The sequence below is a fragment of the Emticicia sp. W12TSBA100-4 genome (genome assembly GCF_040253585.1).
In the GTDB taxonomy this organism is placed as follows: domain Bacteria; phylum Bacteroidota; class Bacteroidia; order Cytophagales; family Spirosomataceae; genus Emticicia.
Window position 1 is genome coordinate 115,343 of record NZ_JBELAU010000013.1, and the last position, 57,671, is coordinate 173,013.

Consider the following 57,671-nt stretch of genomic DNA (forward strand, 5'->3'; position numbering starts at 1 on the left):
GCTTGTGCCTTTTACCGAAACACTCACTCCTGGAAGTGGAGTGCCATCATCTGCAGATGTAACCTTACCCGATACAGTTTTATCTTGTGCAAAAGCTTGCATACCGATAATAACTGCAAAAAGGAGGCTAAGTAGATTTTTCCTCATCATCATTAGTTAGTTTAGTTTGTTAATTGTTACATTTGAAATAATTGAATACAAAAATAATGTCGAAACATTTAATTATACAAGTAATTTAAAAACAATCTAAAGAATAGAATTGTTTTTTGATTCTGAAAAAAGGTCAAATTTTATTTGGCAGCTTGGTGGTATTGCCATTGAAAAAACTGTCTCTGATGGGTTAAAATCAACATTCTTGGTATATTTAAAACGAAAAAGGTCGCCAAATTGGCGACCTTTTTGAGCAAAAATATTTTCACTAAAAATTAATCAACATCCCAAAATAATTTTGTTGCAAAAGCATCAATTGTACCTTGAGCAGTTACATTTGCCTGATTTGCACCTGATTCAGTATTAGGATAGAAGAAACGTACTGGACGTTTTGTATCTGGCACTTGAATACTTTGAGGTGTAACAGGTAAGCCTGTTTTACGGTATTCAGACCATGCCTCTAAGCCATTGAAATTGGTAAATGTAATCCATTTTTGAATAGCAATTGCATTCAATTTATTAGTTGAAGCATCCCAATCATAGTTCTCAATTTTACTACCTTTAAATGCGGCCGCACTTGCTACATTAGCACCCAAAGCTCTGAATGACTGAGCAATTCCTTCTTCAAAATAAGCTTTTGCTGTACCTGGAAGCGTCACATCAGTGTATCTTTGCTTTGCTTCTGCTAAGTGTAATTGTACTTCCGAAGCTGTCAATAAAAGATAAGGTTTATCATAAGCTCCTTTTACCAAAAGGCTTGGCCCCAAAGCACTCGAACCTGCTGGTAAATATCCTGAACTTGCTCCAAATGGCACACCAACATAATTAACTGCTAATTCAGCTTTTGAGCTTACCCCAGCCGTAGTACCTTCACCACCTGTTGCATAGCCAATTCTTTTCAAACGTAAAGTATCATTTGAAGTTTTCAAACTATTAACGAGGTATTGAGTCAAACGTGGGTAGTTATTCAATGCTCTTTTAGCACCATTTGCATCGTATCCCCAACGGTCATATACTGGATTTAATTTTCCAGCAGTTGCTAAGAAGAAACCTGTTCCACCAACGCCAACATCTTCGCCAGTGATAAAGCCAGAGCCTTCTGAAACGATTTTGTTGATCTCGGTTTTGATATAAGAATCACGACCGCTAATTCTTGCTTGACGCATCAAGATTCTCAATTTCAATGAGTTAGCAAATCTCGCCCACTTTGTAGTATTACCTTTGAAGATAATATCAGAGCTTGTAAATGCACTTGCAAAAGCATTGGCTTTGATGTCAACTAAGGCATCATCCAACAATTTAATTAAGTCTTCATATACTGCTTTTTGGTCATCAAACTTTGGAGCTAATGAACCAACACCTTTCAAGGCATCAGAATAAGGCACATTACCGTACATATCAACTAATTGTTGCACTAATAATGCTTTCATTACTTTTGCAGGGCCTTTCAAGAATTTCTGATTGTAAGAATCTGCATTTTCAATCACAAACTGATAATCATTCAAATTATCGTAGTATCCATCCCAGTAGTTAAAATCACCGTTGGTGAAGTTATACGCAAAAAGCGTAGTTGAGATGATATAACCATTCGATTGCGTCCATTGACCAGACCAGTAGGAGCCTGTTTCGTTGGGTGAAACCATATTGGCAGCCGAAGTATTTTCAGCATTTGTAAATACGAAGTTTGGTGATGCCGTGGGTAGCGTATTAGGGTTTGTATTGATGTCTAAGAAAGACTCGCTACAAGCACTACTCATCAACGCCACAACTGCTGATAGAAATATTAATTTTATTTTCATTTTCAATTCAAATTTTGGTGGTTACTTAAAATACAAGGTTGATATTTACACCATACTGACGCACTGGAGGTGTTTGAGAAGTATTGTTAATACCCAAACCATTACCAGTTGTAAAACTATACTCAGGGTCAGTGTAGTAGTTAGCTTTATCAACGATTGTCAACAAGTTTCTACCATAAAGAGCAATACTTGCACTTGAGAATACTTTAGTTTTTGAGATAACTTTTGATGGAACACTATATGACAAGTTTACATCTCTCAATTTTATAAACCATGCTTTATTTACGAAGTTTTCAGAAATCAAACGATAATTATCAACCCAAAGAGCATATTCAGCTTCACGAACATTTACAGTTGTATTAGGTGTAACTGTTTTACCATCAGCATTAAGAATAGCTGAATTAGGGAAAATGTGTGGAGCCCTGTTTTCAGTCCAACCACCAGCACCTGTAAATGTCATTTGGCGACCTAAATCACTATACATGTAGTTTCCACCACGATACTCGAAATTGAATGTAAATGCAACATTTCCATAGGCAAATCTTGAGCCTAAACCAGCAATGTGGCGTGGTAATGTACCACCACGAGATGATAGTGTAGTCTGACGTAATGGATAACCTGTTGTAGGGTTAACCAAAACATAGCCCGAACCATCTGGTGCATACTGATAACCATCCGTTTTCAACATTGGGAAACGCTCTCCTTTGATTACGTTAGTATTTGCGTAAGAATATCCACCATATTGAAACTCGTTGATTCCTGGATAAAGGTCAATAACTTTGTTATCATTAAATGAGTATCTCAAAGAGAAATCCCAATTGATTTTTTGGTCTCTGAAGATTAAATATTTGAATTCACCTTCGTATCCCCAGTTTTTAGTTTCACCAACATTAATCAATAAGTTACTAAAACCAGTTGTATTAGGAACTTTAACCGTAATTACTTGCCCTTTTGAAGTTTGCGTATAAGCCGAAACATCTAAATTTACACGGTCATTAAACAATTGGAATTCTCCACCGATTTCACCCGAATAAACAGTTTCTGGTTTCAAATTCGCATCTGGAAGTACGTTTCCTACTGTCAAACCAACTGTATTTCCATAAGGGAAATTTGCACCATTATTATATACTAAATCTAAACCATATAATGGAATATTATCGTTCGCATTTTTATTGTAGTTCAAACGTAATTTAGCATAGTTCAATACTTTTCCTTTTAAAGCTGGGAAGGCATCTGTTGGGATAAACGATAACGCAGCACCATAATAAGGGTAAGAATAGAAATTCTTAGCACGAGTTGGCTTGTAGAAACGTGAAGTTTGGTCATAACGGAATGTTCCGTTGAAAATCAACCAGTTTTTATAATTAGTTGTTAAGTCAGCATAATACCCGAGCTTTCTTTCCATTGTATTAGCTTCTCCACCTGTTAACTCACCTTGACGGTTTGAAACGTTGTAGATTTCTGGTACAACGATTGAACTCGAACCAACCGAAATAGACTTAGTATATCTTTGATAAATACTACTTCCTAAAATCAATCTGTTCTTGAATGACCCAAAATCTTTAGTCAACTGAGCTTGGAATTCATTATTAATAACGTTTTCAGTAGATGAATAATCATTAACTCCACCCAAGATATCAGTAATGGCACGATAGATACCATCATAGTCATCATCGTGAGTCCAAGGCTCAGGGATATACGCTTTATTTTTCGCCCAGTCAGAATACAAGAATTTACCTACCGTATTTTTACCAGTACGTGAGTTATTCATTACACCCAAACGATTAGTAAACTGTAACCAATTGGTAGTCTTGTGAGTTAAGCTAAAATTACCTGAGATATTGGCATCTTTATAGTTTAATCTGTTATTATCTGCTACAAAATAAGGGTTATTTAAGTAGTCATTATAATAACCATTCGGACTCGCCAACGGATTAGTTTTCCAATCTCTCAACTCATATAAAGGGATGTTTGCAGGTTGGTTTAAAACTTCACTATAAAAATCAGCCCCTGTACGATCATAAGCTGCTTGTGTATAGCTCATTGTAAAACCTGCTGAAAGTTTTTGATAATCTTTCGTCGCCGATAATCTCACACCTGTTCTTTCACTTTTATCGCCAGGTACGACCCCTTTGATTTTTTGGTTTTCTGCTGATAAATAGAATGAACTTGTCTCATCGCCACCTTGTACACTGAATTGATTATTGGTAGAAACACCTGTATCAAAAGTTTTTCTACGGATATTATCAAGTGCTGCGTAAGGCACAACTAAGCTACTGCCATCTTCCGCTACCCTTCCTTGAATTCTCGTAGAGCCATCAAATGCATCGCCATACTGTTGGTTTTCATAAGGTCTCCAGTTTCCTGCCATTCTTACTAAGTAATCATTGCTGTATCCAGCAGTACCAAATGACTGATAGTAGTGAGAACCCGAACCATATTTGTCTTGAAAATCTGGTAAGAAGCTGATTTGTTCGAAGTTTGTACTGTTTGAGTACGAAACTTTCAATTTACCTTGGGCTCCTTTTTTAGTAGTAATTACGATAGCACCGTTGATACCTGCCGAACCATACAATGTAGCCGCTTGACCACCTTTCAAAATCGAAACACTTTCGATGTCGTTAGGGTTAATCAAAGCCAAAACAGTAGAAGTAGTTTGCATACCATCTAATACTACTAAAGCTTCGTTGTTACCAGTTAATGAACGGAAACCACGTAATACCACTTTCACCGAAGGGTCAACGCTATTGTTTACGTTATAAACTGCTAAACCTGTCACTTTACCAGAAAGAGCTTGTGCTAATTGTGGCGAGCGACCAACCGTGATGTCTTCAGTTGCCACTTTCGAGTAAGCATAACCAATCTCTCTGATGTTTTTGCGGATACCTTGAGCAGTTACCACAACCTCATTGAATGCCGCCGCATCTGCTTTCAATTGTACATCTAAAATAGAGCGTCCACCAACCTCAACCGTTTGAGTCGTAAAACCAATAAAACTGAAAGTTAGAGAAGCATTGCCAGAAGTAGCAATTTTGTAAACTCCGTTTCCATCAGTTGTTACACCTTTGGAAGAACCTTTAATCAATACACTCACGCCTGGAAGTGGTGAGCCATCTTCAGAAGAAGTTACCTTCCCTGATACTGTTTTTTCTTGGGCAATAGCAATGCTGCCCCAAACCAGCATAATGCTGGCGAGTAGAAGTTTCCTCATACAGTTTGTTGTTAGTTTTTAGTTTAGATTATTTTGCAATATTTGACTATTGCAGAATAAAGTTATGGACAAAAACAATATTTTGCAAAGAAATGCAATGAAGTTTTTTTAAAGTATGATAAAAGTCAGGGTTTGAGGGTTAAATTGAATATTAAAACAGCAAATACTAAACCATTGATTATAAGCAACATATGACTATTGGAATATTAAAAAAAATAAAAAAAATACTTTCAAGAAAAAAACACACAAATAGTTGGTTTGCATAATATTTTATAACTTTTTCTTGATTTTATATTATGCCATTTTCAGTTTATAACCTGCTCATTATTAACCTATTTTGTTTAAAAATGTCTATTAGAAACTCTACTGACTAAAAAAATAAGGGAAGATTCTCGAAAGAATCTTCCCTTACCAACACTTTATAAATCGCTATTTACTTCTTATCCCACCATACACGTGTATCTTGTGTATCTGGGCCTTGTGTCGAAACAACTTTATCATAATTGATTTTATTCAAAGTCCCTTCAGTTGCCACATAAGCCATACGGCGAGGAATCTGCCCACTTGCATTCAATGGTTTTGAAGCAGGTGTTAACGCAGGATACCCAGTACGACGCCATTCTGCCCATGCTTCGTTTCCTTGATAAAACAATGCTACCCATTTTTGAGTGGCAATTTGCTCCAAAGCAGAAGCTTCTTTGTAAGCAATACCATCTTGTTTCAAGAAATCTGCAATAGCGGTGGTAGTTGCTGCCGCACCTAACCATTGTTGCATTGATGCCGTAATAGCTGCCTCGTAAAGTGCTTTTGCATCTCCTGATATCCAACCTAATTTAGCCGCCTCTGCCTGAGAGAATAATACTTGTGCATAAGTAAGTACATTCGCTGCCGAATTTTGTTGACGCATTGAGCTTGCTGCTAATGATACATCCTGAGCTTTCGATGCCGCTGGGAAAACACCATAAGGCACACCTGCGTATTGTAGATTGATGTTTCTCTCTGCAATTGCCGAAATACGAGGGTCTTTAGTTTTAAGCAAATAATTTACAAACACATCACTTACAGCGTAATCTTTACGATTTGTTGTAATGTAATTGTTATATAAAGGATGCTCATTATTAGCTTCTGATAAATAAGTATATTTTACGTTATCAGCATTTGATGTAAGCGGGCCATCAGCCATGGCGGCCAAAAACTCTGCCTTTCCTTTAGCGGGGTCAGCTTTTGACAAACGAAGAGCCATTACTAAACGTAAAGAATTAGCAAATTTCTTCCAACGAGTAGCATTTCCACTCAATAGAATATCACCAACTACCGCTTTTCCACCATCAAACTGAGCTTGTGCTTCTTTGAGTTCTTTAAACAAATCATTATAAACGGCTTGTTGAGTATCAAATGCAGGGCTAAAATCAGCTTTACCTTTCAAGGCTTCTGAATATGGAATATCACCCCAACGGTCAGTAATCCAAAGATAAGTATATGCCTTAGCAATACGAGCAACCGCAATTTGGTTATTATTTGAGCCATTTGCCGCAGCCGTAGTCTTAGTTTCTGGATTGGTATTTAAGTCAATAATATTTTGATAAGCAACTAATGGACCAGTGTAAAACCCATTATAACTAAAATTAATTGTCTTATAACGAGATTCTTCGATATAAGTGATATCACCGAACTGTTGGGTATAAAGAGCTGGTACGATATCAGTCGTCATTGCTCCTACGTTACGCAACGCTCCAGTCAAAAAACCCGCAGTATTTGGGGTTGAAGGGCTATTTGGGCTGACATTCATGTCGCCAAACTCGCCAGGCTCACAAGCAGTAGTCGAAACGCCTAATACTGCTGCGAGTGCTAATGTTTTATATATTGCTATTTTTTTCATATACTAAAATTCGTTTAATTAAAGCAGTGAGATAAATTAAAATCCTAAATTTAAGTTTATACCAAATGAGCGAACTGGAGGTAATTGTCCACCTTCTGTCCAATAAACTTCTGCTTCTGAAATATCTATTCCACCACCAGCGGCACTATAAATCAACACAGGATTACGTACGATAAACGCAACTTTGGCCGATTTGAATAATTTACCACCCATGATAGTTTTAGGAATGTTATAGCCCAACGCAACCTCTCTTAATTTTACATAAGTTTGGTCATAAAGCCATTTCTCGTTGAAGGCAAACATTTTATCTTCATAGTACTCTTGTGTTTCTACGCGTACAGTATTTTGCTTGCCATCTTCGGTTACACCCGGCAATAAGATACCACCACCTTCAGAAACTGGGTCACGCTTAGGGTTTCCGAGTTCATTCAAGCCAGCAGTTTCTTGGGCTAATCCAGCATAAGCATTAAACATTTTTGTAGTTGAGAAGAATTTACCACCTACAACGAAGTCGATATTAGCACGGAATGAGAAGTTTTTGTAAATGAGTGTATTCATTAAACCGCCTTTAAACTTAGGTAATACCGACCCCATCGCTTTATTATCTTGTGGAATATAATGACCATCTGTTCCGATTAGTTTTTCACCTTTATCGTTTACTTTGTAGCCTCTACCTACCAAAAGTCCCCATTGTTCTCCAACTCGGGCATTTACCGTAAGAGTTCTCCAAGTTGGACCGCCTAATTGATAATTGCTCAATCCATCAGCCAGTTCTACCACTTTTGAAGTATTACGGTCGAAATTCAAATCAACATCCCAAGTAAATCCATTAGCTGACTTTATTGGAGTTGCACCGATATGAATTTCAAAACCTTGTGTTTGAATTAAGCCTGCGTTAATCAAAGCTGATGAATAACCACTCGTTGATGGCACTGACAAGCCAATGATTTGGTCTTTGTTATTATTACGGTAAGCAGTAAATTCTAAACCTAAGCGGTTATTGAAGAACTTTAAATCAATACCACCTTCATAAGCCGACGAAAGACCTGGTTTTAAATCTTGATTCGGCAACTGTGTTGGTAAATATTGCGTTGGATTAGAACCAAACGGATTTCCTGTTGTATAAGTAAGACCAATGGCGTAAGGGCCTACATCTGTACCTACTTGAGCAACACTACCTCTTAGTTTCGCATACGTCAAGATATTATTTTTTGGTAAAATCTCTGACAATACAAAGCTACCACCAATTGATGGATAAAGGTATGAGTTATTAGCTTTTGGTAATGTTGAAGACCAGTCATTACGGATTGTTCCTTCGATAAATGCAATGTTGTTATAACCAACACTTACGTTCCCGAAAATACTATTTACACGTCTTTCATAAGTTAATGACTGCACGGCAGGACGGTCTTTTGAAGCTGCAATATTATAGAAACCAGGAGTTGTAAGTCCCCCTACTGTTGATTGTGTATAAACACCTGTTTTTGAGTAACGAATATTACCCCCTGCATTAGCCACTACCGAAAATTTACTAAAGTTTTTATTGAAAGCCAATAATGCTTCGTGGTTGTTTTCAAAGCCAGTTGTTCCGTAGTTGGCGTAAGCTCCTAAGCCACCAGCATTTAATGTTCCGTAGGCAATACGACCTTCTCCATAGTAATTTCTCCAATCTCTACGAGAGGCCACCGATGCCGATAAATAATCAGTAATCTTGTAAGATAAACCTAAGCTACCATAAATACGGTCATTGTTATTAAGGTTTGTGCTTTCATACATCTGCGTGTATGGGCTATCCCAATACTTTGGTTTGGCATCACGTGGGCCACCGATATTCCAGCTTCTGTAAGTTCCATCTGGGTTTTTATAATTTCTCAAATCATCAATACTCAACTGACGTTGAAACCATTGATTAAACGAGCCAATCGTTTGGTTAAAGCCCGAAACGGTAGCATTTGGATTTACTCCTGTAAAACCACTTGCAGCCGTACCGCCAGATGAACCGTAGTTATCGGCAGGAACATTTTTTGCACGAGTTGCCGAATAAGTTACATCTAAAGTAGCAGAAAATTTGCTTGTAAAATTATACGTATTCTTAGCACTTACGAAGTCTTTTTTCTGACTACTATTTGGCACAATACCTTTGTTATCAATGTGTGTATAAGAAATACGTGATTGGTAATTATCGCCACCTTTCGAGAATGCAAAGTTTGTGTTATTGCTAATTGGAGTCTCGAAGAAATCTCTCACGTTATTTGGGTTTGGTGAGAACGGAGTCAATTGGCCAAATTCAGGGCCTTGCTGCCACGAAAACGCCGAACGGTGTAATGTCCCGTCTAATTTTGGCCCCCAGCTTTCGTCAGCCGAATAATCTAAGATTTTTTGACCATCAAATGCTTTCCACTCAACTGGGTCAATTGCTGGATTGTAAGCAAATGTATCCCACTCTTGTGAATAACCACCACCGTATTCGTTCTGATACTTTGGCAATAAAGCTACTCTGTCCATTGTAGTGCTATGATTTACACTAAATGTAGTTTCGCCAGCTTTTGCTCTTTTCGTTGTGATTACGATTACACCCGCCGAACCACGATTACCATAAAGTGCAGAAGCCGATGGCCCTTTCAATACTGTTAGGTTTTCAACATCATCCATGTTTACATCAGCGATACTCGCTACTGGCGTACCATCAACAACATAGAGTGGATCACCACCTGTAAGTGAGTTTACTCCACGAATACGAATATTAGGTGAACCAAATTTTGCACCCGATTGCCCTAACACTTGCACCCCAGCAATTTTACCAGCAAGAGCATTTCCTACGTTGGCATCACGAGCTACAGTGAGTTTATCTGCCTTTAGTTCTTGTACGGTGTAGTTCAAAGACCTTTTCTCACGTGAGATACCGAGTGCAGTTACAGCACAACTTCGTTGAGCTGTGCTACATCCGACTTCAATTGCACATCAATAATTGTTCGGTTTCCGATGTTCTCGGTTTGCGTTTCAAAACCAATAAAGCTGAAGCTTAGTGTTGCGTTGGCGGGAGCGGAGATTTTGTAGATACCATTGCCGTCAGTTGTTGCACCTTTAGTAGAACCTTTAATCAAGATACTCACACCTGGGAGTGGAGAGCCGTCTTCAGATGAAGTTACCTTCCCTGAAACTGTTTTTTCTTGGGCAAAAGCAATGCTTGCCCACACCAGCATTATGCTGGCGAGTAGAAGTTTCCTCATACAGTTTGTTGTTTAGTTTAAATTAAGTTATATGTAAATTACTATTGAAATAAAAGTATTGATAAAATTAGATATAATACAAAGGAATGCGATGAATGGCAATGAAAGTATGACCAAAATCAAAGTTTGTGCGATATTACTTAAGTCTAATTGTCTATAATTTAGTAAAAAAAACGAAAAAGCCCTCCAAACAAAAGCTCATAAAATAGTATAAAATACTCATAATCAGGTAAAAATATACTTATTTCGGACTTTGTTTACGCACAATTCTTGCCAGTAATTTCGGGAAGAATCTTTTTAAATAAACCCCAAAAACTTCTTTCCCACCCATATAAACTTCATCTTTATTTTTGTAGATGGCATTCAAAATTCGGCTGGCACATTCATCCGCCGACATTCCGTTGGCTTGATTATCGTCCATTTTTCCGAATTTACTTCCATCGGCCGAAACCGCATTGAGCGAGATATTGGTTCTGATATAGCCTGGGCAAATCAAACTCACGCCGATATTATCATCATAAACTTCGGCACGAAGGGCATCAAAAAAACCATGCAAGGCGTGCTTTGAGGCACAATAGCCCGAACGCATCGGTGTAGCGAGTTTGCCAGATAAACTACTCGTTACGGCAATATGCCCACTTTTTTGTTTTCGCATGGTTGGCAAAACAGCTTTCGTCAGAGCTACAACTCCAAAAAAATTGAGGTTCATGATTTTCTGATAAACTGCCATTTCTGTCTCTTCTACCGAGCTGCGTTGCGAAATACCTGCATTATTGAAAAGTACATCTATTCGCCCAAAATGATTGATGGCTTGCTGGGCTTTTGGCTCAATTTCTTCTGCTTTCTCAACATCAATCGGTAAAACAAAAACATCATTTTCTGGCAAACCTGTCGCCTTTTTTACTCTCAATAATTCTTCTTCACGGCGGGCCGAAAGTATCAATTTTGCACCTTCTTTAGCAAACGCATACGCCGTGGCTTCGCCAATTCCTGACGATGCTCCTGTAATCCAGACAACTTTATTTTCAAATCTTTTCATCTTTTTCGACAATTCTGTTTCTTTTTTTGTTTACCCTCTATAAAAGCAAAAGTAAGGTTTTTAGATGATAAAACGTTTATTCTTGGCAAAACCAACGAATATTTCGGAACTTTGCGAGATAAAAAAAATCTTTTACGAAAATTAACGTCGGCAGGGTTCAGAACCCTGCCGACGTTGGTGCTACGAAATAGTCAGTATGAGCAAGCAAGACATAAGAAAACTTTCGACCGAACAAATAAAAACTTGGCTCACAGCCAACGGCGAACAAGGTTTCAGAGCTAAACAAATTTCGGAATGGCTTTGGAAGAAGTCGGCATGGAATTTTGATGATATGACCAACCTATCATTAAAAACCCGTGAGCTATTGAAAGAAAATTTTGAGATTCGAGCCGTTTCGGTGCATAAAAAACAAGTCAGTAATGATAAAACCATTAAATCGGGCTTTAAATTATTTGATGGAAATTTGGTGGAAGGCGTACTGATTCCAGCCGACGACCGCATGACGGCCTGCGTTTCATCTCAGGTAGGTTGCTCGCTTACGTGCAAATTCTGTGCAACGGGCTACATGGCTCGCAAACGCAACCTCGACGGAGCTGAAATCTACGACCAAGTGGTGCTTATCAAGCAACAAGCCGAAGAACATTATAATCAGCCACTTACCAATATTGTATATATGGGCATGGGCGAACCGCTGCTCAATTATTCGGGTTTGATTGAATCAGTAAATTACATTACATCGCCCGAAGGCTTAAACTGGTCGCCAAAACGAATCACGGTAAGTACGGCAGGAATTGCGAAAATGATTCAGAAATTGGGCGATGATGGCGTTAAATTCAATTTAGCACTTTCGCTTCATGCAGCAAACGATACTAAACGCAACGAAATCATGCCAATTAATGAGAGTAATTCGTTACAAAATTTGGCTACGGCACTCAATTATTTCTACAAAAAAACGGGCAACAGAATTACGTTTGAATACATCGTATTCAATGATTTCAACGATTCTCTGCAAGATGCCAAAGAGCTTTGGGAATTTACCAAAAAAGTACCTGCAAAGGTAAATATCATTGAATATAACCCCATTGCCGAAGCCGATTACGTGAATACAACCGAAGATAAACTAACCAAATTTGCTAAATTTTTGGAAGACAAAGGTGTTGTTGTAAATGTACGTCGTAGTCGTGGAAAAGATATTGATGCCGCTTGCGGACAATTGGCAATTAAAGAACCGACGGTTTGAGAAAAAATCACAAAATCAACGAGCAATTATTTGAGTTTTTTATAACTTAGCAAAAAATCAATGACCAATGGTAAAGCCAATTAGCACCGAAAAATGGACATACGAACGACTTTTGCAAGAATTACCTTCGGAGTCGAGACATGAAATCCGTAATTTTAATTTAATTGATATGCCCGCACCAACTATCGAACACCAACAAATTGTTGGCTTAATTTACCGACTTTTGTTTCAATTTGCTTTCCAAAACCAACTCGGAGAAGTTTTTGTTTCGCCTTTGGATGTGGTTTTCGATAAAGGAAATGTGTGCGAACCTGATGTAATTTTTGTTGCTACTGAAAATAAGCAAATCGTTGGTCGAAAAAACATTTCTGGCTCACCCGATTTGGTAGTAGAAGTAGTTTCAAAAGGTTCGGTAGTAAGAGATTACGTAGAGAAAAAAAATGATTACGAAACTTTTGGTGTAAAAGAATATTGGTTGATTGACCCTCTCAACGAAACTATCATTGTTTATTCGTTAGAAAATAATAAATACAGTATTTTTTCAGCGGTTGAAGAGCAAGGCATTGCAAAATCAAAACTTTTAGATGGTTTTGAATTAGCTTTTGAAGAAGTTTTTATGGCTGAATAGTTGCTATTTCCGCAAAACCAGTTTCTTAAATTCCAGCGGACTTTTGCCTTTGATTTCTTTAAAAACCTTACTGAAATACGAATTATTCGTAAAACCGCACTCAAAACATACATCAGCAATACTTCTTTCGGTCATTAAGAGTTGACACGCTTTATTGATGCGGTATTCATTCATAAAATCGGTAAAAGTTTGATTGACCGTTTTTTTGAAATAATTACAAAACGACGGCACAGTTAGGTTAGCAATATCGGCTACTTCTCTGATATTCAAGGGGTTTTGATAGGTTTTCTCTACATATTCATACACTCGTTTGAGGCGAAGCTGGTCTTTTTGATTAAAATCATAGCGAGTATCGAGCGAATTGAGCAGATTATATTCGGCAGAATAAGCCAATTCTTGAAAAATATTCAACAATCGAATTAATCGCTCGAAGTGCGACACCCCAATTAGTTTCTTCAACTCTTTTGCCATTTTCTTGTGCGTTTCGCCATAAAATTGAATTCCTTGCTGCGAACGCTCGAATAATTTTTTGATGTGTTCCATTTCGGGGTTTTCAAAAAACTTATCTCCCAGAAAATCTTCTTTAAACTGAATCACGATTTCTTCGTGTTCGCCCAGTGCATCGTAGCCAAAACCTGCATGAGGTAAGTTTGAGCCTATCAACACCAAATCGCCATCTTCATAATAACTCAGATGATTTCCTACGTGTCGGCGACCCCTACCTTCAAAAACCAGCACCAGCTCAAATTCTGGATGATAATGATAATTCCACGGAAAATCGTGGGCTAAAACTTTCTGATTGAGTAATCTAAACGAGCTACCTTCATCATTCTGAATCTGTTCGAGGGGTGTTTTCACTCTATTAATATTAGTTTTATCAAATTTTTCATAAAAATAATAATACAGTTTTAAAGTTGATTAATAGACCTATATTTTTTTTTGTCGAAAACGCAGAACTTTGTTACGTAAACCACTACCAAGAAGTAGTTTACATTTTTTGATTAAGGAAAACCTATGATGGATTATAAAAGGCGAGCGTATGCTCGCTTTTTTTTAGATAATACTGCCTATTCTTACTCTCAAACTATCAACCTCTATAACTTATCTTCTCTATGCAAAACTGGAAAATTAAACTTTCGCTTTACCTCAACTATTTTGTGTTTGCTATTTTGCTCAATAGTGTCGGAGCAGTGATTTTGCAAGTACAACGCAATTTCGATGTGAGCAAATCAGACGCATCGGTTTTAGAAGGTTTTAAAGACCTCCCGATTGCTATTTGTTCGTTTTTGTTGGCATCGTTTCTGCCCAAAATCGGCTATAAAAAAGCCATGCTCGTGGCATTGGCATTGGTCAGTATTATTTCGTTTACGATTCCTTATGCCAATGGTTTTTGGCACTTCAAATTATTGTTTTTAGTGGTCGGAATCTCGTTTGCTCTTATCAAAATTTCAGTTTTTGCCACAATCGGACTCATCACGAAAGACATTAAAGAACACTCAAGTTTTATGGGCTTGCTCGAAGGTACATTTATGATTGGGGTTTTGTTAGGAAATATTTTGTTTAGTTTATTTATTGATAATGATAATCCAAAATCTGAGACTTGGCTTAGTGTTTATTGGATTTTGGGGGCTTTATCACTCATTGCATTTTTGTTGTTGATGTCGGCCAAATTAGACGAATCTGATGCAAAAATCGAAGGTTCTTCGCTCAGCAATGACTTCTTGGCCATGATTCGCCTCATTATTTTACCTTTGGTTATTGTCTTTATTATCAGCATATTTTTATTCGTGCTTATCGAACAAAGTTTCCAAACTTGGACTCCGACTTTCTACAAAGACATTCTGAAAGTTCCCGCCAGCATGGGCATTCAGGCAGGAGCAATTTTGGCAGGAGCATTTGCCATTGGGCGTTTCGCTTCGGGCGTAATTTTGCGTCGTTTTAGTTGGATTTTGGTTTTATCTGTCTGTCTTGCCATTTGTGCATCCTTAGTTTTGCTTACTTTGCCTCTTACGCAAGGCATCATTGCATCGCCCGATACAAACTGGACAAATGCACCGATTGTGGCTTACATTTTCCCGATTATGGGTATTTTCTTAGCCCCTATTTACCCAACCATTAATTCGGTTATTCTGAGTTCTTTACCCAAACATTTGCACAGCCCAATGTCGGGATTAATTGTTGTTTTTTCTGCTTTAGGTGGCACAACGGGTTCAATCATCACAGGTCATGTTTTCGATGCTTTTACGGGGCAAACAGCCTTTTATCTTTCGTTAATTCCGATGGGAATTTTGCTGGTTTGTTTGTTTATTCTGAACGCACTACAAAAGAAATCAAACACAGAAGTTTCGTTTACGAATACCGCAGGGCATTAATTAACCATTACGTATTTCCAAGTATTTTGTTCCTATTATTTACCATGACAAGTAGCTTTAAAAATATCTTTGACTTAGGGCTTTTGTTTGAAAGAGTTCAGACAGAAAATATCTTTCCTGATAATAAAACCTTTCCTGATTGTATCGCAAAGGATAGTTTAGATGTCATAAACGAAGCATTTTTACACGAAAAAGATGCAGAAGACTTTGATTTGAAAGCTTTTGTAATGAAACATTTTGATTTGCCAATCAACCGAACGGCGACTTACGAAAGCGATAAAAATCATACGATAGACCAACATCTCCAAACACTTTGGGCAGTACTTACTCGTGAACCCGAGCAAGAAAATAGTTCACTTATTCCGTTACCAAACCCTTACATTGTGCCTGGTGGACGTTTTGGAGAAGTTTATTATTGGGATAGCTACTTTACAATGCTTGGCCTACATGCTTCTGGGAGAATCGACATGATTGAATCAATGGTTGAAAACTTTTCGTACTTAATTGATAAAATCGGACATATTCCAAATGGTAATCGCAGCTATTACGTGGGGCGTTCGCAACCACCGTTTTATTCGTTGATGGTGAAGTTACTGAGCGATGAAAAAGGATTAGGGGTGTTGGTAAAACATTTGCCATATCTAAAAAAAGAGTATGATTTTTGGATGAATGGCAAGGAAAAGCTTACTGCCGAAAATAATGCACTTCATCGGGTGGTATTAATGCAAAATGGTGCAATTTTAAATCGTTTTTGGGATGAAAATAATACACCTCGACCAGAGTCTTTCAAAGAAGATGTTGAACTTTCGCATCAATCTACGCAGGAAGCAAGCGTTTTGTTTCGTAATTTAAGAGCTGCCGCCGAATCGGGTTGGGATTTTAGTAGTAGATGGTTCAAAGAAACGGATTCTTTTGCCAGTATTCACACCACCGATATTATTCCGATTGATTTGAATTGCTTGCTTTTTCATTTAGAAGATACGATTTCGGCTGCTTACTCTTTGCTTGATGATAACGATGAAGCTACTAAATATCAGCGTTGGGCACAAAATCGTAAAGAAGCAATTCAGCATTATCTTTGGAGCGAATCAGAGGGCTTTTATTTCGATTATGATTTTGTAGAAAACCAACCAAAAACACATTGGACGCTGGCCGCAGCTTTTCCACTTTACTTCAAGATTGCTGAGCTAACCAAAGTACAGAAAATTGCTGAACATATCGAAGGTAAGTTTTTGAAAAGTGGTGGTTTACTAACAACTATTGCCCGAACAGGTCAACAATGGGATTCACCCAATGGTTGGGCTCCTCTACAATGGATTGCCTATAAAGGTCTTTTGAATTATAAATTCGATGATTTGGCCAATAAAATTCGCCAAAACTGGCTTCAACTTAACCTAAGAGTATATGAGCAAACAGGAAAAATGACCGAAAAATATAATGTAGTAGATGAAGGTCTTTTGGCAGGTGGGGGCGAATACCCAAACCAAGATGGTTTTGGCTGGACAAACGGCGTTTACTTAGCAATGAGCCAAAAAGTTCTGAGTTTAGAGTGCTGAATTCTGAGTAAAAAAACACTCTCAACTCAGCACCGCACGGGCGGCCCCGTCTAAATTCAGAACTCATTTCGTCCATTTCAAATTATTGATATTTTGCCCAACTTTACGGCCTTCGGCCAATCCAGTATCATTATCACTTCGAGTATGGATTCCACCCAAAAACCTCGAATAAGCCGACTCTTCGGCAGCTTCCCAAAATGAATTATATGAACGATTCTTATAAAACACAAAAGTTAGTGGATCTTGTCCACGGCCTTCGTGCGAATTATCAATATACTTAAATTCATTGCCATAAAGTTTGGTTAGAACAGTTGCTGAAGCTGCTGATTGTACTGAATGCCCCGAATAAAATGCAGGAAAAGGGGGTTCAGGCCAAAAAGATAACCAAGAAGCATCTATATAGCTACGAATATACGTTGACGGCCTTTCGGCATTATAAGTATATTTAGTTTTCCAGCAAATGGTGAAAGCATCTGCAATTGACATTCCTACCATCGCAAAAGTTTGGGTGGCTTTAATCAAGCTTGGCTTAGCAGTTTTTACCGCAATCTGAGCGATGCTATAAGAGTGTCCTGGGGGGGTAAAGGTTCGGCTTGGATCATCTCCCCAAAACAAGGCAATTTCTTTTTCTTCTTGAGTCAAAACCTTATTTTTTGCATAAACCTCCAGAAACTGAGCATAATACTGCGTATATGAGCTTGAATTAAAAGCAATTGGTTTCGGTATGGGTAATGTTCCATTTACAGTTACAAAAGTTCGATTCTTTCCCCAATATGGATGTAAAGGCAAAGTGCTTGCAGATTGACTAAAACTTGGGGTTCGCCAAAATCCAGGCCCAACAGGTACCATATAATCAAGGGTAAAATTTCGGTTATAACCTTGATACCCTCCATCTGTTTTTGACCACTCAAATATTGCCTTAGCTACATCTTGCCCATATTTTACTGAACGGTCAACAACTTCTTGTGTTTCAGCCTTATATTCGGTTAAAATTTTACTTTCAAGCGAATCAATCGTTTTTTTATTAGCTGCGGAAGTCTGCTCGTAAATATTTTTATGTATCCACGCCTGTCCTGCATTTAGACTTAATGCCCAATTATATTTTTTGGTAGTATCTATCTTCGGTAAAGCTGTCAAACCATTCAATTGACCTGCCATTGAGCGATATTCTTTATACCCTCCAACGATGCTTTCATACATGGTAAGACCAATATAACCAAATCCTCTCGAAGCATAAGTTGGCGTGTTATTTGGCGTTCTTTCCGCAATAATCAACGACATTTTGCCCCATCTAATTGCAGTATTGGCAGTTGTGCTATCTGTCGCAGCAATCGGTGTGGGATTTTCTGTATTTTTATTACAAGAATTGATAAGAATTCCGATAGACAAAATACTTATAACAGAGATAATTCTTTTCATTTTTCTTTGGTAATCAATCTTTACACATTCAATTTTCGATTTCATCAAAAATTAAACCATTTATCTACATAAACAAACTTTTATTTGACTTTAAAATTACAGAATTTTGGAAATAACACAAATATAAATCCAAAATTACGGAAAACTAACATTCCGTTGCACTCAAAGCCAAACCAGCCTGTGAAGTTTCTTTATATTTTTTCGACATATCACGCCCAGTTGCTCGCATTACTTTTATGACACTATCAAGCGATATTTTCTGAGCTGAAGCATTACCCGACGATGATAATAAATAGGCATTATATGCCTTAATTGCCCCCATGGCGTTGCGTTCGATACACGGAATCTGTACATATCCACCGATTGGGTCGCAGGTCATACCTAAGTGATGCTCAATTGCAATTTCAGCGGCAGCTTCCACAATTTCGATACTTTTTCCTGCACAATAAGCCAACATTGCTGCTGCCATTGCCGATGCCGAGCCGATTTCACCCATACAACCCATTTCTGCACCCGAAATACTGGCATTGTGTTTAATCAAAAATCCAACTGCAGCGGCGGCCAACATTCCTTCTCTGAGACGTTGCTTATCGTAGTGATAATGGTTACGTAACAAAAAAAATACCCCAGGAATTACCCCCGAAGCTCCCGAAGTAGGAGCAGTTACGACGATGTTTCCAGCAGCATTTTCTTCCGAAGCAGCCATACAATAAGCATTCAAAAAAATCATAAAGCTATCACTTGCAGATGCAAGGCTTTTGGCTTGTTCGTATAAAACTGGGGCTTTTCTACGCAATTTGATTGTGCCTGGCAAAAGTCCTTTTTGGCGTAAACCTCGTTTTACTGCTTTGTGCATCGCTTCCAGAATATCATCAATTTTCTGAAAAATTTCTTTGCGTGAACGTCCAGTTAAAACCTCTTCGTTGGCAATCATCAAATCGGTTAGCGTAATTTTATTTTTCAGTAAATGCCCTTTCAGTTCTTTCATGGTAGTGAAAGCATACTTGGGCATTTTATCATTCTCTAAGCTTAAATCTTCTCCTTTCCGCTGAATAAAGCCACCTCCTACCGAATAATATTCTTCTTCCAAAACTAATTCATTAGCACTTATCAACTTAAAAACTAAAGTATTTGGGTGCGGAGAATCATATCGTTTTTTTTCAAAAACTATACTTTTGCCAGTGAGCTGTACTTGATTATCAGCCACTTGCGTTTCGTAAGTATCTGTTTCATTTTTTAATAATGCCGTAAAAGCCGCTGGCTCACAAGTGTCTGGAAGCCAACCCAATAACCCTGCAATTACAGCTCGGTCGGTACCGTGTCCTTTTCCTGTTGCACTCAAAGAACCATATAAATGAATGATAATTTGTGGATTTTCGAGCGATTGAGTAGTTGCCAAAAAATTGGCTCTTTGCAAAAAATCATAAGCCGCTTTCATCGGACCAATCGTGTGCGAACTCGACGGCCCAGGCCCAATTTTGAATAAATCGAAAATAGATGTTTTAATTATTTCTTGTGGCATTGTGTTGTTATTGTTAATGACGAAGTGTTTTCTAAGCAAATTTGAGATTTTTTAGAGAATAATGCCAAGTTTTGGAACAAAAAGAAAAGCATTCTGCAAGTTTTTTCTTAATCTACAAACTTTCTACTTAATTTGTAGGTTGTTAGTTCAATCAAAAACCTTAAATAAAATTCTAATCATGGCATTAAAAGTAGGCGACCAAGCACCCAATTTCAAATTATTCAACACTGATAAAGCAGAAATTAACTTGGCTGATTATCGTGGCAAAAACGTAGTAGTATTATTCTTCCCTTTGGCTTTTACAGGCGTTTGTACGGCAGAACTTTGCCAAATGCGTGACGATATAGCAACATATTCAGGCTTAAATGCCGAAATCTTAGGTATCTCGGTTGATTCTATCTTTACTTTGGGAAAATTCAAGGCAGAGCAAAGTCTTCCTTTCAACTTATTATCCGATTTCAATAAAGAAACAGCACAAGCTTACGGAGCATATTACGACACGTTCGTTTTCGGAATGCAAGGTGTGGCAAAACGTTCGGCCTTTGTGGTAGATGCAGCAGGTATAATCAAATACGCAGAAGTACTGGAAAGTGCGGGCGATTTACCAAATTTCGATGCTGTAAAAGCAACTTTAGAGAGTTTATAAGTAGTCAATAGTCCACAGTAGTTCAATGCCACCACTACAAGCATTTGAAGCTAAATACAATTATCGACTCTTTCTGACAACTACTTTAATGAAAAACGATTTGAATCGTTTCTACAAAATAAATTCCATTGTTCCCTTAGTCTGTGATTTTAATCACTGACTATCATAACAACAAAAAGTCCATTGTCGAAGAGAATTTCTCAGACAATGGACTTTTAGGTTTGTAATTAGTCTTGAAAAGTACCAACCAAACTATTCACGATTGAAAGAACGAATCCAAAAATTAATGGTTGAATAAAACCACCGACCTTGAAACCATCCACCAAATAATCACATAAATACACAATAACTACATTAATAACCAACGAAAACAACCCAAGCGTGAGAATCGTAATCGGCAATGAAAGCAACTTTAGGATAGGTTTTACGAAAGTATTCAAAAAACTCATTACCAAAGCCACAATTAGAGCAGTAGTTGTGCCATCGACTTTTATTTCATTCAAAAATTGGGGCATGAAGTAAACCGCAGCCGCACAACAAGCCAAACGAATTAGGTAGTTTATCATAAAAATATAGTTTTGAATGAGTGAATGTTAGAATGATTTAATATAAAGTTAATGAAGTATTATCATTTCATCAAAAATTTTATCGAATCATACAAAATTTATTCACTAATTCTATCAATCAAAATTATTTGTGACGCTTAATTAGCACATCCAACACTTCATCGAATGAATAATCTTTATGCTCTAAAAGCACCAAATAATGATAAAATAGATCGGCGGCTTCACCCAAAAACAATTCTTTGTTATCATCTTTCGCCTCAATCACTAACTCAACCGCCTCCTCTCCTACTTTCTGAGCCACCTTATTTACACCTTTCTTAAATAATTCCGTAGTATATGATTTATCTGATGGATTCAATTTTCGGTCTTTAATTACCGACCGTAAATGATTGATAAACAACACCTTACCTTCATTAATTTCCTGAAAGCATGTATCATCACCAGTATGACAAGTCGGGCCATCTGGCGAAGCATAAATCAAAATCGTATCGCCATCGCAGTCAATTAATACATTTTTTACGTGTAGAAAATTATTCGACGTCTCTCCTTTAGTCCAAAGTCTTTGTTTGCTGCGGCTAAAGAAAGTCACAATCTTATCGGTCATAGTTTTCTCATACGCCTCGGCATTCATATAACCAAGCATCAGCACTTTGCCCGTAATCGAATCTTGGATAATCGCAGGAATCAATCCATCGGGCGATTTATCAAAAGCTATCGTTCTATCCATTTATTGAATCACAATTTTAATGAGTCTTACAAAAGACTACTTATAACTTATTTAGATAATTAGCTAAACATTTTTCAAGCCAATATTTTCTATTATTTTTGCAAAAGTACAGATGTTAAAAACTTAAACTCACAAAAACATGAAAAAATTATGCGTTTTGATATTGATTTGTTTTTCGTTTGCGATAAAAGCACAAAAAAACCTTAAAGAAGAACCAATATACTCCACCGCAGGCACAGCACCTCGCTATCCTGAAGGCGACAGAGCTTTATTTACATTCATTTGTCAGAATTTAGTCATACCAAGCGAACCTCTCACCGAAAAAAACAAAAATACAGTCATGGTACGTTTCGTTGTGGAAACCGACGGCAACGTCACGCATCCCGAAATAATGAAAGGCATTGGTACAGCTTATGATAAAGAAGCACTTAAAGTTGTAAATTTATTACCTAAATGGGAAGCAGGTGGCGAAACAAAATACGGTCAATGGCGGCCATTGAGAATGTACATGACAATTCCGATAAAATTTTTTCAAAATTTTTCTGCGTGTGAAGCCTCTTATAATCAGATATTTACAAAAAAATAATAAAAATTTTATAACTTTTTTGTTTCAAACACTTGACAAGTAATAAAAATCACCTTACCTTTGCACCACATTAAGACAAAGACATCAAGTCAAAATCAAAAATGTAATGCGAAAGTAGCTCAGTTGGTAGAGCGTAACCTTGCCAAGGTTAAGGTCGCGAGTTCGAGACTCGTCTTTCGCTCGAAAGAGTAAGCACCTTACTGGTGCTTTTTTTTTCAAGAATAAGCTCAAACTTGTTCGCCGAGGTGGTGGAACTGGTAGACACGCAGGACTTAAAATCCTGTGAGCTTTTAAACTCGTACGGGTTCGATTCCCGTCCTCGGTACCACCGTAAAGCCCTGATTATCAGGGCTTTACTTGTTTTCATAGACTCCCATTCTTCATAATTGACAAAAACTGCTATTCTTGGATGAAATACTACAAATAGCAACAACAATGATACATCCTACCAACCAAGCCGATTATAATCCATTTATTAGTCTTGCTAAATGATTAAAAGCAAGATTGTTAAAAAGTTCGCTTAAAAATTGAAAGCAAAAAAAAACAGGACAAAGATTAATAGTTGGTTTCAATTAAGAACATTCAAAAAGCATAAGTTATCCAAATTGAACTAATGCAAAAAAAGATGTAATCTCAATTATATTTTTAACTTACTCAGTATCAAAAATTTAACACTTTGTTCGGACTTTTATTTATGTTACCTCAAAGTTGCATTAAATAATCAATTAGAAATACTTCACAAATTACCTCTCTTATAGTGAAACCTGTTATGTTTCTTTTATTACAATACTGTAAGAGAATGTAAACTTTTGAGTTTTTTTTCAATTTGAAATTTAGGATTTGAATTAGCGGTTTTCTATCTACTTGCTACCCCTATAAAATTTAATTTATTATTTGAAAAATCACATCTTTTTTACACAATCATCTTATTAAGATAGGGACCCACCTACTACTGCAGAAAGTTTACAAAGTAAAAAGCTAACTTAGATTAATGTATCCTTTTAATAAAATTAACGCTAAAAAATCAATATTTTTTTTAAGATTATTAAAATTAGCCAACCAAATTTCTTTCTTTAGAGTATTAATTTCTACGGTTAATAGAAAGTAGTATCCAATAGCACAGTAAACATCTTGTTTTAAGCAAATTTTTCTTTTTATAAAAACTCTATCACCGATGTCCATGGAAAAGTCAATAGTTTTTATAATTCTTTTTATTACCTCTTATGTGGGTTTTAGTCAAACCGCAACACGTATTAAGATTGTGGATATTACTCCGAGTGAGAATACAGGCCAAGATTATTCCCCTTGGTTAAACGACGACCTAAATAGCTTAGTAACAAGTGTATGGGGGAACAATTCTAAATGGGTCGATGTAAAATTGACTTTAGAGAAACGCAGTAAAATCACTAAACTTTCTTTATACGATTACGAAGGCACTTTTAGCGATAATCCAGTTTCTATTTATGGCTTAGATGGTGTAACTAAAACACTTTTAGGGACTTTCGCAGGGCTTACTTACAAGCAGTTTGTTGATATTACTGTTACACAGCCTTTTGATATAGATGCCATTATTATTCATAAATATGGCAATAATATACCTCAAAAAGTGCAAATTTATGGCACTGCGGCTACTACTACCCCTATCGTAACTACCCCGCCAACAACCCCTACCGTAACTACCCCGCCAACAACCCCTACTGCAACTGCACCAGTCGTGACGGCATCACGGGTTAAAATTACTGCAATAAAAGCAGGAGAAAATACAGGACAAGATTACACTCCTTGGTTGAATGATGATCTAAGTAGCTTAGTTGCCAGTGCTTGGGGAAGCAATGCAAAATGGGTCGATATTAGATTGACTTTAGAGCGTCGTACTAAGATTACAAAACTTTCATTGTACGACTATGAGGGTACTTTTACTGATAATCCAGTTTCAATTTATGCTTTAGATGGTAGTACAAGAATTTTCTTAGGCTTATTTGAAGGGCTTACTTACAACCAATTTGTAGATATTGTGGTTGGTACACCCATAGATGCTGATGCTATCATTATTCATAAATATGGTAATAATATCCCTCAAAAAGTGCAAGTGTATGGTCTTGCTGCTACAACAACGGCTACAAGTCCATTGGGTGATGTGGTACCTCTTGGCACAACGTCAACTACACCCGTTACTCCCACTCCAACTATTGTAGGAACAAAAATCCCTATTGATAGTAAACGTTGGTATCAATTGAATAACGTAAATTATGGCTTAGAAGGGCTCTCAGATGGTGTTTTGGGAGTAACTGTAGAATCGGGTTGGGGAAAGATTTTGAGTAATTGGGATGTTTATTATCCCCTTGCTTCTGATGAAAAAATGACCTTACAAAGTATTCGTTTCCATGATGGTCAGGGAAGTTTTGCAAGTCAGCCAATGACGCTTTCAATCATTACCGATAAATGGGAGAAAATTACAGTTGCCAAATTTACCGGAGAATTATACAATGAGTGGGTAGGACCTGACCCAACTAATCCTAATAATTTTATCTTGAAAACTCCTCCAACTGCAAATATCAGGTATTTATTAATCAATACTTATGGTAATTATCCTACTGAAATAGAATTGTACGGTACTTATACAGCAAGTACAAAAGTAATTGCTGCTGCTCCAAAAAAAATGATTCCAATGAAACAAGGTCTGGGTGTAAATGGCTTTGAATGGGACTTTTATGATACCTCTAACGCTGATAAAATTGATGAAAAAAAAATGAAAGCGATGAAATCTTTTGGTGGCTTTCGTCATTACATCGACTGGGACAAACTTGAAGCAAGCGAAGGAAATTATACATTTAACCCAACTTTTAATGGCGGATGGGATTACGATGCTGTTTACCAACGTTGTAAATTAGAAGGCATTGAAGTTTTGGCTTGCATCCAAACAGCACCTGATTGGCTTGTGAATACTTATCCTTTAGCTGAAAGAGATAATAATGTAACTCCTGTAAAATATGGCAAATCTATTACAGACCCTGCTTCTTATATAGAACAAGCAAGAGTAGCCTTTCAGTATGCTGCCCGCTATGGTAGCAATGCTAACGTTGATCAAACATTAGTAAGTGTTTATAGCAAACCACGTTGGACATTCGATAGAATAAACGTTGTAAAAATTGGCTTAGGTGTAGTGAAATACATAGAATGTGGCAACGAACGAGATAAATGGTGGAGAGGTCGTAATGCTTATCAAACCGCTCGTGAACACGCTGCTAACTTATCGGCTTTTTATGATGGACATAAAAACACAATGGGGCCTGGTGTAGGAGTTAAGAATGCAGACCCTAATATGAAAGTCGTAATGTCTGGTTTATCTTTCGCAAAACCAGACTATGTGAGAGGAATGATAGATTGGTGCAAAGAATTTAGAGGTTACAACGCTGACGGCTCAGTAAATTTATGTTGGGATGTGGTCAACTACCATTTATATGCCGATAATGCTAATTCTACTCAAAGTGGCAACTCCACTCGTGGAGCTGCTCCAGAAGTATCAAATGCTGGTCAAGTAGCGAAAGATTTTGTACAAATGGCTCATGAATATTTAAATAATATGCCAGTTTGGATTACCGAATTAGGCTATGATTTGAATCAAGGAAGCCCTTTGAAAGCTATTCCTATTGGTAACAAATCTGCATCTATCACGCAAGCCGATTGGGCATTAAGGTCTTCTTTAATGTATAATCGTTTGGGCGTTGAAAGAAGCTTTTTCTATTCAGTCTATGATGATAACTTTGCAAATCCCATTCAATTTGGTTCATCTGGATTAATTAATCAAGACCAGAGCCGTAAACCAGTCGCTGATTATATTTATCAAACAAATAAATTGATGGGCAACTATGTTTATATGGAAACCATCTCTCAAGACCCATTAGTTGACCGTTATGAATTGAATGGAAAATCGGCTTATGTTTTAGCTATTCCTGATGAAAAAGGACGGACTGCCAACTATACATTGAACCTTGGTAACGTTATTAAAGCGAATATCTACACTCCGAGCGTAGGAATAGATTCAATGAATGTGACACCTATTTCAGGCGTTGGAGGGAAATTCTCTTTGACAGTTACCGAAACGCCAATGTTTTTCTTTCCTACAGAAACAATTAATGCAAAAACTTCAGTTACTAACCCAGTCAATAACCTTGTATCTGCAAATGACTTTAAGATGGCATTTATCGAGAAAAAAACCGAAAAGGAGAATCCTCTCATGTTAAATATGAATATTTATCCAAATCCGACAATCGATTATTTACAATTGACCCTTGATAATGAAAGTTCAGAACCCTTAAAAATAGTTATAAGCGATGTAACAATGGGAAGAGTTGTCTATGATGATGTATTTGAAAAAACAGCAACATCATTCTCAACAAAACTTGATATCAGAAATCTACCAGATAGCAATTATATTGTTAAAATCATTCAAGGGAATGAACACGTAACTAAGAAAATCAGTAAGATTAATTAATTTTTAACCAAAGATTTGGGTATTCACACCGAAATATTCTCCGATGGAATTATTCCTTTAGTAGAAAATTACGGGAAAATATAAAAAACGTAGTAGAGGTAAAATCGTTTCTGCGTTTCTTTGCAGAACGATAGAATTGTATGACTGTTGATGATAATCCATTGATTACCATGATGCGAGTTAACTATATGAATGATACTTCGATTATTCGCCGAAACCCAAAAGTAACTACGATCAACAGTGCCATTGATATTACAAGTCAAATCTGTACAGATAACATTGGCGATCATATCTATTAGGTCTTAAGGTGGCTTTGCTTATTTATATGGAAAAATTTGGTCGAATGAGCCAAAGAACCCATCAAAATTGCTCATCCTGTCAGTCGTGAGAGGTTGGGAAAGGCTGCATATAAGCGATTTAAACAAAATTACCCTAAATAGTTTTTTTGACTAATCTCAAACACACTGCCCGCTTCTCAATAATTCCGTACCTTTGTGTATGGATTATTTCAAAAAACTTCTTGATTTACTAAAAACCGAGCGTGAAGAAGACCACGCACAGTATCGCAAACTTACCGAACAATCTTCCGTTGCCGAGCGTCGTGCCAATGGTCTTACGTGGTATCCGATTGCTATCAGAGGCTCAGAAATGAGTCGTGGCGATTATATCACCGTTGAAGTCGAACGAACTACGCACCAAGATATTTCGCACCAATTACGTACTGGAATGCCTGCCGTTTTCTTTGGTAATCACGACCCAAAAACCGACCGTGTAGAAGGCACAATCTCACACCAAAATGGCAATAGATTAAAAATTACGCTTCGCACCGATGAACTACCCGATTTTGTCCGTGATGGAAAACTCGGCATTGACGTGCTTTTTGATGATAATTCTTACGATGAAATGCAGGCGGCTCTTAAATCTGCCAACGACCTTGCTGATAAACCCGAAGGTAGTTTAGTTAGAGTTCTGACAGGCGAAAAACAGCCAAATTTCAACGAAAACCTGCATAAAATCACATTTCCAAGACTAAACGCTTCACAAAACGAAGCAGTAGATAAAATACTTTCGGCCAATGAACTATCTATCATTCATGGCCCACCTGGCACTGGTAAAACAACTACTCTGGTTCAAGCTATCAAGGCTTTAATCAAACAAGGTAATCAGAAAATCTTAGTGGTTGCTCCGAGTAATACTGCCGTTGATTTATTGAGCGAAAAACTCCACGAAGAAGGCTTAAACGTGCTTCGAGTTGGAAATCCAGCACGAGTAACCGAGCGTTTGATGTCCTTGACACTGGATGCAAAAATGACCAACCACCCGATGATAAAAAATGCTAAAACGCTCAAAAAACAAGCCAATGAATACAAAAATATGGCTCATAAATACAAGCGAAGTTTTGGAAAATCGGAGCGTGACCAACGCAAAGCCTTGTTTGATGAAGCCCACAAAATAATGAAAGAAGTGGGCAATACCGAACAGTATATCATTGATGATTTGGTAGCAAAAGCACAAGTAATCACAGCAACATTAGTTGGCTCAAATCATTATACCGTGCGAAATGTGAAGTTTCATACAGTAGTAATTGATGAAGCGGGGCAAGCCTTAGAACCCGCCTGCTGGATTCCGATTCTGAGAGCCCAAAAGGTAGTTTTAGCAGGCGACCATTGCCAATTACCACCGACAATCAAATCAAACGAAGCAGCAAAGGCTGGTTTAAGCACTACTTTGCTTGAAAAATGTGTAGCACTTCACCCCGAAGCAGTTACTCTTTTGGAAGAACAATACCGCATGAATGAGCAAATTATGGCCCATTCGTCAAAGATTTTCTACGAAAACAAACTGAAAGCACATCATTCGGTAGCAAAAAATCTACTTTTTCCAGATGATTCACCATTGGCTTTTATTGATACTGCTGGTTGTAGTTTTGATGAAAAACTCGAAGGTACAAGTTCAACTAACCCCGATGAAGCTGCTTTTTTAGTAAAACATTTGAGTGGTTTTGTAGAAGAATTGAAGAAAAAAATTAGCACTGATAAGTTCCCAAGTATCGCAATTATTTCACCTTATAAACAACAAATTTCGATTCTGAAAGAACAAGTAGAACACGCACCTGAATTACAAGAAATGTTGACTCACATTTCGGTTAATACAATTGATAGTTTTCAAGGCCAAGAACGAGATATTGTTTACATCAGTCTTACTCGTAGCAACGCCGAAGGTGCTATTGGTTTCTTATCGGATATTCGCCGAATGAATGTAGCCATGACTCGTGCCAGAAAAAAACTCGTCGTCATTGGCGATAGTGCTACGCTCGCAAGTTCTGATTTTTATGAAGAATTTATTAATTATACCCAAGAAATAGGTGCTTATCAGAGTGTTTGGGAATGGATGTAAAAAAACGGTGCCTACGCTCAGGCACCGTTTTCTAAAATTTATTTCAATAAACTCTGTAAAATCTCAAAGTTCAATTTCTCATCAAAAATAGCACGAATCGGAATTTCAAAGCCTTCAATTACTTTACTTTTTACTGTTCCGTTACTTGATTTTAGATTTAATTCGTAGCGTTTTTCCTGTAATAAATATTGCTCAACTACTTCATTATCAGGGTCAATAATCCAATATTCAGCTACTTTGTGGGTTTCGTAATCATCAAACTTTACGCCTCTGTCATTTTTAGCAGTACTTTTTGAAAGAATCTCTACTATAAAATCAGGTACTGGAAAAAGCGTTTGAACTTCTTTAAAATCTTTAGCTTTTTCATTTCCGAAAAATACAATATCTGGTTCGTAGTCATTCCGACTAAAAACTGTCATTATTTTCTCAAAACCTACAAAGCCGAGACTATGCTTATAACAGTAGATATTCAATAGTTGGTATAACAAGCCAGTAGCTGTGTTATGCCGCTTCATCACAGGCGAATGTACAATTATTTCACCATTAATAAACTCGGCTTTCATTGACTCGTCAATGTCATTGTAGAATTTTTCTCTACGCAGCCTTTCTTCATTAAGTCGAGTATTTACCTCTTGCATCAATATTGCAGCATCGGGTAAATCGAGTATTTGCTCTAAAAGGTTTTCGTGAAACATTTATCTTGACTTTTACTATACTAAGTTATAGATAAAAACATTTATTCCCAAATTTTCATCAAAAAAGAGACGTGGTCGTATCTACAATTTCTCTATTCCCCAACAGGTTTTCTATATGCCTCAAAAGGAATTTTTAGCAAACTTCCCAAACGGTCGTTTTCCTCGGGTTTCATGTGGGTATCAATGCCATAAATGATTTTATCACGGTCAAGGGTCATGTATGTGCCAAAAAGTCTATCCCAAATCGAAAAGATATTTCCGTAATTTGAGTCAGTATATGGCAACACGTAATGATGATGCACTTTGTGCATATCAGGCGAAACTATCACCCAACTGATGGCATTATCGAGCCATTTAGGAATCACAATATTGGCGTGGTTAAACTGCGAAAGTAGCACCGAAATCGCTTGATACATAAACACCATCCACATAGGTGCTCCCGCAATTACGATTCCTGCCGTAGTAAAAATAAAACGAAAAACACTTTCGCCTGGATGATGGCGATTGGCAGAAGTTGTATCAACATTTGTATCCGAATGATGAATCAAATGAAATTTCCACATCCATTTTACTTTGTGTTCTGTCCAATGCACAAACCATGCTCCAATCAAGTCGAGCAAAAGTAAACCAACAATTGTGTATGCCCAAAGTGGCATGCTGGGCAATAATTGGAGGATTCCAAAGTTATTACTTACCGCCCATTCAGCCGATTTTAGTAAAATAAAAGCCAAAGCAAAATTAATAACGATTGTCGTAAGCGTGAAAAAGATATTGATTCCCGCATGTTTAATTTTATTGTATTTAAAATTGAATAGCGGAACGGCATATTCGGCCATCCAAAAGAAAGCGATGCCACCAATCAGAATAGCACTTCTGTGCGATGATGGAATTGTGGCAAAATAATTGATTATCGACTCCATAACGGTTATAAGGGTTTTAGTTTGATAAATTCAAAAATAATAGCTAAAACCTTCTTATAATAATTTTATGAAGCGAATTGTTTAAAATATTTATATTTTTTCTTTAATTTGTAATATTGATACATTTATCTAACATATCAATAAATCTGTGACGCTAAACTAATTTTGCATGAAAAAGTGTGTTTTCCTTGACCGAGACGGAGTACTAAACGAAGAACAACATGACTACGTAAGTCGAAAAGAAGATTTTGTGATTAGAGAAGGCGTAGCTGAGGGACTTTCGTTGCTCAAAAAAGCGGGCTATATGCTCATTGTAGTGACAAATCAGGCAGGAATTTCAAAAGGACTCTATACCGAAAGTCTGGTAAAAGATTTCCATGAAATTTTGCAATCGGAATGCGGCGGAATCATTGATGATTTATATTTCTCGAAACATCACCCGAATTATACATCAAACTCGCTTTTACGCAAACCCGATTCGCTAATGCTCGAAAAAGCAATGGCCAAATACGAAATCGACTCAACACAATCTTTTATGATTGGCGATGCCGAACGTGATGTAAAAGCAGGAAAAAAAGCAGGTGTAAAAACAATCCACATTACTGGTGGTAAAGAAACAACCGATTTAGCTGACTGGCAATTTAGCAGCCTGCTCGAAGCATCTCGATTTATTACTCAGATTGTATAGAATCAAGCGTGTCTTTTATCAACAGTAGTTTTTGGGGCGGTTTTGCCATAAGCAGGACATTGCTGACGCTTGCATGAAGCCATTGCTCCTACCACTAAAAGGCTCAAAATCAGTATTTTAACTTTCATCAGAATTTCAGTTTTTATTCTCTCTATATATAATGGATTTGTGCAACACACCTATTCTGCACAAATCCATTTTTTCTTAAACGTTGTTCTTCAATAAATATTTTATGAAGCTACTTCTTCTACAACTTCTTCGGTAGCCTTTTTTACTTTTTTTACTGTCGTGGTTTTGGGAGCTTCACCATTTCCGTTTGCTTTAAATCCTAAAATTTTCAGCATAGAATCGCTGTCTTGTTCAGGCGAGAAAAGTTCTGTTACGATATTTCCTTCGTCGTCTAAATTTACTAACACATGCTGAGGTGCAGGAATTAAGCAGTGCTGAATTCCTCCGTAGCCACCCAATGATTCTTGATACGCTCCAGTATGAAAGAAACCAATATACTGATCTTCGTTTTCAATATCAAAAATTGGTAAATACAAATCCTCAGAGTGAGCTTCGGTATTGTAAAAATCAGCCGAGTCGCAAGTCAATCCACCGAGGTTTACTTTTTCATACGGGCTATCCCAATTATTAACGGGCATCATGATATATTTTTGGCCAATTCCCCACGAATCAGGCAACTGCGTAATAAATGAGCCATCAATCATGTACCACAACTCACGATCATTTTGTTGTTTTTTGTCGATAACTTTATAAATCACCGCACCACTTTCGCCAACCGTATAGCTACCGAATTCGGTAAAGATATGTGGTACTGGCACGTTATTTTTATTACAAATCCACTGGATATTTTCGATAATTTCATCAATCATTGCTTGGTAATCGTAGTTAAAAACCAACGATGTCTGAATCGGTAATCCACCACCAATATCAATCGAATCAAGATCTGGACAAATTTTCTTCATCTCGCAATATTTAAACATGAAACGAGTTAACTCTGACCAATAATAGGCGTTATCTTTGATACCTGCATTGATAAAAAAGTGCAACATTTTGAGCTTAAAGCGTGGATTTGGCTTAATTTTCTCCAAATACAAACTGTTAATATCATTGTAGCGAACACCCAAACGAGAAGTATAAAAAGCAAAATTTGGCTCTTCGTCAGTTGCAATTCTGATACCAACACTTACAGTTTCAGCTGTCGAATTTTCGAGGTAATAATCTATCTCTTTTAGATTGTCAAGAATCGGAATACAGTTAATGAAACCATCATTATGTAACGCCGAAATGTCTTCTAAGTATTTCGGACGCTTGTATCCATTACAAATTACGTAAGTATTCTTGTTTATCTTTCCATCATCATACAAAGCTCTGATGATATTTATATCAAATGCCGAAGAAGTTTCGAGGTGAACATTGCTTTTTAAAGCCGTTTCGATGACAAACTTAAAATGCGATGATTTCGTGCAATAGCAATACGTATAATTACCTTTGTAGTTATACTTTTTCATCGCATTTCTGAAAAGCAATTTTGCATTATCAATATGCTCTGCTATTTTTGGCAAATAACTAATTTTCAAGGGTGTTCCATACTCCTTAATAATATCGGTCAAGCGAACGTTATTGAAAAGTAATGTATGATTTTCATCAACACCAAACTCACGAGTTGGAAACTCAAAGGTTTGTTCGATAAGGTCTATGTAACGTTTCATATCTTTAAAAGTAGTGCAATTGATTGAGTTCCTCAACAAATCGACTAATAGCTTTTACCGCTTTCGACGGATAATAATGGAAATGTGAAAAATATGTGCAAATGTCATATTAAATTAAGAACTTTGCAATGAAATTTGTTTGAAATTAAGAATTAAGAATGAGGAATTAAGAATGTCATTTTCTTATCCAATTTTTTATTTAGTTTAATGTATAATTTAATACTAACTAAGAATAAAACCATCATTCTTAATTTTTAATTCTTAATTCCTAATTAAGTATTTTCTTCATGTCAAAAAAAATACATTTTATAGCTGTTGGGGGTGCTGTTATGCACAATCTTGCCCTTGCATTAAACAAGAAAGGGTATCAGGTTACAGGGTCGGATGATGAAATCAACGACCCATCGAAAAGCCGATTGGCAGCAGCGGGTATCTTACCTGCCGAGATGGGATGGTTTCCCGAAAAAATCACGGCTGATTTAGATGCCGTAATTCTCGGAATGCACGCCTTTGCCGATAATCCCGAACTCGCTAAAGCTCAAGAACTTGGCCTAAAAATTTATTCATTTCCTGAATACATTTACGAGCAAAGCCTTAATAAACAACGTGTTGTGATTGCAGGAAGCCACGGCAAAACCAGTATCACAAGTATTATTCTGCACGTTTTGAAATACTTTAATCGCAAATTTGACTATTTAGTTGGAGCTCAAATCGAAGGCTTTGACATTATGGTTGAATTGAACGATGATTCTCCGGTAATTATCATCGAGGGCGACGAATACCCAGAATCAAAGATTCACCTCAAATCAAAGTTTTTATTCTATCATCCGCATATCGCTCTGTTTAGCGGTATCGCTTGGGACCACTTTAATATCTTCCCTACTTTCGATAGTTATGTGCGTACTTTTGAAGAATTGGCCGATGGTTTACCAAAAGCAGGGAGCATTATTTATGACGAAACTGATGATATTTTAAAGGTTATTGGTGAAAAAGACCGTGCTGATGTATCGAAATATCCTTACAAAGCACATCCTTATAAAGTCGAAAATGGCAAGTGCATTCTCCAAACTAAAAATGGTGATGTACCATTGGAGATTTTTGGCGAACATAACATGAAAAACCTCAACGGTGCGAAAATTATTCTCGACCGTTTGGGCATTACTGATGAAGAATTCTATGAAGCAATCCAGCATTTTTCGGGAGCATCGAAGCGTCTTGAAAAGCTCGGTGAAAACAGTAATACACTCATATACAAAGATTTTGCTCACGCTCCATCAAAACTTGAAGCAACAACCAACGCTACGAAATCGTTATATCCGAGCAGACGTTTGGTTGCTTGCTACGAATTGCATACCTTTAGTAGCTTAAACAAAGATTTCTTGCCACAGTATGAGCATAAAATGAACAATGCCGATACGGCTATTGTTTTCTATTCGCCACATACGCTCGAAATGAAACGTATGCCGATGATTACACCTGATGAAATCAAAAAGGCTTTTGGCGACGAAAACTTGATGGTGTTTACTGATGCAAAAGAATTGAAATCGTTTTTGATGAGCCAAAACTGGTTTCAAACAAATCTCTTAATGATGTCGTCTGGAACATTTGGTGGCTTAGATTTAGTTGACCTGAGCAATGAAGTGCTGGCAAAAGAAGTAGTAGAAGAATTTCCGAAAGTAAAAGTTATATCACAACCAAAAGAAGACAATTCGTGGTCGGGTTTGCTCTCGACTTTCAAAAAAGTATTTGAGGGTTGATCAAATTTAAAGAAAAGTGCAGTGACTAAAAGCAGTAATTATCAACTTCGATGAATACTGATTAAGAATTTTCTATTCATTAAATTATGGATACAAAAATTGAAAGCAAGATGGAAAAAGAAAAGAGACCAATGCCTCCTTTACGTGCTACAATAAGGTTTAGTTCTTATCCGAACGAAGTCTGGAAAGAATTTAAGCCCGAAGGAGCCAAACGCCGCTATATGGCATCAAATTTGGGCCGAATAGCTTCATTTTATAAAGATTTACACGTAGATGGATATATCTTAAAAGTAAGTCAGACTTCGCCAGTAAGTGGCTCAAAGATAGGTTTAAAGGTTTATACAAAAGGCACAAAACTTGGTGTAAAGGGGCATCCTATAAGCGAAATTACCAACATTTCGTATCCTGTACACAAAATTATAGCTGAATTGTTTTTAGAAAAGCCTGATGAGGACCACGAACAAATCATTCATCTTGACCATGATAAATACAATAATGAAGTAAGCAATCTACGTTGGGCAACGAAAAAAGAAGCATGGGAACATCAGAAACTTGCTCCATACTACAAGCCACCAAAAAAAGGGCGTAAACTAACACCCGAGAGAGTAAGACTAATCAAGAAAAAGATTTTGGAAGGAAAAACTAAACAATCTCTTTTAGCAAAACAGTTTGGTTTATCGGAAATGGGTATTTATCGCATCAAAACTGGAAAACTTTGGGCGGATATTATTGTTTAGAGAATTGGTTATTGGTAAACTGGTTATTGAAAACCAGTTTACCAATAACCAAAATCAGGCATAATTGCCCGAAATATATCCTTGAAGCGATTCGATTTGCGATTTTTGCTCTTTAATTATCGAAGACACAACATCATTAATTGAAATAATTCCCGATAGCACTCCATCTTCCATCACGGGTAAGTGACGAATATGCTTATCTGACATGATCTGCATAGCCAATTCTAATTTATCTTCCATTTCAATTGTAATAACGTTAGGGGTCATTACGTCCTTTACCAACGTATCTTCTGAGTGCAAGCCCTTTAGCACAATCTTACGGGCATAATCTCGCTCAGAGAAAATTCCCGATAGGTTGCTTTCATCTATAACGAGTACTGCTCCGATATTTCTGTTAGCCATTTCTACCAAAGCATTATATACTGTCGTATCTGAAGTAACCGAAAAAAGGGCATTAATTTTCTTTCCTTGAAGAATTTGACGGATTTTCATAAATTTAGGAGTTAAAGGGATTACGAATAGTTTTATTATACAATTTGATAAATAAAATCAAATAAAACAATAGTTTGAAAAATAAAATTATATCATTAACTTTGCAGCCCCAAATAGTGCTCAAAAGCAAGATTTGGAAATTCAAATTTGATATTGTTAATTATAATTTAAAATCATGTACGCAATCGTAGAAATCGCAGGGCAGCAATTTAAAGTTGAAAAGGGTCGCACACTCTATACGCATAGATTAGAAGGTGATGTGAACGCTGCACTTGTATTCGACAAGGTACTCCTTGTTGACAACGGTGGAACAGTTTCAGTAGGTGTTCCAACCGTAAGTGGTGCTTCAGTAAAAGCAACCATTTTAGAACACTTGAAAGGCGAAAAAGTAATCGTTTTCAAGAAAAAGCGTCGTAAAGGATACGTTAAGAAAAACGGACACCGTCAGTATTTGACTAAAATTCAAATCGACGAAATCGCTGGATAATCTTCATCGAATTCCAAAAAGTCATTTAAAATATTTATTAATCTCACCTGCAAGTTTTTCAGAAATAAGTAGGTAAATATTTCAAGAAATCATGGCACACAAAAAAGGTGTTGGTTCGTCGAAAAACGGACGTGAATCAGAAAGTAAACGCTTAGGTGTTAAATTATTTGGTGGTCAAACAGCTATTGCTGGAAACATCATCGTACGTCAACGTGGTACGAAACACAATGCAGGTGTAAACGTAGGTATCGGTCGTGACCATACTTTGTTTGCATTAACCGATGGTATCGTTGCATTCAAAAAAGGACGTGACGGAAAATCATTCGTAAGTGTAGAAGCACAAGCGTAATTACAATTAAGAATTAAGAATGGAGAATGAAGAATGGTTTTTTGCCAACACTATTTCTGTATTCTAATTCATAAGAGATTCTAATAAAGAAACCTGTCATTAATGGCAGGTTTTTTTATGCCTTGTTCAAACTAATTTAGTATTATATTTGTTAAAAACTAAGAATATATAGCATGCTAAGAGTCATTCTTAATTCTTAATTCTACATTTTTAATTCAAAAACTCATGTTGCAACGCCAAACAATGATTTATACTGAGCTTAGTCCAAACCCAAATTCGATGAAATTTGTATTGAACTTTGAGCTTGCCCCCGAAGGTCTTACATTCGATTATCCATCTTTGGCCTCGACCGTCGAAGAGTCAAAAGCATCGCCTTTGGCTGGTGACTTATTTCAGTTTCCTTTTGTAAGACGTATTTTTATTGCTTCAAACTTCATCACAATAACAAAAGATGATGAAACCGAGTGGGAAGACATTGTGTATGATATTAAGAAGTTTATGAAGATATTTTTTGAACAAAACAACCCTGTTTTTGCTCAAAAAACCATTGATAGAAACACGCTAATCATTGATGCAAATGATTCGGCAGTTATTGCCAAAATCAAATCTACACTTGACCAGTATGTTCGTCCAGCCGTAGAGTCGGATGGTGGAGCTATCAACTTTGCTTCTTTCGATGAAATTTCTGGACAAGTAAAGGTTTATTTGCAAGGTTCATGCAGCGGTTGTCCATCATCAACAGTTACGCTCAAAGACGGAATCGAGCGTTTGTTGAAAACGATGGTTCCAGAAGTAAAAGAAGTGGTTGCAGAAGGTGTTTAATTAATTTCCTCAAGCAAAAAAGACCAGCAAGGTTTGCGAGTCGTCGCACCGTTAAAACCTTACTGGTCTTTTTCGTAAAAATATGATAAAAATAGGCGTTATTAATGTTTCCGACCGTGCCAGTGCGGGAATTTATGAAGATATTCCAGGGAAAGCAGTAGTTGAAACATTGAAGGAATATTTGATTTCGGAATTTGAAACTGTTTATAGGGTGATTCCCGACGAACAAGATTTAATTTCTCAAACACTCATCGAAATGGCCGATGTACATGGTTGTTGTTTAATCGTAACAACGGGTGGAACTGGCCCAGCTTTGCGTGATGTAACACCCGAAGCAACCGAAGCCGTTTGTCAGAAAATGATGCCAGGTTTTGGAGAATTAATGCGTCAGGAAAGTTTAAAATACGTTCCAACAGCTATTCTTTCACGCCAAACCGCAGGAATTCGTAATCATTCATTGATTGTGAATCTTCCTGGTAAGCCAAAGGCTATCCGCCAATGTCTCGACGCCGTTTTCCCTGCTATCCCCTACTGTATTGATTTGATTGAAGGCCCATATTTGGTTTGTAATCAAGCTATTATGAAAGAATTTAGACCGAAATAGTCAACAGTCAGTAAAAAATACAGTTTATATCCTATATGCAAAAGCCCCAACTCTTGGTAGAATTGGGGCTTTTTTATAGTCTATTGATAGTGGACTATCAAAGTTTATTATCAGCTTTCAAATATGTTTTATTTCCATTTGAATTGATGTAATATTGCCCACCACGTGGGCCTTGGAAGATTGTACGGCCTTTCTCATCCTTACCAATTTGCTTGTCAGCACCAGCAACTTTTTTCTTTGTAGCAGCATCTGCTTCTTTGCCATCATCTTTTGTATTTGGCTTCGGAGCTGGCTTAATAGTATTGTCTTTATCGGCAGCTTTTTTCTCTTTCTTTTCTACTTTATCAGTAGCTTTTTCCTTTTTATCTGCGGCTTTCTCTTTCTTGTCAGCGGCTTTTTCTTTTTTATCAGTAGCTTTCTCTTTGGCCTCATCTGACTTACCTTTCTTATCAGCGGCTTTCTCTTTCTTATCAGCTGATTTCTCTTTCTTATCAGCAGCTTTCTCTTTTTTATCAGATGGTTTTTCAGCTTTTGCTTTTCCTTTTGAACCTCCTTTAGAGCCTTTTTTCTCGTCTTGAGCTGTTGAAGTTAAAACAGCTAAACTTAAAAAACACATAAATAATAGTGAAAACAAGTTTTTCATTTTGTTAATTGGTTTTGATTTTTTGGTGAAATACTGAGATACTTAATTTGTGAACTACCAATAATTTTATCAAATGTAAGTAAACTATAAAAAAAGATGCAATACTTTTGAGCATATTTTTATGTTTAGACGTTAATAATTAAAGATTTGTTACAAAATATATGAGACTTAACTCCTTTTTATTTTTAATATTGTTTCCGAGCATCGTTTTTTGTCAAGGATACACATCAATTTCGGGAAAAATAATAGATAAAAATACTCAAAAAGGAATCCCACATGCTTACTTGAGCATTCCTACGAAAGGCTTTTCGAGCGAAACAAATTCACTCGGAGAATTCAAATTTTCATTTCCCAGAATAGATTTAGATTCGACCGTTATTGTATCAGTTATTGGCTATAAAAGTTTCGCCAGAAAAGCATCGGCTTTTGATTCTACAAACGTAGTTGAACTCGAAGCAGCCGAGCAATTGGCATCTGTGCAAGGTGGCGACCCAAAGACTATCATTAAAGAGGCAATTGCAAACGTAAAAAAAACTTTTCCGACTTATGCTAATTATCAGTTGGGATATTATCTGGAAACCGTTGAAATGGCTAAATTGGGCTTTGTGAAAGTAAAAGAAGGTATCATCAGGATTGAACGAACACACACGCAAAAAAATATTGATATTGAGCCTGAAAAAATGAAACTACTCAAATCTCGAAAATATGAATGGACTGGCCAAACAGCCAAACTCAATGGCTGGGGCTTTGGCAACGGAGCGGCGATTGTCACTCGTTCGCTCGAAACCAGTGTTCCTGACTATTTGGATAAAGGTAATATCAATGATTATGATTTTAAGATTGATTCGTTGATGACTTATTTTGGTGATAGTTTAGTTTATTCAATTAGTTTTAAGCCTGTGAGTAAAAGAGTAAAAGCGGGGCGAAACGGCAAGATTTATCTGACTCAAAATTCGCAGAGTATTGTCAGAATCGAGTACGAAATGACAACTGAAGGTATTAAGAATGTAATCAAAGGAAATATTACCGATAACACCAAAATCGAAGGAAAAAGTGTAAAAGGTTATAACCAATATTTACCGATGGGTGGGCTTTGGCGATTACAAGACACCAAACTGGTTTTTGAAGCAAAATTTGAAGATAAGCTCGAAAAGACATTTTCGACCGAAGCGACAATGACGGTGCAGTTTATGGCCAATGAAAGTTTAAGAATGGGGAATCGGTCGGCGATTCAGCTGGGAGAAGAATTACTTACTACTGAAAATTTTGCGAGAGGTGGAAAATTTGAAGAATCTTTTTGGGGAACTTCTAACTATTTGATTCCCACGCCTCCGATGTTGAAAATTGCTGTTAGAAATTAGGTCATAGGTATTAGGTAAAAAAATTAATTCCTAACACCTACAACCTAAGTCCTAAAACCTATACATTAAATCTAAAGTGCATTACATCACCGTCAGCTACAACGTATTCTTTTCCTTCAATACGCAAGCGACCTGCTTCACGGCAAGCTGCCTCTGAACCATATTTTACAAAATCGGCATAAGCAATTACTTCGGCCTTGATAAATCCTTTCTCAAAATCGGTATGAATTACGCTGGCTGCTTGCGGAGCTTTCCAACCTTGCTGAATTGTCCAAGCTCTTACTTCTTGGACACCAGCCGTAAAATACGTACGTAAATCGAGTAAAGTATAAGCCGAACGAATCAAGCGATTTAAGCCTGGCTCTGTCAGACCGTATTCTTCCAAAAACATCAATTTATCTTCTGGGTCTTCGAGTTCGGTGATTTGGGCTTCAACCGAATTATTCAAAACAATCATTTGAGCTTTTTCGGCATCGGCAACTTTTTGTAGTGCTTCCGAATATTTATTGCCAGTGTGCATTGATGCCTCATCGACATTGGCGACGTAAAGTACAGGCTTAATTGACAATAAAAACAAATCAGCGATGGCTGGCATTTCTTCTTTTGTCAATCCTAACGACCTGATGCTTTTACCTTGCAATAACCACTCTTGGCAACGTTTCAAAACATCGAATTCGGCTTTCGCTTTGGCATCTCCACCCACACGAGCTTGTTTCTCTGTTTTTTGGATTTTCTTCTCTACGCTGTCTAAATCTTTCAACTGAAGTTCAGTATCAATGATTTCTTTGTCACTTACGGGGTTAATATCACCTTCTTCACGTAAGATATTTTCGTCTTCAAAACATCTTACTACGTGAATGATGGCATCAACTTCACGGATATTTCCTAAAAACTTATTTCCTAAACCTTCACCCTTACTTGCTCCACGCACTAAACCGGCAATATCAACGATTTCGATTTGGGTTGGTACAATTCGGTTAGGTTTCACGAGTTCGGATAATTTATTCAAACGCTCATCTGGCACATCAACTAAACCAACGTTTGGGTCGATTGTACAAAAACGATAATTGCTTGCCTGAGCTTTAGCACTATTTGATACTGCATTAAAAAGTGTTGATTTTCCAACATTAGGTAAACCTACGATACCGACTTGTAAAGCCATATTTTTATTTCGGATTTGCTGATTTTAATATTAGCCAAATCCTTTGTTTAGTTTATTTATTTAGAATGAGGGTGCAAAATTACGACAAGTAATTGATAATGAATAATTGAAAATTGAAAATTTCATGAAATATGGCGAGTATAGCACAGATAGCAATGATATTGCTATCAAAATAAGTGTGGCACATTTAGAAAATGTGCCACACTTGCTCGAATTCACTGCATTTAGTATCTTACCAACAAAAAAATATCTTTCCAAACACCCCGACTGATAAGGTATTTAAAAAGATATTTGGGTGACCGAGGCGGTATTGCTCAATCACGAAAGAACTGGTGTCGAGGTACTACTCCCACTTTAAATCTGAACCACTACTTGCGTAATCATCATCAACGGTTTCGGTATTACCGTTTGGCTCGTCGTGCTTAAACTGGTCGAAATCGTAATCAGGCATTAACTCGCTTTTGATGTGGTCAACGGTTTCTTGAAGAGCTTCGAGGAATTTATTGAAATCCTCTTTGTAAACAAACATTTTGCTCTTTTCAAACACAAATCCACCATCTTTTTGAAAACGACGGCTTTCCGTAATGGTTAGGTAGTAATCGCTCGAACGGGTGCTTCTTACATCGAAAAAATACGTACGTTTGCCCGCTCTCACACGCTTGGAGTAAATTTTGTCTCTGTCTTCTCTTTCCACAATCCTTTTAGGTTTTAGAGTTTAGAATGAATCTCAAATATATGATTTAATTATTTTTATGAAAAATTTTTATAATCTTTTTTAGTTAAAAATAATATTATTTACATTTCAAATGAAACAAAACCAACATTGAAGAATGTTTTTTATCAAGTCACGAAATATATTTTTGTTTCGAGCATTGCAAAAAAATTCGTAACTATGCAGTTCGTAACCAATTTCAGCGAATAATGATATTGAAGAAAATCATCTTTTTTTTCCTCTTTTGCTCAATAAAACCCCTATTTTTATACAGTCAATCGCCAGTTTTGGGTGCTGAATCGTTTGGTATGGCCTCCTATTACGGCACTAAATTTTATGGTAGAAAAACCGCCAGTGGAGAAATTTTGAAGAAAGGAGAGCTAACTTGTGCTCATCCGACATTACCTTTTGGTACGATGCTTGAAGTAACAAATCTGGCAAACAATAAATGGTGTGTTGTGAGGGTTAATGATAGAGGGCCTTTTAGTAGAAGTCGGATTTTGGATGTCTCGCATGATGCTGCCGAACAGCTTGAGATGTTTAGGTCTGGCACAGCCAAAGTAAAAGCAATGGTTGTGGGAGATAATGGTATAGTGGTAATTACTCGACCAGAAAGTATTATAGAAAATTCGATGGAGATGATTGGGCCTCCCGAAGAAGAAGATAAAATCACAGTTATAACTCCTCCGATTGTAGCCAAGAAAAAAACAGTAAAACCAAAATCCGTAAAGAAAAAGCCCAAAAAGAAAACGCCTACCAAATCAAGTGTAAAAACTAAGAAAAAGTAGTTTAGTCTATATTCTATTAAAATTACAAAAAACACTGAATATCAGGCACTTACTAACAATAAATAGATATTGAAAAGATGTTAGATTTAGCGAAAATACGTGAGTATGGCAATGTTGAGTTTCTGGCAAAGCAGTTAGTTGAAGGTTTCATTACGGGGCTTCATAAATCGCCTTTTCATGGCTTTTCGGTTGAGTTTGCCGAGCATCGACTCTATAATACAGGCGAAAGCACTCGTTATATTGATTGGAAAGTTTTCGGAAAAACCGACCGCCTGTATGTAAAACGTTATGAAGAAGAAACTAATCTTCGTTGTCATATTCTGATTGATACTTCGTCGTCGATGTATTATCCCGAAAAAACAAATGGCAAAATTACATTCAGCACAATGGCAGCAGGTGCTTTAGCCTACATGCTCCAAAAACAACGTGATGCCGTAAGTTTACTTACTTTTTCTGATGGTATCGAAATTCAAACGCCAATTAAATCTACTCCTTCGCACATTCATAAGATTTTTATGGATTTGGAATCGCTTCTGCAAAAGCCTAAACCACAAAAACGCACAACTGTCGTAGAAACCTTACATGAAATTGCTGAAAAGATTCACAAACGCTCGTTGGTGGTGATTTTTAGCGATATGTTCGATGATATTACTAATTCGGACAGATTGTTTTCGGCCATGCAGCATCTTCGCCATAATATGCACGAGGTTTTACTTTTTCATGTGACAGATAAAAACACCGAAGAAGAATTTAATTTTGAAGAACGTCCCTATGAATTTGTGGACTTGGAAACTGGCGAAAAAGTAAAAGCACAGCCATCTCAGGTAAAAGAGCAATACCAAACCGCCATCAAAGAGTTTTATCACGATTTGAAACTCAAATGCGGACAATACAAAATTGATTTTATCGAAGCAGATATTAACAAAGGCTTTGACCCAATACTTTCTGCATTTTTAGTAAAACGCAGAATGTAATCAGGGTTTATTCTGTAATTATATCTTTTCAATTTTTGGGATAAAAGCAGACCATCAGAAACTTTACTAATTTTAGGTTAGTGAAGTTTTTTTATTTTATAATATATTGATAATCAAACACTTTTAGATACACTTCATATTTACGAATCAATTCTTTTCGCAAAAAATGTTTTTAGCATGGTTTTTGGTAAAGATTCCTCATAATTCGATTGTGTTACTTAAGACTATGTAATTTCTATTATCCGAAAACATTTACTTTGGAATGCCATCTCGGCTCTAAGCTTCTGAACACAGGCGTGCGATTGTCAAATTTTTCATAACCACTAAATTTTGTCATGGCTATCAAAAAAACGTTTTGCCTATGTATGATAACCTTTACGATTGCATTGCATGAAACAACTTTATATGCCCAAAGAAAAACAGAGTCTTTTTTTAAAGAAATAGAGAAACCAACTATTCTTTTTGCATCAAATAACCATTCGGTTATTGAAAAAGATACTTCTGAAATATCATTTTTTTCATTTGAAGAAGGGAAAGCAGTTCCGTATTATCGTAAGTTTGTAAATACCGAAGACTCGAAAACATCGACAGTATATGTCTGTGAGAATAATAGCATTGTGCTTTCGACACCTGACTTCGGACAAGACGCTATTTATTCGTGGAAAGGTCCAGCAGGATTTTCATCGCTTTCACAGCAAATCAGGCTCGAAAAAATAACACCTTTTCAAGCAGGTTTTTACAATTTCACTATCAAGAAAAATGGTTCGACTACAATTGGAAAAGTGAAATTAATGGTTAAGGAAAGACCAAAAGCAATAGCAGTGGGTGGAGAGTTTTGTTTGGGAGAACCCGTAAAGTTGATTTCAGCCGATGCTGGCGTTGGTGTAACATATCGTTGGACACTTCCTCCGACCGATTTTTCATCATATACACCTGAACTTACAGTTGAGAATTTGGCAGTAGGACACTATACTTATTATCTGAGTGTGGCCAAAAACGGTTGTAAGTCAGTTGATACGGCGAAAGTTGAAGTAAAAAATATACCAGTAGCAATAGCAAATAATGCTATTATTAGGGTTGGACAAACAGCTAAGCTCGAAGCACACGATGCAGGAACTGAAGCTCTATACACTTGGAAAGGGCCATATATTAATACCATAAATAATAAAATTGCCACATTAAACGGCCTAACTGCTGGAAAATACGTATATGTTTTAAAAGTAGAAAAAAATGGATGTTCGTCAATGAATATTTCGACGGTAGAGGTGCAGAAAGACGACTCCAAAGCATCAGCTAAGAATGAGTAACCTTTTTATAATAAGTGTTAAAGGCCAGTCAAGAGACTGGCTTTTTTTGTTTTAATGCCTTCAAAATCTCGTAAAAAAAGCCAGCTAAGATTCATTAGCTGGCTTTTAAGAATTGTAATATTATCTACCACCCTTTCTTATATCTACTCAACAAATTGGTTTTTTGGGTAATGATCACATATCCGAGTACAAAAAACAAAATCGGAAAGCAACTCCATAAACACCCAATTCTATGATCTCCAGCTGTCACACTCGACCAAGCCCACCAATAACTTCCAGCAACTACAAATGGATACGAAAAAATCAAAAATATGACAGCCCAAGGAAAAAACTTTTTAACCGCTCTCGGACTATCAAAAATCATAAATGATAAACCCGCAATCATAAACCAAGGTACAAATGTGAGACCTCCACAAATTTGTAAGACAATCATTAAAATCTTCATACAACAGCTTTTTTTATCAAAATTTACGCAATAAATAACGAAAAACAATGTTTTGAAACAAATTTTATCTAATGGGTAAATAACAAAAAAAGTGCCATATTGCCTTTTAATCACTAAAATCCAGTAAGTGGTCGATTATTAGCCATAAGTGGATGAAATAGCTGTATTTTGGTGAATTTGCACTTTTACATCGCTAATTCTCGAACTGCAAGCCATGACATTAGTCCTGGGCCAATTTCGAGAGCGGCTTCATCAATATCAAAAGTTGGTGTATGAACACCCGAAACAATTCCACGAGCTTCATTGCGAGTTCCGAGTCGGTAAAAACATGAATCTACCACTTGTGAATAGAAAGCGAAGTCTTCGCCAGCCATCCAAAGGTCAAGGTCGATGATATTTTCGGCTCCCATGTAGGCAGTGGCTTCAGCTTTGATTCTTCGAGTAAGTTCAGGGTGATTTTTCAAGAATGGATAACCTTTCACAATTTCAAACTCGCAAACTCCGCCCATTGCTTCGGTGATACCTTCAGCCATTTTTTTCATTCTACGCAAGCCATCTTCTCTCCATTCTTCATCCATACAACGAAATGTTCCCTGAATCGTTACTTCGTTTGGAATAACATTCGTTACACCATCGGCAATAAAACGCCCAAACGATAAAACCGAAGGGTTAGCTGGTTTACGATTACGAGAAATGATTTGTTGCAGCGAAACTATAACGTGCGAAGCAATCAGCACAGGGTCAATGAGTTGATCAGGCATTGCCCCATGTCCGCCTTTGCCTTTGATTGTCATGTAGATTTCATCAGTACTGGCCATGTACATTCCTTCTCGAAAACCAATTTTACCGACAGGAACATTGGGTGCTACGTGCTGTCCGAGCATACTTGCAGGCGAAGGATTTTCAAGCACACCTTCTTTAATCATTATTGATGCTCCACCTGGTGCCTTTTCTTCGGCGGGCTGGAAAACAAGTTTTACAGTTCCTTCAAATTCGTTTTTTAATTGGTATAAGATTTTGGCCGTACCGAGCAATGATGATGTATGAGCATCATGTCCGCAAGCGTGCATTACTCCTTCATTTTGCGATTTATATGGCACATCGTTTTTCTCGAAAATGGGCAAAGCATCCATGTCTGCACGCAGACCGATTACTTTGCTTGATGGATTTCGACCTTCAATAAGTGCAACAACCCCAGTATTGGCAATTCCTTCTTGTGGAGTTAGACCCATATCTTTGAGTTTTTGGGCCACAAATTTAGCCGTATTATATTCTTGAAATGATAACTCTGGATTTGTGTGCAAATAACGACGATTGGCCACTACTTCTGCCGCATAATCTTTGGCGAGTTGCTTTATTTTTAAGTCGATTGACATAATATTTAATGTATAATTGAAAATAATAATGAAAAATAAGTTTGATTTCAATTCTATTGGAAGGAAATCGAACCATTTTCTGAAAACCGCTTACAAAATTACTATCTATTGAATTACTTAAAAATTATTTCTTCTATTTCTGTTTTTGGGCGAAGTGAAACGTCATTCTACGATTAGTGTTCGAGTGGGCGTTTTTTTATCATTCCACCTTTAGTATCTTTTACGCTACTCATTACAACAAATGAGTTGGGATCAATTTTTTCGATTTCGGTTTTGAGTTTATTCAATTCTAAGCGAGTTACTACCGTATAAACGATGTCTATTTCTTTCGATTCTCCTGCTTTTCCGAAGCCTCTTTTTCCTGAATAGACAGTTACGCCACGACCAATTGTTTCGATTATCATTTGGCGGATGTCGTCGCTATGAGGAGAGATAATGGTTACACCTGTGTATTCTTCTATACCTTCAATGAAAAAATCAAGGGTTTTTGAAGCCACCAAATAGGTTATCATCGAATAAAGTGCTGATTCGACCGAAAGAAAATAAGCCGCCGCCGAAAAAATGATAATATTGATACCGATGATAATATCGCCAAGAGTTGTACCGAGTTTTCGACTCAAATAAATAGCTAAAACTTCAGTTCCGTCAATTACTGCTCCGCCCCTCACCGAAAGTCCGATACCCGCACCTAAGAAAAAACCACCAAAAACAGCAACTAAGAGTTTATCGTGGGTTACTTCCTGAAAATGAATAGTAGCAATACAAACTGCCAAAAGACTTATTGCGAGTGCTGTTTTTATGGCAAATTGCTTACCCATGATATTATACGCCAGTATAACGAATGGAATATTGACAGCGAGTAATAAAGACCAAAGGGGTAATGAGGTTAGTTCGGTCACTAAAAGCGAAATACCGGTAGCACCACCATCAATAAATTTACTTGGCAATAAGAAACTTTCTAAACCAAAAGCTGCCGAAGCAATACCAAGTGAGATTAAAAAAAAGTCTTTTAAGTGCCTGATAACAACTATTTTTAGTTCTCTGAAACCCTTTGCAAGTTCAAAATGGCTATACGTTTTCTTGCCTAAAGCACGACGCCGCTTTTTGTTTTTAAGAATGGTTTCGATTACTAATCGTTTTAAAAAAGAGTGCATAGTTTATAGTAAGTTTTATGGAAAAATCCCTCCCAAAATTATTCTGGGAGTAAAAAGCAGTAGCAAGGGTAGTAAATTATACTATCCGAAAATCATAAAAATTATCTGTTGCTTTATTATTAGAACTAAAAAAAGTACAATTTAGTGCCTTTAATCTTGAAAAAATAATAATTTCTAAGCAAATTCGTTTAAAGACCTGAATACACCATACTTGAAACTGGCTTGAAATTTGTACATATTCGTCTATAAATTTTTACTAATTTTAAATCTAATGAAACGCCTACTTATTATTGGTTTCTTTCTTCTTGTAACAAATGTTTTTGCCCAAAACAAAGATAAATACCTACTGTCTATCAATGATTTTGAAACAAAATTGCGAGAAAACTCTGGCGTAGCTCAATTGGTGGATGTGCGTACTCCCGAAGAATTTATGCGTGGGCATCTCAAACGTGCAATTAATCTAAATTTCAATGATGATAATTTTGAAGATATTGTTAAAATTAAGTTAGATAAAACTCGCCCTGTGTTTGTCTATTGTTTTTCAGGCAGACGCAGCACCGATGCCGCAGCATTTTTGCGTGATCTGGGCTATAAAGAAGTATATGATATGGCTGGTGGTTTTGCTAAATGGACTTCTTCGAGCAAACCGTATGTGTCAGATAATACTACTACTCAGCCAATTGCAGCTTTTACACTCGAAAACCTCGACCGTGTGGTAAAATCAAACAATCTTGTTTTGATTGATTTTTATGCCGACTGGTGCGGGCCTTGCAAAAAAATGAATCCAATCTTGAACAGAATTGCTGACCAAAATAAGCACGTAAAATTACTAAAAATTGATGCTGAAAAAAGCGACAACATCGCTTCGGTATTTAAAGTTGAAGAAATTCCGACTTATGTTATCATCAAAAATGGTCATCAAGTTTGGCGTGGAGTGGGCGAAATGGACGAAGCCGAGTTACAAGAGGTTTTGGCAAAAATGAAATAAAAACAATTAATAAACACATATATTAAAGATGCAGAGCAAAAGTCTGTATCTTTTTTTATTTATACAACTCCCAAATTTCTCCCCAAATCAACCAAATTTCAGATAAAACCCACCAAATACTAAATGTAGTTTCATACATATAAACATACCTAATATCTTTGATTACAAACTTATGATAGCCTTAACTGCTTATAAATGATACATCCAACTTATCTCATCACTTTAGTGGTCACAACCGAACTAATTTGGTATGGGATTATTCTGCTCTTAGCTGTCATTGGTTTAGTACTGAGTCTTTTAAATTATTACAAGAAAAAAACCGAAACTGGGCTTCTTGAGAAAATAAATGAACTTGAGAGTATCATGGGGAATCAGCAGTTTCTATACGGGAATCTAAATTCTATCAAGCAATATATTTTGCTTCATAGCCCTATGGAGGCAGCTCAATATTTAACTGAGTTTACGAATCTGCTGAAAACCCTCTCCAACAGCTCAAAACAAAAAACCATTTCACTCGCCCAAGAAATAGAAACTATTCTACTTTATCTTGAATTGGAAAAGAAAAGAATTGGCGAGGAATTCACATTTTTTCAAGAAATCGAAGCAAATATCAGAACAGAAGCTATACAAGTAAGACCCTTGTTTGCCTTCAAGCAAGTGGAAGAAATTATCAGAAAACAGCAAAATCAATTAAAATTATATCTGATTATCAAGCAAGTAGGCGAAAAACTCAACTGTAAAGTAGAAAACGGGCTTTCGAGTACAAGTTTTGTGATTGAGATTCCGAATAAATGAAATTTAAACAACCCATTCTATCTTTTCTTAGGAGCAGGTTTATTGACTTGGATTTTCAATGAAGTTTCAGTACTTTCACCTTGATTATCAGTCACTTTTAGCTTTATTTCATAATTACCTACTTTCAAGAAAGTGTATTCTGGATTTGGTTCTTTCAAAATGGTAGTTGTTGTACCGATAATACTCCACTCGAAACTCAAAACATCTTTTGTATCGTAGTCGATCGAGCCTTCTGACGAAAACTTTACTTTCAAAGGAGCATTTCCCGATAGCACATCGGCCGAAGCAACCACGATTGGTTTTCGGTTTTTCTCAGCGTAATCAATCTTTGCTAAGCGATTACCCTCGAGAAGATACAATTCGCCATCTGCCCCAAAAGCCATATCTTTGACAAATTCAAAGCGAGTATTTGATAAAAATGGCTCAACATTTTTTATATTTCCATCTTCATCAAAAGTTTCTACCACAAAGCCCCGTTCGCTGTCAAACCTAAATGATTTTCCTGCAAAATATTTAGGCAAACGATACGCTTCGCTTGCATACTTATCAAATTCGTAAGTAATACTTTTCGACAAAGGTGTAGTTGACTGACTTGAGAAATCGCTCATTGTAGCAGCACTATCGCCCATGAGTTGCATTCTGCCGATTTTATATTCATTGGCAGTGGTTTCTGAAAAAGTATAAACATAACCATTTTCGGCAAATTCGGGGTCGAGTTTAATGGCTTTCAAATTCGTAGCATCAATTTTTCCGATTTGATTAGTTTTTCGTTTTTGAGCATCGAAAAGTTTCACTTTACCATTTTGTTCAACCAAAAGCACATTTCGAGTGGGCAAAGTAGCCAAAGCCAGCGGGGTTTCTAAATTTTCAGCTAAAGTTACTTTCAAGAAATTTTTCTCTGACGGTAAAGCTGTATCAGCAATTTTGGCATAATCGGGTAAGTTTTTAGAGGAAACTTCCTCAATACCCGACCAAATATGAGCAAGTAATGTAGGATTTTGAAAAGCCGAAGGCTCACCCCCTAAAGCTGTATAAAACATTTTTCCGCCTTCTTCGGTCGTGTAATACCACGCCCAAGTTTTCCCCATGACATCCAGCAAAACTGGCTTGCACCTAACAGGTAAGCTACTCATTACTAATGGTTTATCTTCAATTTTCCAGAGTGGTGGCAGCTCACTTTTTCCGATTGAAGCATTGGTAATAAGACTCAATTGTACTTTATCCGTAAATTGGTTTTCAGCCAAAATTCCGCCAATCATTTTGTTATACCAAAGCCATTTGTAGTTTTTTTCGATAGCTCCTCCAATACCCACAAAACCACCACCAGCTTGCAAAAAACGCTGCAATTCGGCTGATTGTTGAAAGCTTAAGGCATTAACCGAAGTATTGAGAAATACGACTGAATTATAGTTTTTGAGGTTTGCTTCGTTGATTTTTACAGGATTTGAAGTAGTATCAAGCAAGCGTTTTTTACTTTGAGCATCGTCCAAAATTGCTTTTGCCTGAACGCTATTCCCTGCTGGATAAAAAACCAAGGTTTTACTCTGCCCAAAAGCAATGCATGTATTAAAAAAAGCAAATGTTACACTTATAATTTTCTTCATTCTTTGGGCAAGCAAATTTTCAATAAACTGATGCTACGCATATCATCAAAGATTTTGTTGCTGACTTATCAGTATTATTGCAAAAATAAGTTTTAAAATTAAGAAAATATCAGAAGAATTGTTTTTTTCGGTCTAAAGCTGTATTTTATCATTGTTTCTTCGGTAAATTAGGATTTTCTTTGCAGAAAAATTCAGATTAAATGCAAAAGATTACCATTGCCGTTGACGGCTATTCGAGTTGTGGCAAAAGTACTACTGCCAAAAAAGTAGCTGCACGTTTGGGATATAGTTATATTGATACTGGAGCAATGTATCGAGCCGTGACGCTATATTTTCATCAACATTTGGTAACACTTACCAACGAAAAAGAAGTAGCAAAGGCTTTGGATAATATTCAGATTGAGTTTCGTAGGAACCCCAATGATGGCCGAAATGAGACTTTTCTGAACGGACTAAACGTAGAAGACGAAATCAGAAAACTCTACATTGCCAATCAAGTAAGTGAGGTCAGTGCGATTGCCGAAGTACGCCACGCAATGGTAGCTCAACAGCGAAAAATGGGCAAAAAGAAAGGTGTCGTGATGGATGGCCGAGACATCGGAACGGTTGTTTTTCCTGATGCCGAACTGAAAATTTTTATGACTGCCGACCCGATAATCAGAGCTAATCGCCGCCAGATTGAGTTGAACGAAAGAGGTGATTTGGTTGATATTGAGGAGATTATCGAAAACATAAAAAAACGTGATTTGATTGATACTACTCGCAAAGAAAGTCCACTTCGCAAAGCTGATGATGCCATTGATATTGACACATCGTATATGACACTTGACGAACAAGTAGAAATGGTGTGTATTTTGGCCGATGAAGCTTTGAGCAAAGCGATTAGAAAATAAATTTTTAACTTTAATAAAAACCTATAAGGTTTTTGAAAACATCATAGGTTTGAACTGCGATATTGAAAAATTTTGATTATATAGTTATTGGGCAAGGAATTGCGGGGTCATTATTAGCTTATCAATTAATAAAAGCTGACAAAAAGGTGTTGGTTTTGAATGATGCAACTTTGCCGACTTCTTCAGCAGTTGCGGGCGGAATTTTCAACCCAATTACAGGCAAAAACCTTGACAAAACTTGGCTTGCCGATAAGATTTTTCCTTATTTAAGAACATTTTATACCTCACTCGAAAAGGCATTTCACGCAAATTTTTATCATGAAACCAATCTTTATCGACCATTTGCCAACGACCAACAACGCCGACATTTTCTGAGATTGACGGATGAATATGATTTAGGAAATTACCTTAAAATCATTCAGCCAAACCAACCTGATTATGAGCAAGTTAGCAACGAATTGGGTGGACTTTACACATCGTCAGCAGGTTGGGTAAATGTGCCAAAAATGCTTGATTGTTTCCGAGATTTTTTCAAACAAAATGAAAGTTATCAGGCCGAAAAAGTTGATTTTACAGAACTAAACATTATCGAAAACAAGGTTTTTTATAAAGATTTTCAAGCAAAAAGAATCATTTTCTGCGAAGGATTCTATTCTACTCAAAACCCATTTTTTAATTGGATTCCGTTTAATCCTGCCAAAGGCGAAACACTTTTGGCCAATGTAGTAGGCTACAAAATTAAAGAAATCATCAATCAAGGCTTTTGGATTATTCCACTTGGCGAAGGCAAATGTCGCTTCGGCTCAACTTATATTTGGGATAATCTTGACTGGCAAGCCACCGAAAGTGGCCGAGAATTGATTGCCTCAAAAATTAGTAAATTCCTATTTCCATCCTACCAAATCACATCCCAAGAGGCAGGAATCAGACCTACAACCAAAGACCGTCGCCCGTTCATGGGCAACCATCCGCTCCATAATAACGTATATATATTTAACGGACTCGGCACGAAAGGCGTATCACTTGCCCCCTATTTTGCTGAAGAAATGCTCGGTTTTTTAGAAACTAATAAAGTTTTAATGCCCGAAGCTAACATTGAGCGTTTTTATTCGTTATATTCGTTGTAGGATTTTGTGCGAGTTTTTTGATTAAAATTCATACAAAATTTAAAACCTGAAATTGCTTATCCGACATTTTTGTAAACCCAAATTTGTCAGATTACAATTCTAACCTACTGAAAATCTGTATTCTTGGAAATATACAAAGGCATGGAAAATATGTTTACTCTTCGTCGAATAAGCACGGTGGCTTGCTTAATGCTTGCATTAGGCATGAGTCGTGTATCTGCACAAAGCTACTTTTCGTCAACCCAAGAAGAGTTTGGGAAAAGCCGTATTCAATATAAAAGATTTGAATGGCTTACGATTCGGAGCAATAATTTTGAGTTTAACTATTACCGAAGTGGCGATAAAATTGCCCAAAATGCCGCCAAAATAGCCGAAGGTGAATACGACCGTATTACGGAGTTATTGGGTTATACGCCCTTCACAACGATGAAGATATTTTTGTATAATTCACCAAAAGAACTTGAGCAAAGCAATATCGGCTTAACCGCTCCAATTGACTTAGATGGGAGTATTCTGAACTTGGCAAAATCTCGTGTGCAAATTGCTTACACAGGCAATGAAGAGCAGTTTAAGCAAGAACTCGTACAGCAAATTGCTCGCCTGTTTGTCTATGATATGCTTTATGGCGGAAGTTTGAAGGAGGTCTTACAAAGTTCGCTTTTATTAACAGTACCAGAGTGGTACATGGCGGGAATTTCAGCTTATATTTCGGGTGATAATGAGAACCTACTTATGTTGGACAGAATGCGTACGGCGATTCTGAAAAATAAAGACAAGAAAATTGAAACTCTACAAGGCAAAGATGCCGAAATAATTGGTCAATCAATATGGAATTACATTGCGGTTCGTTACGGAAAAGATAATATTTCCAATATTCTGAATCTGACTCGTATCATCCGCACCGAAGAATCAAGTATTACGAGTACGCTTGGTATTTCGTATAATAGATTTATCAAAGAATGGCGAGAATATTATGCGAATAATCAGTATGCAACGAGTGAAGAAAAAGTACAGGATACTAATACAAGTAAACCAACAGAAACAAAGCCCAATAGCTCATTGGCTGAAACAAAGCAAAAACTTGAACTTAAACCTGGCGAAGTGGATACTGACAATTATGAATTTGATGCCGAAAACATCATTAAATCATTAGCAGCCGAAACAGCCAAAGCTAAAGGAGAAACAACAGATAAAACAATTCCGAAATCAGGCAGATTCAAGGAAATTTTGAAAATAAAAGGCCCACTTGCTTATGAAAACATTGTGATTGCCAATGATGTAAAATCAGAATTTTTGACTGACCCTGTAAGAAGAATGGGCATGAAAAACACATTGGTAATGAACGATTTACTCGAAAATCACAGCATCAAACTGGGTCTTTTCATTACTCCTATTTTACGCAACCATGATGTACAATTAAGTTATAATAATAATGTCAGAAGAGTTGATTGGGGTTTGGATATTCAACGACGCTCAATTGCACTTAACGAATTAGATAATCGTAGCCTTTATCTGTTTCGCCCACTGAACATCAACACTCCTCAAGCAACTGTACTCAGTATCGACCGCCGTCTTTACTACAATCGTTTTTCGGCATTTGCTTCTTATCCATTTAGTCAATATTTAAAAGCAGTAATATCACCCAATATTACCTCTACATCAGATATTGATATTGCCGATTTAGGTCGAAAAAACCTGCAATCCATCTATTTAGGTTTCCGTGGTGAGATAGTTTATGACAATACTACACCATTATTTAGCAAAGTTTTGGTAGGAACACGTGCTAAAATTCGCCTTGACCGCTCATATAGCTTCAAGAGTAGTAGTGAAAACTTTAGTCGTATGGTTATTGATGCTCGTCATTATCGTAAACTATTCGGTAGTGTTATTCTGGCTGGGCGTCTTTCTTACAGTCGTTCGCTTGGAAATGCTCCAAAAGTAACCATTTTAGGAGGAGTTGAAAACTCTATCAATCGCACGATTGAAGCAACAAATGGACAAGCGATTGGTGTGCCAAGAGATTTAAGAGATATTCTATTTTATGATTTTGCAGGAAATTTAAGAGGTTTCAATTTCGCAAAACTTTTCGGTACAAGCCACTTGCTGACCAATTTAGAGTTACGTTTACCTTTAGCACAATCTGTTTCAAAAGGCTCACTAACCTCAAATTTTTTACGTAATCTACAATTTGTTGGCTTTACTGATATAGGCACAGCTTGGTACGGAAACAAAGGGCCATTTAACCGACAAAATAGCTTGAATACCGAAATAGTTGGCGGTGGACAAAACCCATTTAGAGCTACTGTAACTAATTTTAAAAACCCATTTTTAGTAGGCTATGGAGTAGGTGTCCGAACTACTATTTTGGGCTACTTCGTAAAAGCCGATTATGCTTGGGGGCTTGAAGATAAAGAGGTAAATCCTCCAAAACTATACTTATCGCTGGGTTATGACTTCTAAAATCTGAAGGTATTTACTATCTGCGGGTTTATCACTCAATATTTTTTTCAGAAAAAACATCCGTTTAATAGACGGATGTTTTTTTATAATATATATCAATTTGGCATAGTTTTAGTTATTCTATGCCAAACATTCTTCAAAAGTCAACATTTTCCCTTTTTTCTACTACATAGGAAACTAAACCGATTTTTTTATTAAACGGTCATTGTAATAGGTTTGGCACAGTTTTGGATGCTATTTCTAATTGAATATAGTATTTGCCTGCATATACAGGTTCTAACAATATCATGATGTATCAATGTATCATGTTTTAAGGCCAGTATCTATCAAATAAGTGCAATAAATACATGAAGAGAATTATTAAAATACTTGCAAATGAAATACAATTTTACCGAAAGGGGTATCCCAATGCCAATAAAGGGGTATTCACAACAGCACAAATCAAACAAAGATGATACAATTTTAGAACTTGTGCAGAAAATTGTCAATGTAATTAGTCTATTTTTTAAATCAAAGAATAGTCTTTTACCTCAAATTATGCCTAAAGAAAGCATCTCGGTAAAACCGCATGAAAAACTTTATGCAGAAAATAGTTTGCAAGAATACTTTACTGATAACTATCCTCCTCAATTAAATATAGATAAAGCCAATTCTGTGCCTGCTGATTTATTAACAAATCAAGATTTAACCATGAAGAAGCTTTCCCTTAACAGTAATTCAACTGTCAAAGAGTACCATTTAGGTAGTCATTTTGATGCTAAGTTGAAACAATGGACACCTTCATTCTCTTCTTCTAAAAGAATTAAAGATGATGATTATCCTAAAAATTCATTTTTTAAGGGTTTCGCAACAACAATTCTGTTGATTCTTATTAGTGTTTTTGGAGTTTCGGCACAAAGCTTGATTGATTTATCGCTCAGAAAAACGATTGATAAATCCTTACCGACACTGAACGAGAGCGTCAAATACACGCTATGGTTAAAGAACTCTGGCCCCTCAGCTGCAAGTTCAATTGTAGTTCAAGATAATTTCCCAATTGCTGGTGCGGTCTTGAATACGCACACTGGTGGAGCTAATTTCTCGTATAGTCCAATCACAGGCATTGGTACATGGAATGTTGCAACATTAGCAGTCGGAGATTCTGTAAAATT

General features: G+C 36.8%; 51 protein-coding genes and 2 tRNA genes (2 of these 53 running past the window's edge). 29 read left to right on the forward strand and 24 right to left on the reverse strand.

Annotation, left to right across the window (positions count from 1 at the left end; genetic code table 11):
• The 7 genes from ABR854_RS19685 to ABR854_RS19715 form a co-directional block, all read right to left on the reverse strand.
• A protein-coding gene (locus ABR854_RS19685) for a SusC/RagA family TonB-linked outer membrane protein (protein WP_350267564.1) crosses the window boundary here: on the reverse strand, nucleotides 1–153 show its beginning. 2,922 nt of this gene lie to the left of the window's left edge; 153 of the gene's 3,075 nt are visible here — the first part of the coding sequence; its start codon is at nucleotides 151–153; its stop codon lies off the left edge, out of view.
• Between the two features lie 272 nt (nucleotides 154–425).
• Nucleotides 426–1,949, reverse strand: a complete 1,524-nt coding sequence (locus tag ABR854_RS19690) for a SusD/RagB family nutrient-binding outer membrane lipoprotein (RefSeq protein WP_350267565.1) — start codon at nucleotides 1,947–1,949, stop codon at nucleotides 426–428.
• 25 nt (nucleotides 1,950–1,974) lie between these two features.
• Complete coding sequence (locus ABR854_RS19695) at nucleotides 1,975–5,160, reverse strand: SusC/RagA family TonB-linked outer membrane protein (protein ID WP_350267566.1); 3,186 nt, start codon at nucleotides 5,158–5,160, stop codon at nucleotides 1,975–1,977.
• Between the two features lie 433 nt (nucleotides 5,161–5,593).
• Nucleotides 5,594–7,039: a SusD/RagB family nutrient-binding outer membrane lipoprotein gene (locus tag ABR854_RS19700; protein WP_350267567.1), complete on the reverse strand. Its 1,446-nt coding sequence runs from the start codon at nucleotides 7,037–7,039 to the stop codon at nucleotides 5,594–5,596.
• A 36-nt stretch (nucleotides 7,040–7,075) separates the two neighbouring features.
• A complete protein-coding gene (locus tag ABR854_RS19705; protein ID WP_350267568.1) occupies nucleotides 7,076–9,919 on the reverse strand; it encodes a SusC/RagA family TonB-linked outer membrane protein in 2,844 nt (947 codons plus the stop codon).
• Nucleotides 9,920–9,951: 32 nt separating this feature from the next.
• Complete coding sequence (locus tag ABR854_RS19710) at nucleotides 9,952–10,269, reverse strand: carboxypeptidase-like regulatory domain-containing protein (RefSeq protein ID WP_350267569.1); 318 nt, start codon at nucleotides 10,267–10,269, stop codon at nucleotides 9,952–9,954.
• A gap of 241 nt (nucleotides 10,270–10,510) precedes the next feature.
• Nucleotides 10,511–11,308: an SDR family oxidoreductase gene (locus tag ABR854_RS19715; RefSeq protein WP_350267570.1), complete on the reverse strand. Its 798-nt coding sequence runs from the start codon at nucleotides 11,306–11,308 to the stop codon at nucleotides 10,511–10,513.
• Nucleotides 11,309–11,504: 196 nt separating this feature from the next.
• Between ABR854_RS19715 and rlmN the strand changes: the two genes are divergently transcribed.
• A complete protein-coding gene (gene rlmN, locus ABR854_RS19720) occupies nucleotides 11,505–12,548 on the forward strand; it encodes a dual-specificity RNA methyltransferase RlmN (RefSeq protein WP_350267571.1) in 1,044 nt (347 codons plus the stop codon).
• 67 nt (nucleotides 12,549–12,615) lie between these two features.
• Entirely contained in the window at nucleotides 12,616–13,176 is a 561-nt protein-coding gene (locus tag ABR854_RS19725) for a Uma2 family endonuclease (RefSeq protein WP_350267572.1), read from the forward strand.
• A 3-nt stretch (nucleotides 13,177–13,179) separates the two neighbouring features.
• Here ABR854_RS19725 and ABR854_RS19730 read toward each other — a convergent pair whose 3' ends face one another.
• Complete coding sequence (locus ABR854_RS19730; RefSeq protein ID WP_350267573.1) at nucleotides 13,180–14,034, reverse strand: AraC family transcriptional regulator; 855 nt, start codon at nucleotides 14,032–14,034, stop codon at nucleotides 13,180–13,182.
• Between the two features lie 254 nt (nucleotides 14,035–14,288).
• Between ABR854_RS19730 and ABR854_RS19735 the strand changes: the two genes are divergently transcribed.
• Both ABR854_RS19735 and treF read left to right on the forward strand, forming a co-directional pair.
• Nucleotides 14,289–15,548: an MFS transporter gene (locus ABR854_RS19735; protein WP_350267574.1), complete on the forward strand. Its 1,260-nt coding sequence runs from the start codon at nucleotides 14,289–14,291 to the stop codon at nucleotides 15,546–15,548.
• 44 nt (nucleotides 15,549–15,592) lie between these two features.
• Nucleotides 15,593–17,104: an alpha,alpha-trehalase TreF gene (gene treF / locus ABR854_RS19740; protein WP_350267575.1), complete on the forward strand. Its 1,512-nt coding sequence runs from the start codon at nucleotides 15,593–15,595 to the stop codon at nucleotides 17,102–17,104.
• Nucleotides 17,105–17,167: 63 nt separating this feature from the next.
• Here the strand turns inward: treF and ABR854_RS19745 are convergent, their stop codons facing one another.
• Both ABR854_RS19745 and ABR854_RS19750 read right to left on the reverse strand, forming a co-directional pair.
• Nucleotides 17,168–18,523: a vanadium-dependent haloperoxidase gene (locus ABR854_RS19745; protein WP_350267576.1), complete on the reverse strand. Its 1,356-nt coding sequence runs from the start codon at nucleotides 18,521–18,523 to the stop codon at nucleotides 17,168–17,170.
• A gap of 145 nt (nucleotides 18,524–18,668) precedes the next feature.
• Nucleotides 18,669–20,045, reverse strand: coding sequence for an L-serine ammonia-lyase (locus tag ABR854_RS19750; protein ID WP_350267577.1), 1,377 nt, complete (start codon nucleotides 20,043–20,045; stop codon nucleotides 18,669–18,671).
• 178 nt (nucleotides 20,046–20,223) lie between these two features.
• Between ABR854_RS19750 and ABR854_RS19755 the strand changes: the two genes are divergently transcribed.
• The gene (locus tag ABR854_RS19755) at nucleotides 20,224–20,691 is read left to right on the forward strand and encodes a redoxin domain-containing protein (protein ID WP_350267578.1); all 468 of its coding nucleotides are present in this window, start codon (nucleotides 20,224–20,226) and stop codon (nucleotides 20,689–20,691) included.
• Between the two features lie 227 nt (nucleotides 20,692–20,918).
• Here ABR854_RS19755 and ABR854_RS19760 read toward each other — a convergent pair whose 3' ends face one another.
• Together ABR854_RS19760 and hisIE are read right to left on the reverse strand one after the other, a co-directional pair.
• Complete coding sequence (locus ABR854_RS19760; protein WP_350267579.1) at nucleotides 20,919–21,257, reverse strand: phage holin family protein; 339 nt, start codon at nucleotides 21,255–21,257, stop codon at nucleotides 20,919–20,921.
• A 124-nt stretch (nucleotides 21,258–21,381) separates the two neighbouring features.
• Nucleotides 21,382–21,984, reverse strand: coding sequence for a bifunctional phosphoribosyl-AMP cyclohydrolase/phosphoribosyl-ATP diphosphatase HisIE (gene hisIE, locus ABR854_RS19765; RefSeq protein ID WP_350267580.1), 603 nt, complete (start codon nucleotides 21,982–21,984; stop codon nucleotides 21,382–21,384).
• A gap of 139 nt (nucleotides 21,985–22,123) precedes the next feature.
• Between hisIE and ABR854_RS19770 the strand changes: the two genes are divergently transcribed.
• From ABR854_RS19770 to ABR854_RS19795, 6 genes are all read left to right on the forward strand, one after another.
• Nucleotides 22,124–22,570, forward strand: coding sequence for an energy transducer TonB (locus ABR854_RS19770; RefSeq protein WP_350267581.1), 447 nt, complete (start codon nucleotides 22,124–22,126; stop codon nucleotides 22,568–22,570).
• Between the two features lie 108 nt (nucleotides 22,571–22,678).
• Nucleotides 22,679–22,751, forward strand: a tRNA-Gly gene (locus tag ABR854_RS19775).
• A gap of 58 nt (nucleotides 22,752–22,809) precedes the next feature.
• Nucleotides 22,810–22,898: transfer RNA gene (locus ABR854_RS19780), tRNA-Leu, on the forward strand.
• Between the two features lie 852 nt (nucleotides 22,899–23,750).
• Complete coding sequence (locus tag ABR854_RS19785) at nucleotides 23,751–27,065, forward strand: T9SS type A sorting domain-containing protein (protein ID WP_350267582.1); 3,315 nt, start codon at nucleotides 23,751–23,753, stop codon at nucleotides 27,063–27,065.
• A gap of 140 nt (nucleotides 27,066–27,205) precedes the next feature.
• A complete protein-coding gene (locus tag ABR854_RS19790; RefSeq protein WP_350267583.1) occupies nucleotides 27,206–27,364 on the forward strand; it encodes an acetyl-CoA hydrolase/transferase C-terminal domain-containing protein in 159 nt (52 codons plus the stop codon).
• A 199-nt stretch (nucleotides 27,365–27,563) separates the two neighbouring features.
• Nucleotides 27,564–29,462, forward strand: a complete 1,899-nt coding sequence (locus ABR854_RS19795; protein WP_350267584.1) for an AAA domain-containing protein — start codon at nucleotides 27,564–27,566, stop codon at nucleotides 29,460–29,462.
• A gap of 38 nt (nucleotides 29,463–29,500) precedes the next feature.
• On the opposite strand, the gene ABR854_RS19800 is transcribed toward ABR854_RS19795, so the two are convergent.
• Nucleotides 29,501–30,157 carry a Uma2 family endonuclease gene (locus ABR854_RS19800; RefSeq protein WP_350267585.1) on the reverse strand — a complete coding sequence of 219 codons (657 nt, stop codon included), beginning with the start codon at nucleotides 30,155–30,157 and terminating at the stop codon, nucleotides 29,501–29,503.
• A gap of 92 nt (nucleotides 30,158–30,249) precedes the next feature.
• Nucleotides 30,250–31,077 carry a sterol desaturase family protein gene (locus ABR854_RS19805; protein WP_350267586.1) on the reverse strand — a complete coding sequence of 276 codons (828 nt, stop codon included), beginning with the start codon at nucleotides 31,075–31,077 and terminating at the stop codon, nucleotides 30,250–30,252.
• A gap of 169 nt (nucleotides 31,078–31,246) precedes the next feature.
• Here ABR854_RS19805 and ABR854_RS19810 point away from each other — a divergent pair, with 169 nt between their 5' ends.
• Nucleotides 31,247–31,765, forward strand: a complete 519-nt coding sequence (locus ABR854_RS19810; protein WP_350267587.1) for a D-glycero-alpha-D-manno-heptose-1,7-bisphosphate 7-phosphatase — start codon at nucleotides 31,247–31,249, stop codon at nucleotides 31,763–31,765.
• Nucleotides 31,766–31,767: 2 nt separating this feature from the next.
• Here the strand turns inward: ABR854_RS19810 and ABR854_RS19815 are convergent, their stop codons facing one another.
• Together ABR854_RS19815 and ABR854_RS19820 are read right to left on the reverse strand one after the other, a co-directional pair.
• A complete protein-coding gene (locus ABR854_RS19815; RefSeq protein WP_350267588.1) occupies nucleotides 31,768–31,893 on the reverse strand; it encodes a hypothetical protein in 126 nt (41 codons plus the stop codon).
• Nucleotides 31,894–31,995: 102 nt separating this feature from the next.
• Nucleotides 31,996–33,483, reverse strand: a complete 1,488-nt coding sequence (locus ABR854_RS19820; RefSeq protein WP_350267589.1) for a type III PLP-dependent enzyme domain-containing protein — start codon at nucleotides 33,481–33,483, stop codon at nucleotides 31,996–31,998.
• 287 nt (nucleotides 33,484–33,770) lie between these two features.
• On the opposite strand from ABR854_RS19820, the gene ABR854_RS19825 reads away from it, so the two are divergent.
• Both ABR854_RS19825 and ABR854_RS19830 read left to right on the forward strand, forming a co-directional pair.
• Entirely contained in the window at nucleotides 33,771–35,240 is a 1,470-nt protein-coding gene (locus ABR854_RS19825) for a UDP-N-acetylmuramate--L-alanine ligase (protein WP_350267590.1), read from the forward strand.
• Nucleotides 35,241–35,350: 110 nt separating this feature from the next.
• Entirely contained in the window at nucleotides 35,351–35,977 is a 627-nt protein-coding gene (locus ABR854_RS19830; RefSeq protein ID WP_350267591.1) for an HNH endonuclease, read from the forward strand.
• A gap of 54 nt (nucleotides 35,978–36,031) precedes the next feature.
• On the opposite strand, the gene ABR854_RS19835 is transcribed toward ABR854_RS19830, so the two are convergent.
• Nucleotides 36,032–36,469, reverse strand: a complete 438-nt coding sequence (locus tag ABR854_RS19835; protein WP_350267592.1) for a CBS domain-containing protein — start codon at nucleotides 36,467–36,469, stop codon at nucleotides 36,032–36,034.
• A 175-nt stretch (nucleotides 36,470–36,644) separates the two neighbouring features.
• Between ABR854_RS19835 and rplU the strand changes: the two genes are divergently transcribed.
• From rplU to mog, 4 genes are all read left to right on the forward strand, one after another.
• Nucleotides 36,645–36,956: a 50S ribosomal protein L21 gene (rplU, locus tag ABR854_RS19840; RefSeq protein WP_350267593.1), complete on the forward strand. Its 312-nt coding sequence runs from the start codon at nucleotides 36,645–36,647 to the stop codon at nucleotides 36,954–36,956.
• 91 nt (nucleotides 36,957–37,047) lie between these two features.
• A complete protein-coding gene (gene rpmA / locus ABR854_RS19845) occupies nucleotides 37,048–37,305 on the forward strand; it encodes a 50S ribosomal protein L27 (RefSeq protein WP_350267594.1) in 258 nt (85 codons plus the stop codon).
• 225 nt (nucleotides 37,306–37,530) lie between these two features.
• Nucleotides 37,531–38,127, forward strand: a complete 597-nt coding sequence (locus ABR854_RS19850) for a NifU family protein (protein WP_350267596.1) — start codon at nucleotides 37,531–37,533, stop codon at nucleotides 38,125–38,127.
• Nucleotides 38,128–38,209: 82 nt separating this feature from the next.
• Nucleotides 38,210–38,731: a molybdopterin adenylyltransferase gene (mog, locus tag ABR854_RS19855; protein WP_350267597.1), complete on the forward strand. Its 522-nt coding sequence runs from the start codon at nucleotides 38,210–38,212 to the stop codon at nucleotides 38,729–38,731.
• Between the two features lie 97 nt (nucleotides 38,732–38,828).
• On the opposite strand, the gene ABR854_RS19860 is transcribed toward mog, so the two are convergent.
• Nucleotides 38,829–39,374 (reverse strand): hypothetical protein, encoded by a 546-nt coding sequence (locus ABR854_RS19860; protein ID WP_350267598.1) that lies wholly within the window; start codon nucleotides 39,372–39,374, stop codon nucleotides 38,829–38,831.
• Nucleotides 39,375–39,535: 161 nt separating this feature from the next.
• On the opposite strand from ABR854_RS19860, the gene ABR854_RS19865 reads away from it, so the two are divergent.
• Nucleotides 39,536–40,735 carry a carboxypeptidase-like regulatory domain-containing protein gene (locus ABR854_RS19865; protein ID WP_350267599.1) on the forward strand — a complete coding sequence of 400 codons (1,200 nt, stop codon included), beginning with the start codon at nucleotides 39,536–39,538 and terminating at the stop codon, nucleotides 40,733–40,735.
• Between the two features lie 58 nt (nucleotides 40,736–40,793).
• On the opposite strand, the gene ychF is transcribed toward ABR854_RS19865, so the two are convergent.
• Nucleotides 40,794–41,897 (reverse strand): redox-regulated ATPase YchF, encoded by a 1,104-nt coding sequence (gene ychF / locus ABR854_RS19870; RefSeq protein WP_350267600.1) that lies wholly within the window; start codon nucleotides 41,895–41,897, stop codon nucleotides 40,794–40,796.
• Between the two features lie 124 nt (nucleotides 41,898–42,021).
• Here ychF and ABR854_RS19875 point away from each other — a divergent pair, with 124 nt between their 5' ends.
• The gene (locus ABR854_RS19875) at nucleotides 42,022–42,168 is read left to right on the forward strand and encodes a hypothetical protein (protein ID WP_350267601.1); all 147 of its coding nucleotides are present in this window, start codon (nucleotides 42,022–42,024) and stop codon (nucleotides 42,166–42,168) included.
• 72 nt (nucleotides 42,169–42,240) lie between these two features.
• Here the strand turns inward: ABR854_RS19875 and ABR854_RS19880 are convergent, their stop codons facing one another.
• On the reverse strand, nucleotides 42,241–42,591 hold the full coding sequence (locus tag ABR854_RS19880) for a DUF3276 family protein (RefSeq protein WP_350267602.1): 351 nt from the start codon (nucleotides 42,589–42,591) through the stop codon (nucleotides 42,241–42,243).
• A 227-nt stretch (nucleotides 42,592–42,818) separates the two neighbouring features.
• Here ABR854_RS19880 and ABR854_RS19885 point away from each other — a divergent pair, with 227 nt between their 5' ends.
• The 3 genes from ABR854_RS19885 to ABR854_RS19895 all read left to right on the forward strand — a co-directional run bounded on the left by ABR854_RS19885 (nucleotide 42,819) and on the right by ABR854_RS19895 (nucleotide 45,678).
• Entirely contained in the window at nucleotides 42,819–43,397 is a 579-nt protein-coding gene (locus ABR854_RS19885) for a septal ring lytic transglycosylase RlpA family protein (RefSeq protein ID WP_350267603.1), read from the forward strand.
• Nucleotides 43,398–43,474: 77 nt separating this feature from the next.
• On the forward strand, nucleotides 43,475–44,371 hold the full coding sequence (locus ABR854_RS19890) for a DUF58 domain-containing protein (RefSeq protein WP_350267604.1): 897 nt from the start codon (nucleotides 43,475–43,477) through the stop codon (nucleotides 44,369–44,371).
• A gap of 365 nt (nucleotides 44,372–44,736) precedes the next feature.
• Entirely contained in the window at nucleotides 44,737–45,678 is a 942-nt protein-coding gene (locus ABR854_RS19895) for a hypothetical protein (RefSeq protein WP_350267605.1), read from the forward strand.
• A 124-nt stretch (nucleotides 45,679–45,802) separates the two neighbouring features.
• Here ABR854_RS19895 and ABR854_RS19900 read toward each other — a convergent pair whose 3' ends face one another.
• The 3 genes from ABR854_RS19900 to ABR854_RS19910 form a co-directional block, all read right to left on the reverse strand.
• On the reverse strand, nucleotides 45,803–46,123 hold the full coding sequence (locus tag ABR854_RS19900) for a hypothetical protein (protein ID WP_350267606.1): 321 nt from the start codon (nucleotides 46,121–46,123) through the stop codon (nucleotides 45,803–45,805).
• Between the two features lie 185 nt (nucleotides 46,124–46,308).
• Nucleotides 46,309–47,499, reverse strand: coding sequence for a M20 metallopeptidase family protein (locus ABR854_RS19905; RefSeq protein WP_350267607.1), 1,191 nt, complete (start codon nucleotides 47,497–47,499; stop codon nucleotides 46,309–46,311).
• Nucleotides 47,500–47,672: 173 nt separating this feature from the next.
• The gene (locus ABR854_RS19910; RefSeq protein ID WP_350267608.1) at nucleotides 47,673–48,653 is read right to left on the reverse strand and encodes a YitT family protein; all 981 of its coding nucleotides are present in this window, start codon (nucleotides 48,651–48,653) and stop codon (nucleotides 47,673–47,675) included.
• Between the two features lie 271 nt (nucleotides 48,654–48,924).
• On the opposite strand from ABR854_RS19910, the gene ABR854_RS19915 reads away from it, so the two are divergent.
• Both ABR854_RS19915 and ABR854_RS19920 read left to right on the forward strand, forming a co-directional pair.
• Nucleotides 48,925–49,641, forward strand: coding sequence for a thioredoxin domain-containing protein (locus tag ABR854_RS19915; RefSeq protein ID WP_350267609.1), 717 nt, complete (start codon nucleotides 48,925–48,927; stop codon nucleotides 49,639–49,641).
• A 195-nt stretch (nucleotides 49,642–49,836) separates the two neighbouring features.
• On the forward strand, nucleotides 49,837–50,436 hold the full coding sequence (locus ABR854_RS19920; RefSeq protein WP_350267610.1) for a histidine kinase: 600 nt from the start codon (nucleotides 49,837–49,839) through the stop codon (nucleotides 50,434–50,436).
• Between the two features lie 17 nt (nucleotides 50,437–50,453).
• On the opposite strand, the gene ABR854_RS19925 is transcribed toward ABR854_RS19920, so the two are convergent.
• Nucleotides 50,454–52,040, reverse strand: a complete 1,587-nt coding sequence (locus ABR854_RS19925; RefSeq protein ID WP_350267611.1) for a ThuA domain-containing protein — start codon at nucleotides 52,038–52,040, stop codon at nucleotides 50,454–50,456.
• Between the two features lie 200 nt (nucleotides 52,041–52,240).
• On the opposite strand from ABR854_RS19925, the gene cmk reads away from it, so the two are divergent.
• From cmk to ABR854_RS19945, 4 genes are all read left to right on the forward strand, one after another.
• Complete coding sequence (cmk, locus tag ABR854_RS19930; protein ID WP_350267612.1) at nucleotides 52,241–52,933, forward strand: (d)CMP kinase; 693 nt, start codon at nucleotides 52,241–52,243, stop codon at nucleotides 52,931–52,933.
• A 62-nt stretch (nucleotides 52,934–52,995) separates the two neighbouring features.
• Entirely contained in the window at nucleotides 52,996–54,060 is a 1,065-nt protein-coding gene (locus tag ABR854_RS19935; protein WP_350267613.1) for an NAD(P)/FAD-dependent oxidoreductase, read from the forward strand.
• A gap of 123 nt (nucleotides 54,061–54,183) precedes the next feature.
• A complete protein-coding gene (locus ABR854_RS19940) occupies nucleotides 54,184–56,520 on the forward strand; it encodes a BamA/TamA family outer membrane protein (RefSeq protein ID WP_350267614.1) in 2,337 nt (778 codons plus the stop codon).
• 375 nt (nucleotides 56,521–56,895) lie between these two features.
• A protein-coding gene (locus ABR854_RS19945) for an SdrD B-like domain-containing protein (RefSeq protein WP_350267615.1) crosses the window boundary here: on the forward strand, nucleotides 56,896–57,671 show its beginning. 10,426 nt of this gene lie beyond the right edge of the window; the window shows 776 of its 11,202 coding nt (coding positions 1–776); it begins with the start codon at nucleotides 56,896–56,898; its stop codon lies off the right edge, out of view.

What these genes read in the sequence shown, in the direction of transcription:
- ABR854_RS19700 (WP_350267567.1), bottom strand. Translation starts at nt 7,039, where the DNA reads ATGAAAAAAATAGCAATATATAAAACATTAGCACTCGCAGCAGTATTA.
- ABR854_RS19790 (WP_350267583.1), top strand. Translation starts at nt 27,206, where the DNA reads ATGACTGTTGATGATAATCCATTGATTACCATGATGCGAGTTAACTAT.
- ABR854_RS19885 (WP_350267603.1), top strand. Translation starts at nt 42,819, where the DNA reads ATGATATTGAAGAAAATCATCTTTTTTTTCCTCTTTTGCTCAATAAAA.
- ABR854_RS19860 (WP_350267598.1), bottom strand. Translation starts at nt 39,374, where the DNA reads ATGAAAAACTTGTTTTCACTATTATTTATGTGTTTTTTAAGTTTAGCT.
- ABR854_RS19690 (WP_350267565.1), bottom strand. Translation starts at nt 1,949, where the DNA reads ATGAAAATAAAATTAATATTTCTATCAGCAGTTGTGGCGTTGATGAGT.
- ABR854_RS19735 (WP_350267574.1), top strand. Translation starts at nt 14,289, where the DNA reads ATGCAAAACTGGAAAATTAAACTTTCGCTTTACCTCAACTATTTTGTG.
- ABR854_RS19915 (WP_350267609.1), top strand. Translation starts at nt 48,925, where the DNA reads ATGAAACGCCTACTTATTATTGGTTTCTTTCTTCTTGTAACAAATGTT.
- rplU (WP_350267593.1), top strand. Translation starts at nt 36,645, where the DNA reads ATGTACGCAATCGTAGAAATCGCAGGGCAGCAATTTAAAGTTGAAAAG.
- ABR854_RS19710 (WP_350267569.1), bottom strand. Translation starts at nt 10,269, where the DNA reads ATGAGGAAACTTCTACTCGCCAGCATAATGCTGGTGTGGGCAAGCATT.
- ychF (WP_350267600.1), bottom strand. Translation starts at nt 41,897, where the DNA reads ATGGCTTTACAAGTCGGTATCGTAGGTTTACCTAATGTTGGAAAATCA.
- ABR854_RS19760 (WP_350267579.1), bottom strand. Translation starts at nt 21,257, where the DNA reads ATGATAAACTACCTAATTCGTTTGGCTTGTTGTGCGGCTGCGGTTTAC.
- ABR854_RS19725 (WP_350267572.1), top strand. Translation starts at nt 12,616, where the DNA reads ATGGTAAAGCCAATTAGCACCGAAAAATGGACATACGAACGACTTTTG.
- ABR854_RS19805 (WP_350267586.1), bottom strand. Translation starts at nt 31,077, where the DNA reads ATGGAGTCGATAATCAATTATTTTGCCACAATTCCATCATCGCACAGA.
- ABR854_RS19800 (WP_350267585.1), bottom strand. Translation starts at nt 30,157, where the DNA reads ATGTTTCACGAAAACCTTTTAGAGCAAATACTCGATTTACCCGATGCT.
- ABR854_RS19875 (WP_350267601.1), top strand. Translation starts at nt 42,022, where the DNA reads ATGAAATATGGCGAGTATAGCACAGATAGCAATGATATTGCTATCAAA.
- ABR854_RS19715 (WP_350267570.1), bottom strand. Translation starts at nt 11,308, where the DNA reads ATGAAAAGATTTGAAAATAAAGTTGTCTGGATTACAGGAGCATCGTCA.
- ABR854_RS19905 (WP_350267607.1), bottom strand. Translation starts at nt 47,499, where the DNA reads ATGTCAATCGACTTAAAAATAAAGCAACTCGCCAAAGATTATGCGGCA.
- ABR854_RS19750 (WP_350267577.1), bottom strand. Translation starts at nt 20,045, where the DNA reads ATGCCACAAGAAATAATTAAAACATCTATTTTCGATTTATTCAAAATT.
- cmk (WP_350267612.1), top strand. Translation starts at nt 52,241, where the DNA reads ATGCAAAAGATTACCATTGCCGTTGACGGCTATTCGAGTTGTGGCAAA.
- hisIE (WP_350267580.1), bottom strand. Translation starts at nt 21,984, where the DNA reads ATGGATAGAACGATAGCTTTTGATAAATCGCCCGATGGATTGATTCCT.
- mog (WP_350267597.1), top strand. Translation starts at nt 38,210, where the DNA reads ATGATAAAAATAGGCGTTATTAATGTTTCCGACCGTGCCAGTGCGGGA.
- ABR854_RS19795 (WP_350267584.1), top strand. Translation starts at nt 27,564, where the DNA reads ATGGATTATTTCAAAAAACTTCTTGATTTACTAAAAACCGAGCGTGAA.
- ABR854_RS19695 (WP_350267566.1), bottom strand. Translation starts at nt 5,160, where the DNA reads ATGAGGAAACTTCTACTCGCCAGCATTATGCTGGTTTGGGGCAGCATT.
- ABR854_RS19745 (WP_350267576.1), bottom strand. Translation starts at nt 18,523, where the DNA reads ATGAAAAGAATTATCTCTGTTATAAGTATTTTGTCTATCGGAATTCTT.
- treF (WP_350267575.1), top strand. Translation starts at nt 15,593, where the DNA reads ATGACAAGTAGCTTTAAAAATATCTTTGACTTAGGGCTTTTGTTTGAA.
- ABR854_RS19815 (WP_350267588.1), bottom strand. Translation starts at nt 31,893, where the DNA reads ATGAAAGTTAAAATACTGATTTTGAGCCTTTTAGTGGTAGGAGCAATG.
- ABR854_RS19925 (WP_350267611.1), bottom strand. Translation starts at nt 52,040, where the DNA reads ATGAAGAAAATTATAAGTGTAACATTTGCTTTTTTTAATACATGCATT.
- ABR854_RS19755 (WP_350267578.1), top strand. Translation starts at nt 20,224, where the DNA reads ATGGCATTAAAAGTAGGCGACCAAGCACCCAATTTCAAATTATTCAAC.
- ABR854_RS19810 (WP_350267587.1), top strand. Translation starts at nt 31,247, where the DNA reads ATGAAAAAGTGTGTTTTCCTTGACCGAGACGGAGTACTAAACGAAGAA.
- ABR854_RS19910 (WP_350267608.1), bottom strand. Translation starts at nt 48,653, where the DNA reads ATGCACTCTTTTTTAAAACGATTAGTAATCGAAACCATTCTTAAAAAC.
- ABR854_RS19830 (WP_350267591.1), top strand. Translation starts at nt 35,351, where the DNA reads ATGGAAAAAGAAAAGAGACCAATGCCTCCTTTACGTGCTACAATAAGG.
- ABR854_RS19820 (WP_350267589.1), bottom strand. Translation starts at nt 33,483, where the DNA reads ATGAAACGTTACATAGACCTTATCGAACAAACCTTTGAGTTTCCAACT.
- ABR854_RS19865 (WP_350267599.1), top strand. Translation starts at nt 39,536, where the DNA reads ATGAGACTTAACTCCTTTTTATTTTTAATATTGTTTCCGAGCATCGTT.
- ABR854_RS19900 (WP_350267606.1), bottom strand. Translation starts at nt 46,123, where the DNA reads ATGAAGATTTTAATGATTGTCTTACAAATTTGTGGAGGTCTCACATTT.
- ABR854_RS19785 (WP_350267582.1), top strand. Translation starts at nt 23,751, where the DNA reads ATGGAAAAGTCAATAGTTTTTATAATTCTTTTTATTACCTCTTATGTG.
- ABR854_RS19895 (WP_350267605.1), top strand. Translation starts at nt 44,737, where the DNA reads ATGATAACCTTTACGATTGCATTGCATGAAACAACTTTATATGCCCAA.
- rpmA (WP_350267594.1), top strand. Translation starts at nt 37,048, where the DNA reads ATGGCACACAAAAAAGGTGTTGGTTCGTCGAAAAACGGACGTGAATCA.
- rlmN (WP_350267571.1), top strand. Translation starts at nt 11,505, where the DNA reads ATGAGCAAGCAAGACATAAGAAAACTTTCGACCGAACAAATAAAAACT.
- ABR854_RS19920 (WP_350267610.1), top strand. Translation starts at nt 49,837, where the DNA reads ATGATACATCCAACTTATCTCATCACTTTAGTGGTCACAACCGAACTA.
- ABR854_RS19850 (WP_350267596.1), top strand. Translation starts at nt 37,531, where the DNA reads ATGTTGCAACGCCAAACAATGATTTATACTGAGCTTAGTCCAAACCCA.
- ABR854_RS19835 (WP_350267592.1), bottom strand. Translation starts at nt 36,469, where the DNA reads ATGAAAATCCGTCAAATTCTTCAAGGAAAGAAAATTAATGCCCTTTTT.
- ABR854_RS19770 (WP_350267581.1), top strand. Translation starts at nt 22,124, where the DNA reads ATGAAAAAATTATGCGTTTTGATATTGATTTGTTTTTCGTTTGCGATA.
- ABR854_RS19825 (WP_350267590.1), top strand. Translation starts at nt 33,771, where the DNA reads ATGTCAAAAAAAATACATTTTATAGCTGTTGGGGGTGCTGTTATGCAC.
- ABR854_RS19890 (WP_350267604.1), top strand. Translation starts at nt 43,475, where the DNA reads ATGTTAGATTTAGCGAAAATACGTGAGTATGGCAATGTTGAGTTTCTG.